The 57,671-nt window shown below is 40.8% G+C and carries 58 protein-coding genes (1 of these 58 only partly in view); 25 read left to right on the top strand and 33 right to left on the bottom strand.

The genetic code is table 11. The features are described 5' to 3' along the window. Nucleotides 1-65: 65 nt before the first annotated feature. From HPE56_RS15150 to uvrB, 3 genes are all read left to right on the top strand, one after another. A complete protein-coding gene (locus HPE56_RS15150; RefSeq protein WP_188244593.1) occupies nucleotides 66-968 on the top strand; it encodes an ABC transporter ATP-binding protein in 903 nt (300 codons plus the stop codon). 15 nt (nucleotides 969-983) lie between these two features. Next, on the top strand, nucleotides 984-1,814 hold the full coding sequence (locus tag HPE56_RS15145; protein WP_188244592.1) for an ABC transporter permease: 831 nt from the start codon (nucleotides 984-986) through the stop codon (nucleotides 1,812-1,814). Nucleotides 1,815-1,998: 184 nt separating this feature from the next. After that, the gene (uvrB, locus tag HPE56_RS15140) at nucleotides 1,999-3,987 is read left to right on the top strand and encodes an excinuclease ABC subunit UvrB (protein ID WP_188244591.1); all 1,989 of its coding nucleotides are present in this window, start codon (nucleotides 1,999-2,001) and stop codon (nucleotides 3,985-3,987) included. Between the two features lie 113 nt (nucleotides 3,988-4,100). Here uvrB and HPE56_RS15135 read toward each other — a convergent pair whose 3' ends face one another. Together HPE56_RS15135 and HPE56_RS15130 are read right to left on the bottom strand one after the other, a co-directional pair. After that, complete coding sequence (locus tag HPE56_RS15135; protein ID WP_188244590.1) at nucleotides 4,101-4,526, bottom strand: Hsp20/alpha crystallin family protein; 426 nt, start codon at nucleotides 4,524-4,526, stop codon at nucleotides 4,101-4,103. A 184-nt stretch (nucleotides 4,527-4,710) separates the two neighbouring features. Then, complete coding sequence (locus HPE56_RS15130; protein WP_188244589.1) at nucleotides 4,711-5,112, bottom strand: TerB family tellurite resistance protein; 402 nt, start codon at nucleotides 5,110-5,112, stop codon at nucleotides 4,711-4,713. Between the two features lie 315 nt (nucleotides 5,113-5,427). On the opposite strand from HPE56_RS15130, the gene HPE56_RS15125 reads away from it, so the two are divergent. Next, nucleotides 5,428-5,811, top strand: a complete 384-nt coding sequence (locus HPE56_RS15125) for a DUF1456 family protein (RefSeq protein ID WP_188244588.1) — start codon at nucleotides 5,428-5,430, stop codon at nucleotides 5,809-5,811. A gap of 53 nt (nucleotides 5,812-5,864) precedes the next feature. Here HPE56_RS15125 and HPE56_RS15120 read toward each other — a convergent pair whose 3' ends face one another. The 3 genes from HPE56_RS15120 to HPE56_RS15110 form a co-directional block, all read right to left on the bottom strand. Next, entirely contained in the window at nucleotides 5,865-6,203 is a 339-nt protein-coding gene (locus HPE56_RS15120) for a hypothetical protein (RefSeq protein ID WP_223170335.1), read from the bottom strand. 266 nt (nucleotides 6,204-6,469) lie between these two features. Continuing rightward, nucleotides 6,470-7,663 carry an ADP-forming succinate--CoA ligase subunit beta gene (gene sucC / locus HPE56_RS15115; RefSeq protein WP_188244587.1) on the bottom strand — a complete coding sequence of 398 codons (1,194 nt, stop codon included), beginning with the start codon at nucleotides 7,661-7,663 and terminating at the stop codon, nucleotides 6,470-6,472. 71 nt (nucleotides 7,664-7,734) lie between these two features. Continuing rightward, nucleotides 7,735-8,376 carry an LON peptidase substrate-binding domain-containing protein gene (locus HPE56_RS15110; RefSeq protein WP_188244586.1) on the bottom strand — a complete coding sequence of 214 codons (642 nt, stop codon included), beginning with the start codon at nucleotides 8,374-8,376 and terminating at the stop codon, nucleotides 7,735-7,737. 168 nt (nucleotides 8,377-8,544) lie between these two features. On the opposite strand from HPE56_RS15110, the gene lysA reads away from it, so the two are divergent. Together lysA and HPE56_RS15100 are read left to right on the top strand one after the other, a co-directional pair. Beyond that, entirely contained in the window at nucleotides 8,545-9,786 is a 1,242-nt protein-coding gene (lysA, locus tag HPE56_RS15105; RefSeq protein WP_188244585.1) for a diaminopimelate decarboxylase, read from the top strand. A gap of 61 nt (nucleotides 9,787-9,847) precedes the next feature. Then, entirely contained in the window at nucleotides 9,848-10,381 is a 534-nt protein-coding gene (locus tag HPE56_RS15100) for a thioredoxin family protein (protein ID WP_188244584.1), read from the top strand. 73 nt (nucleotides 10,382-10,454) lie between these two features. On the opposite strand, the gene guaB is transcribed toward HPE56_RS15100, so the two are convergent. The 6 genes from guaB to HPE56_RS15070 all read right to left on the bottom strand — a co-directional run bounded on the left by guaB (nucleotide 10,455) and on the right by HPE56_RS15070 (nucleotide 18,733). Next, nucleotides 10,455-11,927, bottom strand: coding sequence for an IMP dehydrogenase (guaB, locus tag HPE56_RS15095; RefSeq protein ID WP_188244583.1), 1,473 nt, complete (start codon nucleotides 11,925-11,927; stop codon nucleotides 10,455-10,457). Between the two features lie 431 nt (nucleotides 11,928-12,358). Continuing rightward, the gene (locus tag HPE56_RS15090) at nucleotides 12,359-13,225 is read right to left on the bottom strand and encodes a hydroxymethylglutaryl-CoA lyase (protein WP_188244582.1); all 867 of its coding nucleotides are present in this window, start codon (nucleotides 13,223-13,225) and stop codon (nucleotides 12,359-12,361) included. 33 nt (nucleotides 13,226-13,258) lie between these two features. After that, nucleotides 13,259-13,885: a LysE family translocator gene (locus tag HPE56_RS15085; RefSeq protein ID WP_188244668.1), complete on the bottom strand. Its 627-nt coding sequence runs from the start codon at nucleotides 13,883-13,885 to the stop codon at nucleotides 13,259-13,261. 123 nt (nucleotides 13,886-14,008) lie between these two features. Continuing rightward, the gene (locus HPE56_RS15080) at nucleotides 14,009-15,052 is read right to left on the bottom strand and encodes a quinone-dependent dihydroorotate dehydrogenase (RefSeq protein WP_188244581.1); all 1,044 of its coding nucleotides are present in this window, start codon (nucleotides 15,050-15,052) and stop codon (nucleotides 14,009-14,011) included. An 88-nt stretch (nucleotides 15,053-15,140) separates the two neighbouring features. Then, a complete protein-coding gene (locus HPE56_RS15075) occupies nucleotides 15,141-15,590 on the bottom strand; it encodes a hypothetical protein (protein ID WP_188244580.1) in 450 nt (149 codons plus the stop codon). Between the two features lie 251 nt (nucleotides 15,591-15,841). Continuing rightward, nucleotides 15,842-18,733 carry a TonB-dependent receptor gene (locus HPE56_RS15070; protein ID WP_188244667.1) on the bottom strand — a complete coding sequence of 964 codons (2,892 nt, stop codon included), beginning with the start codon at nucleotides 18,731-18,733 and terminating at the stop codon, nucleotides 15,842-15,844. A 149-nt stretch (nucleotides 18,734-18,882) separates the two neighbouring features. On the opposite strand from HPE56_RS15070, the gene pepT reads away from it, so the two are divergent. The 3 genes from pepT (at nucleotide 18,883) to HPE56_RS20335 (ending at nucleotide 20,659) form a co-directional block, all read left to right on the top strand. Further along, nucleotides 18,883-20,109, top strand: a complete 1,227-nt coding sequence (pepT, locus tag HPE56_RS15065; protein ID WP_188244579.1) for a peptidase T — start codon at nucleotides 18,883-18,885, stop codon at nucleotides 20,107-20,109. 73 nt (nucleotides 20,110-20,182) lie between these two features. After that, the gene (locus tag HPE56_RS20340; RefSeq protein WP_223170334.1) at nucleotides 20,183-20,497 is read left to right on the top strand and encodes a DUF1801 domain-containing protein; all 315 of its coding nucleotides are present in this window, start codon (nucleotides 20,183-20,185) and stop codon (nucleotides 20,495-20,497) included. Between the two features lie 27 nt (nucleotides 20,498-20,524). After that, nucleotides 20,525-20,659 carry a YdeI/OmpD-associated family protein gene (locus HPE56_RS20335; RefSeq protein ID WP_223170333.1) on the top strand — a complete coding sequence of 45 codons (135 nt, stop codon included), beginning with the start codon at nucleotides 20,525-20,527 and terminating at the stop codon, nucleotides 20,657-20,659. A 194-nt stretch (nucleotides 20,660-20,853) separates the two neighbouring features. Here HPE56_RS20335 and yajC read toward each other — a convergent pair whose 3' ends face one another. From yajC to nusB, 3 genes are read right to left on the bottom strand one after another with little or no spacing between them, the layout of a single operon-like run. Continuing rightward, complete coding sequence (gene yajC / locus HPE56_RS15055) at nucleotides 20,854-21,150, bottom strand: preprotein translocase subunit YajC (protein ID WP_188244578.1); 297 nt, start codon at nucleotides 21,148-21,150, stop codon at nucleotides 20,854-20,856. A 20-nt stretch (nucleotides 21,151-21,170) separates the two neighbouring features. Then, nucleotides 21,171-21,641, bottom strand: a complete 471-nt coding sequence (locus tag HPE56_RS15050; protein ID WP_188244577.1) for a DUF1573 domain-containing protein — start codon at nucleotides 21,639-21,641, stop codon at nucleotides 21,171-21,173. Between the two features lie 42 nt (nucleotides 21,642-21,683). After that, nucleotides 21,684-22,631, bottom strand: coding sequence for a transcription antitermination factor NusB (gene nusB / locus HPE56_RS15045; RefSeq protein ID WP_188244576.1), 948 nt, complete (start codon nucleotides 22,629-22,631; stop codon nucleotides 21,684-21,686). 186 nt (nucleotides 22,632-22,817) lie between these two features. On the opposite strand from nusB, the gene HPE56_RS15040 reads away from it, so the two are divergent. From HPE56_RS15040 to HPE56_RS15030, 3 genes are all read left to right on the top strand, one after another. Further along, the gene (locus tag HPE56_RS15040) at nucleotides 22,818-24,572 is read left to right on the top strand and encodes an ABC transporter ATP-binding protein (RefSeq protein ID WP_188244575.1); all 1,755 of its coding nucleotides are present in this window, start codon (nucleotides 22,818-22,820) and stop codon (nucleotides 24,570-24,572) included. Nucleotides 24,573-24,650: 78 nt separating this feature from the next. Further along, nucleotides 24,651-25,022 carry a PUR family DNA/RNA-binding protein gene (locus HPE56_RS15035; protein ID WP_188244574.1) on the top strand — a complete coding sequence of 124 codons (372 nt, stop codon included), beginning with the start codon at nucleotides 24,651-24,653 and terminating at the stop codon, nucleotides 25,020-25,022. An 81-nt stretch (nucleotides 25,023-25,103) separates the two neighbouring features. Then, the gene (locus HPE56_RS15030; protein ID WP_188244573.1) at nucleotides 25,104-27,638 is read left to right on the top strand and encodes a M14 family zinc carboxypeptidase; all 2,535 of its coding nucleotides are present in this window, start codon (nucleotides 25,104-25,106) and stop codon (nucleotides 27,636-27,638) included. Nucleotides 27,639-27,640: 2 nt separating this feature from the next. Here HPE56_RS15030 and HPE56_RS15025 read toward each other — a convergent pair whose 3' ends face one another. The 4 genes from HPE56_RS15025 to HPE56_RS15010 all read right to left on the bottom strand — a co-directional run bounded on the left by HPE56_RS15025 (nucleotide 27,641) and on the right by HPE56_RS15010 (nucleotide 30,619). Further along, nucleotides 27,641-28,684: a lysophospholipid acyltransferase family protein gene (locus HPE56_RS15025; protein ID WP_188244572.1), complete on the bottom strand. Its 1,044-nt coding sequence runs from the start codon at nucleotides 28,682-28,684 to the stop codon at nucleotides 27,641-27,643. Further along, nucleotides 28,681-29,604, bottom strand: a complete 924-nt coding sequence (locus HPE56_RS15020; protein WP_188244571.1) for a bile acid:sodium symporter family protein — start codon at nucleotides 29,602-29,604, stop codon at nucleotides 28,681-28,683. Before HPE56_RS15020 ends, HPE56_RS15025 begins: the two co-directional genes overlap by 4 nt. Nucleotides 29,605-29,608: 4 nt before the next feature. Then, entirely contained in the window at nucleotides 29,609-29,947 is a 339-nt protein-coding gene (locus HPE56_RS15015) for a tRNA-binding protein (RefSeq protein WP_188244570.1), read from the bottom strand. 129 nt (nucleotides 29,948-30,076) lie between these two features. Beyond that, nucleotides 30,077-30,619 (bottom strand): YfiT family bacillithiol transferase, encoded by a 543-nt coding sequence (locus HPE56_RS15010; protein ID WP_188244569.1) that lies wholly within the window; start codon nucleotides 30,617-30,619, stop codon nucleotides 30,077-30,079. Between the two features lie 111 nt (nucleotides 30,620-30,730). On the opposite strand from HPE56_RS15010, the gene HPE56_RS15005 reads away from it, so the two are divergent. Both HPE56_RS15005 and HPE56_RS15000 read left to right on the top strand, forming a co-directional pair. Continuing rightward, nucleotides 30,731-31,369 carry a peroxiredoxin gene (locus HPE56_RS15005; RefSeq protein WP_188244568.1) on the top strand — a complete coding sequence of 213 codons (639 nt, stop codon included), beginning with the start codon at nucleotides 30,731-30,733 and terminating at the stop codon, nucleotides 31,367-31,369. A 161-nt stretch (nucleotides 31,370-31,530) separates the two neighbouring features. Then, on the top strand, nucleotides 31,531-31,725 hold the full coding sequence (locus HPE56_RS15000) for a cold-shock protein (protein WP_013304911.1): 195 nt from the start codon (nucleotides 31,531-31,533) through the stop codon (nucleotides 31,723-31,725). A 519-nt stretch (nucleotides 31,726-32,244) separates the two neighbouring features. On the opposite strand, the gene HPE56_RS14995 is transcribed toward HPE56_RS15000, so the two are convergent. The 3 genes from HPE56_RS14995 to HPE56_RS14985 all read right to left on the bottom strand — a co-directional run bounded on the left by HPE56_RS14995 (nucleotide 32,245) and on the right by HPE56_RS14985 (nucleotide 35,542). Then, nucleotides 32,245-33,177: a peptidylprolyl isomerase gene (locus HPE56_RS14995; protein ID WP_188244567.1), complete on the bottom strand. Its 933-nt coding sequence runs from the start codon at nucleotides 33,175-33,177 to the stop codon at nucleotides 32,245-32,247. Nucleotides 33,178-33,278: 101 nt separating this feature from the next. After that, nucleotides 33,279-34,667: a M20/M25/M40 family metallo-hydrolase gene (locus HPE56_RS14990; RefSeq protein WP_188244566.1), complete on the bottom strand. Its 1,389-nt coding sequence runs from the start codon at nucleotides 34,665-34,667 to the stop codon at nucleotides 33,279-33,281. Then, a complete protein-coding gene (locus HPE56_RS14985; RefSeq protein ID WP_188244565.1) occupies nucleotides 34,664-35,542 on the bottom strand; it encodes a PPK2 family polyphosphate kinase in 879 nt (292 codons plus the stop codon). Before HPE56_RS14985 ends, HPE56_RS14990 begins: the two co-directional genes overlap by 4 nt. Nucleotides 35,543-35,741: 199 nt before the next feature. Here HPE56_RS14985 and HPE56_RS14980 point away from each other — a divergent pair, with 199 nt between their 5' ends. Next, nucleotides 35,742-36,425, top strand: a complete 684-nt coding sequence (locus HPE56_RS14980; RefSeq protein ID WP_188244564.1) for a hypothetical protein — start codon at nucleotides 35,742-35,744, stop codon at nucleotides 36,423-36,425. Nucleotides 36,426-36,428: 3 nt separating this feature from the next. On the opposite strand, the gene HPE56_RS14975 is transcribed toward HPE56_RS14980, so the two are convergent. From HPE56_RS14975 to HPE56_RS14930, 10 genes are all read right to left on the bottom strand, one after another. Then, entirely contained in the window at nucleotides 36,429-37,592 is a 1,164-nt protein-coding gene (locus HPE56_RS14975) for a sigma-54-dependent transcriptional regulator (RefSeq protein ID WP_188244563.1), read from the bottom strand. An 11-nt stretch (nucleotides 37,593-37,603) separates the two neighbouring features. Beyond that, entirely contained in the window at nucleotides 37,604-38,494 is an 891-nt protein-coding gene (locus HPE56_RS14970) for a DUF6268 family outer membrane beta-barrel protein (protein WP_188244562.1), read from the bottom strand. Continuing rightward, entirely contained in the window at nucleotides 38,481-39,404 is a 924-nt protein-coding gene (locus HPE56_RS14965; RefSeq protein ID WP_317173217.1) for a mechanosensitive ion channel family protein, read from the bottom strand. Before HPE56_RS14965 ends, HPE56_RS14970 begins: the two co-directional genes overlap by 14 nt. Further along, a complete protein-coding gene (locus tag HPE56_RS14960) occupies nucleotides 39,389-40,729 on the bottom strand; it encodes an ABC transporter permease (RefSeq protein ID WP_188244561.1) in 1,341 nt (446 codons plus the stop codon). Before HPE56_RS14960 ends, HPE56_RS14965 begins: the two co-directional genes overlap by 16 nt. Next, nucleotides 40,722-41,657 carry an ABC transporter ATP-binding protein gene (locus tag HPE56_RS14955; protein WP_188244560.1) on the bottom strand — a complete coding sequence of 312 codons (936 nt, stop codon included), beginning with the start codon at nucleotides 41,655-41,657 and terminating at the stop codon, nucleotides 40,722-40,724. The genes HPE56_RS14960 and HPE56_RS14955 overlap by 8 nt, the downstream gene beginning before the upstream one ends. Before the next feature lie 2,062 nt (nucleotides 41,658-43,719). Further along, the gene (dnaJ, locus tag HPE56_RS14950; protein ID WP_188244559.1) at nucleotides 43,720-44,841 is read right to left on the bottom strand and encodes a molecular chaperone DnaJ; all 1,122 of its coding nucleotides are present in this window, start codon (nucleotides 44,839-44,841) and stop codon (nucleotides 43,720-43,722) included. 9 nt (nucleotides 44,842-44,850) lie between these two features. Next, nucleotides 44,851-45,411 (bottom strand): nucleotide exchange factor GrpE, encoded by a 561-nt coding sequence (locus HPE56_RS14945; protein WP_188244558.1) that lies wholly within the window; start codon nucleotides 45,409-45,411, stop codon nucleotides 44,851-44,853. Nucleotides 45,412-45,576: 165 nt separating this feature from the next. Next, complete coding sequence (locus HPE56_RS14940; RefSeq protein ID WP_188244557.1) at nucleotides 45,577-46,509, bottom strand: TIGR01777 family oxidoreductase; 933 nt, start codon at nucleotides 46,507-46,509, stop codon at nucleotides 45,577-45,579. A gap of 103 nt (nucleotides 46,510-46,612) precedes the next feature. Continuing rightward, nucleotides 46,613-47,302 (bottom strand): tRNA (5-methylaminomethyl-2-thiouridine)(34)-methyltransferase MnmD, encoded by a 690-nt coding sequence (gene mnmD, locus HPE56_RS14935; protein WP_188244556.1) that lies wholly within the window; start codon nucleotides 47,300-47,302, stop codon nucleotides 46,613-46,615. After that, on the bottom strand, nucleotides 47,302-47,775 hold the full coding sequence (locus tag HPE56_RS14930) for a DUF4920 domain-containing protein (RefSeq protein WP_188244555.1): 474 nt from the start codon (nucleotides 47,773-47,775) through the stop codon (nucleotides 47,302-47,304). Before HPE56_RS14930 ends, mnmD begins: the two co-directional genes overlap by 1 nt. A gap of 103 nt (nucleotides 47,776-47,878) precedes the next feature. On the opposite strand from HPE56_RS14930, the gene HPE56_RS14925 reads away from it, so the two are divergent. Both HPE56_RS14925 and HPE56_RS14920 read left to right on the top strand, forming a co-directional pair. Continuing rightward, nucleotides 47,879-48,943, top strand: a complete 1,065-nt coding sequence (locus HPE56_RS14925) for a branched-chain amino acid aminotransferase (protein ID WP_188244554.1) — start codon at nucleotides 47,879-47,881, stop codon at nucleotides 48,941-48,943. A 115-nt stretch (nucleotides 48,944-49,058) separates the two neighbouring features. Next, nucleotides 49,059-49,919: a hypothetical protein gene (locus HPE56_RS14920; RefSeq protein WP_188244553.1), complete on the top strand. Its 861-nt coding sequence runs from the start codon at nucleotides 49,059-49,061 to the stop codon at nucleotides 49,917-49,919. Between the two features lie 41 nt (nucleotides 49,920-49,960). On the opposite strand, the gene HPE56_RS14915 is transcribed toward HPE56_RS14920, so the two are convergent. Next, nucleotides 49,961-50,347, bottom strand: a complete 387-nt coding sequence (locus HPE56_RS14915) for a pyrophosphohydrolase domain-containing protein (protein ID WP_109649331.1) — start codon at nucleotides 50,345-50,347, stop codon at nucleotides 49,961-49,963. Nucleotides 50,348-50,814: 467 nt separating this feature from the next. Between HPE56_RS14915 and HPE56_RS20325 the strand changes: the two genes are divergently transcribed. The 7 genes from HPE56_RS20325 (at nucleotide 50,815) to HPE56_RS14885 (ending at nucleotide 56,223) form a co-directional block, all read left to right on the top strand. Beyond that, nucleotides 50,815-50,994: a hypothetical protein gene (locus HPE56_RS20325; RefSeq protein ID WP_223170331.1), complete on the top strand. Its 180-nt coding sequence runs from the start codon at nucleotides 50,815-50,817 to the stop codon at nucleotides 50,992-50,994. Between the two features lie 97 nt (nucleotides 50,995-51,091). Then, nucleotides 51,092-51,466, top strand: coding sequence for a fluoride efflux transporter CrcB (crcB, locus tag HPE56_RS14910; RefSeq protein WP_109649333.1), 375 nt, complete (start codon nucleotides 51,092-51,094; stop codon nucleotides 51,464-51,466). Between the two features lie 246 nt (nucleotides 51,467-51,712). Continuing rightward, complete coding sequence (locus HPE56_RS14905) at nucleotides 51,713-52,051, top strand: P-II family nitrogen regulator (RefSeq protein ID WP_188244552.1); 339 nt, start codon at nucleotides 51,713-51,715, stop codon at nucleotides 52,049-52,051. Between the two features lie 28 nt (nucleotides 52,052-52,079). Then, nucleotides 52,080-53,360: an ammonium transporter gene (locus HPE56_RS14900; protein WP_188244551.1), complete on the top strand. Its 1,281-nt coding sequence runs from the start codon at nucleotides 52,080-52,082 to the stop codon at nucleotides 53,358-53,360. Nucleotides 53,361-53,472: 112 nt separating this feature from the next. Continuing rightward, a complete protein-coding gene (locus HPE56_RS14895) occupies nucleotides 53,473-54,486 on the top strand; it encodes an outer membrane beta-barrel protein (protein WP_188244550.1) in 1,014 nt (337 codons plus the stop codon). 125 nt (nucleotides 54,487-54,611) lie between these two features. Next, nucleotides 54,612-54,950 carry a P-II family nitrogen regulator gene (locus HPE56_RS14890; protein ID WP_188244549.1) on the top strand — a complete coding sequence of 113 codons (339 nt, stop codon included), beginning with the start codon at nucleotides 54,612-54,614 and terminating at the stop codon, nucleotides 54,948-54,950. Between the two features lie 28 nt (nucleotides 54,951-54,978). Beyond that, complete coding sequence (locus tag HPE56_RS14885) at nucleotides 54,979-56,223, top strand: ammonium transporter (RefSeq protein WP_188244548.1); 1,245 nt, start codon at nucleotides 54,979-54,981, stop codon at nucleotides 56,221-56,223. A gap of 80 nt (nucleotides 56,224-56,303) precedes the next feature. Here the strand turns inward: HPE56_RS14885 and HPE56_RS14880 are convergent, their stop codons facing one another. Continuing rightward, on the bottom strand, nucleotides 56,304-56,960 hold the full coding sequence (locus HPE56_RS14880; protein WP_188244547.1) for a DUF1684 domain-containing protein: 657 nt from the start codon (nucleotides 56,958-56,960) through the stop codon (nucleotides 56,304-56,306). Nucleotides 56,961-57,176: 216 nt separating this feature from the next. On the opposite strand from HPE56_RS14880, the gene HPE56_RS14875 reads away from it, so the two are divergent. Then, nucleotides 57,177-57,671, top strand: the beginning of a protein-coding gene (locus tag HPE56_RS14875) for an MDR family MFS transporter (protein ID WP_188244546.1). The gene runs 708 nt beyond the window's last position; 495 of the gene's 1,203 nt are visible here — the first part of the coding sequence; the start codon lies at nucleotides 57,177-57,179; its stop codon lies off the right edge, out of view.

The raw sequence follows: 57,671 nt of genomic DNA, 5'->3' as shown, positions 1-57,671 counted from the left end.
TTAAATTGTAACATTCGATTAAGTTTCTCGTCAAGTAGTACATAACCCATCAAAAAGCACTTGACTTGAGCACAATTCTCACCGTTAGTAACCTAACCAAAAAATTTGGGTACTTGACAGCCGTCAAGGATCTCAGCTTCACTATAGAAAAGGGTAATGTTTACGGCATCTTAGGGCCGAATGGCAGTGGCAAGTCCACCACCCTGGGCATAGTTCTTAATGTAGTCAACCGAACCAGCGGGGAATTTGCTTGGTTCGACGGCAATATTTCAACACACCAAGCCCTAAAAAAAGTCGGGGCAATTATCGAGCGCCCAAATTTCTACCCCTATATGACCGCGATTCAAAATTTGAAACTGGTCTGTAAAATCAAGGAGGTCCCCGAAAACAAGATTGAGGAAAAATTGGAATTGGTTGGATTGCTCGACCGTAAAAACAGTAAATTCAGTACCTACTCCTTAGGAATGAAGCAACGTTTGGCCATTGCCTCTGCCCTATTGAACGATCCGGAAATCCTGATTCTTGACGAACCCACCAATGGATTGGACCCCCAAGGTATTCACCAAATCAGGGAAATCATAAAAAAAGTAGCTTCGACAGGCACCACCATTTTATTGGCTTCGCACCTTTTGGATGAAGTCGAGAAAGTGTGTACCCATGTCGTTATCCTTAGAAAGGGACAAAAATTATATTCCGGACGTGTTGACGATATGATGGCCAGTTATGGTTTTTTTGAATTAAAATCGAGCAATACCGATATGCTCTTAACTTTCTTGAAAAACAACCACAGTTTTAGCAAGGTAACCCAGGAAAATGGCCTTATCACAGCTTTCCTGAGCGAGGAAATGAATTCGGAAGTATTGAATAGAAGCCTTATGGACAAGGGCATAGTGCTCTCCCATTTAGTGAAAAGAAAGGAAAGTCTTGAGGAACAGTTTCTTGCCCTGACCAAAAATGAAGCCAATTAAACCAAAAAACAGACCATGCTACGATTATTACAAATTGAATTCATAAAACTGTGGAACAATAAGTCAAGTAAGATTTTAATTATTTCTTATTTTGTCCTACTCTGCTGTATAGCCCTTATTTCAGTGATTAAATTCCCTTTGGGGGAAGGAGTTCATTTAGCTGACATTGGCATTTTCAACTTTCCATATATCTGGCATTTCAATACCTACGTCGCAGCCATTTTTAAACTGTTTTTGGCTATTGTTATTGTTTCGATGATGGCAAATGAATACAGCAATAAAACCTTAAAACAGAATTTGATAGACGGACTTTCAAAAAAGGAATTTATACTATCCAAATTCCTAACAGTAGTTACCTTTTCTTTAGTTTCAACTATTTTTGTTTTTGGTGTCTCTATGGTCCTTGGTCTTGTTTATTCTGATTATAACGAAGTATCGATAATATTTTCAGAACTCGGGTTCCTTTTCGCTTTTTTCATCAAACTTGTTGGTTTCTTCTCATTTTGCTTGTTCTTGGGAATCTTTGTAAAACGTTCGGCATTTGCCTTAGGTTTTTTGATTCTGTGGTTAATTTTCGAACAATTATTTTTCGGTTTTTTGGGTTGGAAAATTACTGGCTGGGATGTAGCGAACAAAATAAAGGATTTCTTTCCATTGGAATCAATGTCAAACCTTATAAAGGAACCTGGTACAAGGCTTGATGCTGTAAAAGCATTGGGAAACCAAGTAGGAGCTGAATTCTCTTCCGATTACTATGTTCATTGGTACGAGATCTTGATTGTTTTAGGTTGGACGGCCATTTTTATCTATGGTTCTTACGCCCTTTTGAAAAAACGTGATCTTTAACCTGCAAAAAAGAGCTTTCCCATAGATCGTTAAGGTTTATTTTAGTTGAAGAATCCGTTCCCCAAGTACTTCCGTATTGCTTTTAGCAATGAAGTGAAGGTTTCCGGTTCATTTAACGAAACACTAGTATTATTTTAAGACGACCAGTCCCTGTTTAATCACACGCCTTTTGTATTTTTAAAAAATGAAATTCAAGGTAGTATCCAATTTTAAGCCAACGGGCGATCAACCTGAGGCTATTCGTCAATTGGTCAAAGGTATAGAATCCAAAGAACCTTACCAGACCCTTTTAGGGGTAACGGGTTCCGGTAAAACGTTTACTGTGGCGAATGTCATTGAGAAGGTGCAACGCCCAACTTTGGTGCTTGCCCATAACAAGACATTGGCAGCGCAACTGTATTCGGAATTCAAGCAATTCTTTCCGGAAAATGCCGTGGAGTACTTCGTGTCGTATTATGATTACTATCAACCTGAGGCGTATATCCCCTCTTCGGGACTCTACATTGAAAAAGATCTTTCCATCAACGAGGATATTGAAAAATTGAGGTTGAGTGCCACTTCTTCCCTACTATCAGGCAGAAGGGATGTGATTGTCGTCGCTTCCGTATCCTGTTTATATGGTATCGGTAATCCCGTGGAGTTTCAAAAGAACGTCATCAGTATACACAAAGATCAGGTAATCGCCCGTACCAAATTATTACATATGCTGGTTCAAAGTCTTTACTCAAGGACCACAGCCGATTTTAAGAATGGGAATTTCAGGGTAAAGGGGGATGTTGTGGATGTTTTCCCCAGTTATGCCGACCACGCTTTTAGAATCCACTTTTTTGGGGATGAAATAGAAGAAATAGAAGCCTTTGACCCCTTCAACAATTCCGTTATCGAAGTATATGAAAACCTGAATATCTACCCTGCGAACATGTTCGTAACCTCCCCTGATATCCTTCAAAATGCCATTCACCTGATTCAAGATGACCTAATGCATCAAATAGGATATTTCAAGGAAATAGGGAAACCTTTGGAGGCTAAGCGCTTGGAGGAGCGCACCAATTTTGATTTAGAGATGATTCGGGAATTAGGATATTGCTCGGGCATTGAGAACTATTCAAGGTATTTGGATGGTCGTGAACCTGGAACCCGCCCTTTCTGTCTCCTGGATTATTTTCCGCAGGATTACCTCATGGTCATTGATGAAAGTCATGTGACCATTCCGCAAGTACACGCGATGTATGGTGGGGACCGTTCAAGAAAGGAAAACCTAGTGGAATACGGATTCCGATTACCTGCGGCTATGGATAATAGACCCTTGAAGTTCGAGGAGTTTGAGGCATTGCAAAACGAGGTGATATACGTTAGCGCCACTCCTGCAGATTACGAATTACAACTTTGTCAAGGGGTGTATGTAGAACAAGTCATTCGACCTACTGGGTTATTGGACCCGGTCATAGAGGTAAGACCAAGTTTGAATCAAATCGATGACCTGATCGAGGAAATCCAACAGCGGGTAGAGAAGGATGAACGTACCTTGGTCACTACCCTGACCAAACGAATGGCGGAGGAGCTAACCAAATATATGACACGTATCGATGTGCGCTGTAGATATATCCATAGCGATGTGGACACCCTGGAACGTGTTGAGATCATGCAAGATCTACGCAAAGGGGTATTCGATGTACTTATTGGAGTGAACCTCCTGAGGGAAGGACTCGATTTGCCCGAAGTCTCCTTGGTTGCCATTTTGGATGCCGATAAAGAAGGTTTTTTACGGAGTCATCGATCACTGACCCAAACCGTTGGAAGGGCTGCCAGACACCTTAATGGCAAAGCCATTATGTATGCCGATAAAATCACGGATAGCATGCAAAAAACCATTGATGGCACCAATTACCGACGCGAGAAACAGATTGCCTATAACACGGAGAATAACATGATTCCGACCGCCTTGAATAAAAGTCTGGATAGTGTATTGGCCAAGAATTCCGTTTCTACCTATCATTTTGAAAAAGAGGAATTACGGGCTGCTGAACCCGATATGGATTATTTGACCAAGGAACAGATTGAAAAATTGATTCGGGACAAACGAAAAGCCATGGAGCAGGCCGCCAAGGAATTGGATTTTATGCAAGCCGCCAAGCTACGTGATGAAATCAAAAAATTGCAAAAACAGGATTGATCCATTTTTCATGGATTGGGTATATGGAATAAAAACGCCCCTGAAATAGGGGCGCTTTTCAACTAACCAACAACCATTATGATATGTCCCAAATTAGAACATATTATAATTTTTTACGACAATTCAATCAATCTTTTAGGCTTTGGCAATGCCTCTTCCTTTTTAGGTAAATTGAATTTTAGGATACCGTTTTCATACGTAGCTTTAATACCATCCTCGTCTATGGTTTCCGGAAGGGTAAAAGCCCTTTTAAATGATGAAAAAGTAAATTCCCTACGGGTATAATTCTCCTTTTCCTCATTTTCGCTAGTACTTGTTTCGGACGAAACTGTCAACAAATTCTCATTGACCTCTATCTTGAAATCCTCTTTTTTCCTTCCCGGAACAGCCAATTCCAATTCATAATCCTTTTCGTTTTCCTTAATGTTTACGGCAGGAATACTAGCATTATCATTTGCCATACCACCGAACCAATCAGGTTTTAATATTTCATTCATTATTGATGGGAACAGAACATCATTTCTTTTTATTAAACTCATAACTTTTATTTTTTTTACCAGTTAAAATTCAAATTCAGTTATGAATTGACAAAAGGCATACCAATGGGAACAATATGCCAATATGGCGCTTTATTAGCATAATATCATGTCATAATGACGTGTTATTACTATGTAGTCCTAAAAATTTAAGGAATGAAGCGTTAAAGTATGGTGGTATTATACGCTAATTGTGGTGTGCCTTGAAGATTCCGATCAGCACTTTGGGAGGAACAACGTTATTGGGATATTGGTGCATTATGGATAACACCTGTTCTATGGCAAAGGGTGGCAACCCCATTCCCAATCCAATATTATGTATTCGATTGATTTCTGATTGTTCTTGCTTGTTATCAACGTTCATCAACAACACCAACCTATGGAACTGCAGAATGCGATCCGCTTCCGATTTCGGAATAACATGCTCAACCTCTTCATGAAAAAGTGTTTCAAAAGCTTCTTGCCTAATACCCAATTGCTCTGCAACACCTTGAAGAAAACCATATTCTTCGGGCTTTACCTCATTATCCGCCTTTGCAAAGGCTATCATTTCAGAAAGTATACTCAATTTTTCCTTCAGTGAACGCATAGTCAATCCCTTAGTATTCAGTTTCCTTGACAACAAAGACCCAAAACAATCCTTATACGATTATTCGGACCCAAATTATCGAACATCTTCCTTTCCATGCTAAACCCATCTTATCTACCCAGATGGGGTATACAGCGCTTAACCGTCAAATAAGGAATCTTTTTCGAAGCCAAAAACCTCCAGTTTCACACCTTAACTGCCGTATATTCATTGGTATAACTATTATTACCCTTCTTTCGTATAATATTTTGTCGTTTTCCGTTGAAATACCATTGGCTATCATTAATTTGCACCCGTATTGAAAAAAATGCAATCATGACAAACAACGATATATTCAAAAAACTCCGGGTAGCTTTAATGTTAAGGGATGATGAAATCGTGGAGATCCTTAAATTAGTGGATTTCAATATTACCAAAAGTGAACTAGGGGCTTTCTTTAGAAATGAGGACCACCCCAAATATATGGAATGTGGGGACCAAATTCTTCGCAATTTCCTTAACGGACTTGTAATACACTTAAGGGGAACCAAGGAAAACCCAAAAAATCCCAGCGACGTACTCGCTAAGAAAAAAACAAAGCCAACCATAGCCCCCAAGAAAAAACCGGATTTTAAAACTGGACAACGGAAAAGCTATAAACCGGATATTTCATCCGTGAAATACAAAAACAAAGGCTCCCAAACAAAAGGCAAAAAATAAATCCTGATAACGACATGATGTCGAAATCAGGATCCAATTACAACCGTTAAGGGTTATGCACCTGCAATCCTAATGGGTATGGTGTACATTTCACCTTCCTTGAAATTCTCAATTTCAATTTTCTGGTAGTTCAATCTTGCCTTTACAAAAAATTCGATTTTTTCATGATCGGTATCGACGGATAAAACCACGATCTCCCCTTGTTTATTCAAGGTAAACCTCACTTGGGCTGTTAAATCAACGTAATCACTGGTAAAAGACGTGTTTTCCAAAAGTTCACCTATCTGGACAGATAGCTTTTTCAATGGATTGTCTTTATCCGAATTGTTGGCAAAAATGTTTCCTGTGAAAAGTAGCATTGCAGCTACAAATACCAAACTTAATTTTCTCATGACTTGATTGTTTATTGATTGATGAATACTTAAAAGACGGCTATGAACTCGGTTTGTTACAAGGAACTTTCCATTTAACAAAATTTTACCTTGCGACTTCCTCTATTCCCGACCAAAGAAAAACAAGATCCATCAATATGGAAAGAAGGATTCCAAGGCTTAACCGAATCTTAAACCCGGTAACAATTTGGATACATTCATACCCATAAAAAAAGGACGATTATGCATCGTCCTTTCTTTTATAAATATAATTTTAAGTGTTTTTCCTAGCCCAATACTTCCTTGACCTTATCGGCTGCCTCTTGAAATTGGACAGCGGAATGCACAGCCAATCCTGAATTATCGATGATTTCCTTGGCCAATTCCGCATTGGTTCCCTGTAAACGGACAATGATCGGTACTTTAATGGCATCACCCATATTCTTATAAGCGTCAACAACACCTTGGGCTACTCTGTCACAACGTACAATTCCACCAAAGATATTTATCAATATAGCCTTCACTTCGGGATCTTTCAGGATAATACGGAAAGCTTCCTCAACCCTCTTGGCATCAGCGGTACCACCTACATCCAAAAAGTTCGCAGGCTCTCCCCCTGCCATTTTAATAAGGTCCATGGTTGCCATGGCCAAACCTGCACCATTCACCATACAACCAACATTACCATCCAAATCCACATAACTCAAACCTACTGACCTTGCCTCAACTTCGATAGGATTCTCCTCCCTTAAATCGCGCATCTCGGCATATTGTTTTCTTCGATACAAAGCATTGTCATCTATAGAAACCTTTGCATCAACAGCCATGATCTTATCATCCGAAGTCTTTAAGACCGGATTGATCTCAAACATATTCGAATCACTTTCTACGTAAGCCTTATATAATGAAGTGACAAATTTGGTCATTTCCTTGAACGCTGTACCCGACAAACCTAGATTGAAGGCAATCTTACGGGCCTGAAAAGGAAGAAGTCCGGTTGCGGGATCAACCTCTTCGGTAAAAATCAAATGTGGCGTCTTGTCCGCCACTTCCTCAATATCCATCCCACCTTCCGTAGAATACATCACCATATTACGACCTTTGCTACGGTCTAACAATACGGACATATAAAATTCACTGGTTTCACTAGCGCCAGGATAATAAACATCCTCAGCGACCAAAACTTGGTGGACTTTCTTTCCTGCGGCTGAAGTTTGGGGAGTAACAAGGTTCATTCCAATGATACTATCCGCAATCTCTTCCACCTCCTTAAGGTTCTTAGCCAGTTTTACCCCACCGCCTTTACCGCGACCACCAGCATGCACCTGCGCCTTAATAACATACCATCCAGTTCCAGTCTCCGCTGTCAATTGTTTGGCTGCCGCAACAGCTTCCTTGGGGCTATGTGCCACAATACCACGTTGTATGCGCACACCAAAACTTGCTAAAATCTCTTTTCCTTGATATTCGTGAAGGTTCATATAAGTTACTTATCAGTTCAGAAACAAAAATAGGAAACGCACAGGATTTACCCTAATGAATCCCCTGTGATTTATTGTATTTTGAAATCCTCAAAATCCAAAGGGTCGAAATTTTTGAAATCCCCGTTCATTTTAATGGCTCCTTTTGTTCTATCGACCTCTTTCAATACGGCTATGGTTGTCAATAAATGGGCATTGATAAACGTTAGCCGTTCACTCTCCCTGGTCATTTGCAAAATTTGATATTCTTGCCCAAAGGAAAGCCCTATTTTATGTATCAATCCAAAAATATTGAATTTATCAACGGGCACGGCCTTAAAAGGGACCTCCATAAGATCATAGAGCACCTTTATCTTACCCAACACCCCAATTTTCATCTCTTCTGTGGCATCTTTGATATCCTCCAAAAATCCAACTTCCCCTCCCGCATATAATTTTCCCGGCAGGTTATTTTGAAAGGACAGTACCCGAAAGACCTGACGCCCCACACAAACCACATCCATCTCGCCCCCTTCATATGTATTCATGACTTCTACCAATTGCACCTCGGTACCATAGGCCATTTGATGATCGATATAGACCGGGATACCAAAAGTAATTGCCTCCTTACGGCAATCCCTTATCAATTGCTTATACCTCTCCTCGAAAATGTGAAGCGGTACGGTCTCGCCTGGGAAAAAAATTGATTTTAAAGGAAATAAAGGTAATTGCATGCTTTTATTTTTCCTAAAAATACAATTCGACCTGCATTACCACAAATATAACACGGAAGCATGTTTGTTATATATGTAACATTATGTTTCATTTATAAAGAAAACGTTGGTTTTCTTGTCCAAACCGAAATAGTATCCTAGTTTTGCCTATAATCAATAAGGAATACAATGAAGAATGCTGATTTATTGAAAATCGCTAAAACATATGGCAACCCAGTCTATGTATATGATTCAGAAAAAATCATTTCCCAATTCAACAGATTGACGAATGCCTTTAAGGGTGTTAAACGACTGCGATTGAATTATGCCGCCAAGGCCCTATCCAATATATCCATATTACGCTTAATGAATAGCCTAGGCAGTGGCCTGGATACGGTGTCCATTCAAGAGGTTCAACTTGGATTAATGGCTGGTTTTAAACCCGAATCGATCATATACACCCCTAACGGGGTTTCTTTGGAAGAGATTGAGGAAGCCGCCAAATTAGGGGTGCAAATAAATATCGATAATTTATCGGTACTTGAGCAATTTGGCAGTAAACATCCTGACATTCCGGTATGTATCCGTATAAATCCGCATGTCATGGCAGGTGGTAATTCGAATATATCGGTAGGACATATCGATTCAAAATTCGGAATCAGTATTCATCAAATTCCACATTTACTACGCATTGTTGAATTGACACAAATGAATATCAACGGTATTCATATGCATACGGGTAGTGACATCTTGGATATCGATGTTTTTCTATACGCATCCGAAATCCTATTTGAGACAGCGAAAAACTTTAAGAATCTAGATTTCATCGATTTTGGAAGTGGATTTAAAGTCCCTTATAAAGAAGGGGATATTGAGACGAATGTTGAGGAATTGGGTAAAAAACTAACGGATAAATTCAATACATTCTGCAAGGAATATGGTAAAGAATTGACGTTGGCCTTCGAACCTGGTAAGTTCTTGGTCAGTGAAGCCGGCTACTTTTTAGCCAAAGTCAATGTTGTAAAACAAACCACATCCACTGTATTTGCCAGTGTGGATTCTGGATTCAACCACCTGATTCGACCTATGTTATACGGTGCCAACCATACGATTGAAAACATCTCGAATCCACAAGGCCGGGAACGCTACTATTCGGTCGTAGGCTACATCTGTGAAACCGATACTTTCGGAAACAACCGCAGGATCAATGAAATCTCCGAAGGGGATATTCTTTGCTTTAAAAATGCCGGAGCCTATTGTTTTACAATGGCCAGTAACTATAATTCAAGATTTCGCCCATCTGAGGTACTATGGCACGACGGAAAGGCCCTTTTGATCCGTGAACGCGAATCGTTTGACGACCTGGTCAGGAACCAAGTGGATGTAAAAAACCTCTTTACCTCAGAAAAGGCCGAAATAGCCGTAAAATAAAGGTGGGAAATAATCGTTAGTTTTGTACCCATAGTTCGACTAAATCGCAAAACTACTTGTAATGAGACTACGAATGACACCTTTATATAAATTTACGCTTTTCCTTTGCCTGGGATTATTTTCCCTACTTGGGAATGCCCAAGATGTTGAATGGATGAGTTGGGACCAAGCCGTGGAACGCGCACAGACCGATAAAAATCCTAAGAAAATCTTTATCGATGTTTACACCGATTGGTGTGGATGGTGTAAGAAAATGGATAAGGACACCTTTCAACATCCCGATGTAGCGGCTTATATGGCCGATAATTTCTATATGGTCAAAATGGATGGCGAAGGAAAGGACCCCATAGAGTTTAAAGGACAGACCTATAATTTTGTCCCTTCAGGAAGAAAAGGGTATCACGAGTTTGCGGCTGCATTGATGCAAGGCCGTATGAGTTACCCGACAACGATTTTCCTCGATGAGAAAATGAATATGCTCTCCCCTGTTCCCGGATATCAAAAACCGGAACCTTTTTTGAACATAGCACGTTATTTTGGGGATAATATTTATTTGGAAAAAGATTGGCAAAGCTATAGTGGCCAAAGCAAATAGTACTTGGGTTACAATAAAAAAAGAGCTGTTTTAAACAGCTCTTTTTTTTGTTCCGATAATCCCTTATAATCATTTATCGACTATAATTGGGGGATTCCTTTGTAATGGTTACATCGTGTGGATGACTTTCGTTAATTCCACTAGCCGTTATCTTGACAAATCTTCCTTTATCCTTTAAGGCTTCAATATCCTTTGCCCCACAATACCCCATACCTGCTCGAAGACCTCCTACAAACTGGTGGATACTTTCATAGAGCTCCCCTTTGTAAGGTACCCGTCCAACGATGCCTTCTGGCACCAATTTTTTAATATCATCCTCTACATCCTGGAAGTAACGATCTTTAGAACCTTTTTTCATAGCTTCCACAGAACCCATACCCCGATAGGATTTAAACTTTCTTCCTTCATAAATGATGGTTTCCCCGGGAGATTCCTTGGTACCGGCCAACAAAGACCCTAACATCACCGTATCGGCCCCTGCAGCAATCGCTTTAGGGATATCCCCAGTATAACGGATACCACCATCTGCGATAACAGGAACACCACTACCCTTAATGGCCGCAGCAACTTCAAGTACGGCCGAGAATTGAGGGAAACCGACTCCCGCAACCACCCTTGTGGTACAGATAGAACCTGGTCCTATACCTACCTTTACCGCATCGGCACCTGCCTCAACCAAATACTTGGCAGCTTCACCTGTGGCGATATTACCTACGATGACCTCCAATTGTGGAAACCTCTTTTTCACTTCCTTAAGTACAGTGACAACCCCTTTGGTATGACCGTGGGCCGTATCAATGACAACGGCATCAACACCGGCACTGACCAATGCTTCGGCCCGATCGACGGCATCTTCGGTAACCCCTAAAGCGGCAGCAACCCGAAGTCGACCATATTCATCCTTATTGGCACTGGGTTTTTGTGTCAGTTTCGTAATGTCACGAAAAGTAATTAGACCGATCAATTTATTATCCGGACCTACCACAGGAAGTTTTTCGATTTTCCTTTCTTGCAGGATATCCTCAGCCTGTTCCAATGAAGTTCCTTCCCCGACGGTTACCAAATTTTCCGAGGTCATTACCTCGGCAATCGGTCTTTCATTGTTCTTTTCAAACCGAAGGTCCCGATTCGTAACAATACCGATCAGTTTACCTTCGTCATCAATGATCGGGATACCTCCAATACTGAATTCCTTCATATTGGCTTTGGCATCCTTCACCAAGGCTGTGGAAGGCAAGGTTACCGGATCTAAGATCATACCACTTTCGGCTCGTTTCACCTTACGGACTTTCATTGCCTGCTGCTCAATGGTCATGTTTTTATGCAAAACACCAATACCGCCCTCCTGGGCAATGGCAATGGCCATTCTGGATTCGGTAACCGTATCCATGGCCGCTGAAACTATGGGCACATTGATTGTAATATTCCTAGTGAATTTTGATTTGATACTTACCTCTCTAGGTAGTACTTCTGAAAATGCAGGTACAAGTAAAACGTCATCATACGTTAAACCTTCTCCGAGAATTTTGTTTTGGTGAGCTTCCATGCAATTAAGGATTAATTGCGTGCAAATGTACTACTTTTTAACCTATTTTTCGGAAACAGCACCATTTAATGCACCGGAGCCGACTTTTGGGTCAGCTTATAGAGAACAACGAACGAGGAAACCACAAAGGTCAATGTCATTAGCATCCCTGTAAAAATAACAACATACTTCATCCAAACAACTCCGTTCCACAAAAAATAGATACCCCCAAACGTAAGTATAACGGACAAAAAGGGCTCAACGGTTAAAAATAATCTTAGCCTTTTGGAAATGGGAGGCACCGGTAACAAACCAAACATAACGCAAAACAGAATTACCCCAAATATGGATTGATCAGGAAAAAACTTTTAAATATTTGACTGGAATGGGTCAAACCTTTACATTCATTATGCAATTAAAGTCTGCAACACGATTTAAATCATCCGACACCTTCATCGATATTGGGAAAAAAGCTCGGAAGCTTTATTATAAGCTGCTTCAAAAGTCATCCAATGTACATTGGTATCGACTTTTTCTGCCGTAAAAAAGGAAAGCATTTTTTCGGTAGGCATATTACCGGTTAGTTCATCCTTGGCCATAGGACATCCACCAAAACCTTGTATGGCCCCATCGAATCTTCTACAGCCAGACCTAAACGCCGCTTCTACCTTTTCGTGCCACCTAGCAGGTGTTGTGTGCAAATGGGCACCAAATTCAATATCGGGGTATTTGGGAATCAAATTGGAGAATAGATATTCGATATTCCCAGGGGTCGAGGTACCGACAGTATCAGACAACGACAGAATACGTGCGCCCATTTCCGCCAATCTTTCCGTCCACTCCCCTACAATATCAACGTTCCACGGATCCCCATAGGGGTTTCCAAAGCCCATGGAGATATACGTCACCACTTGTTTATTGTTCGCCTCCGCTATTTGTAGAATTTCCCTTAAGGTCTCTACCGATTGGGCAATGGTCTTATGGGTATTACGCATTTGAAAGTTTTCCGATATCGAAAAAGGATATCCCAAATAAGTGATTTCTTCGTGTTCCACAGCTGCCTGAGCCCCCCTTACATTGGCTACGATGGCCAATAGTTTACTAGTGGTTCGGGACAAATCCAACAAAGAAAGAACTTCCGCCGTATCTACCATTTGGGGTATGGCCTTGGGAGATACAAAACTTCCAAAATCCAGGGTATCAAAACCACATCCGAGTAAGGACTGTATGTACTTGGCCTTTTGCTCGGTAGGAATGAAGTCCTTGATACCTTGCATGGCATCCCTTGGACATTCTATTATTTTTACCTTATCGGTCATTTTATCGGCATTCAGCGCTTCCCAAAATTACTATTATTTATTTGATAATAATATAAACAGTCCTATCCCGATAAATACAACAACCTGAAGCCATTTAAGCACAAAACCAAGGCTGGAATGTCCTGTTATATACTTTGAAATAGCGCCAGAGAGTACGGCAATAAAACTAAATATCACGAATGCGACCAACATGAATATCAAGCCCAACACATAAAACTGGACTACGGTACTCAGCGTATCACTAAAAAGAAAACCAGGGAAAAAGGCCAAATAAAAAATGGCCACTTTGGGATTCAAAACGTTCATCAGGAAGCCCTGTCTAAACAACTTAAAGAATCCGTTTTTAGGGAGTTCGACACTGGCCAATTGCAATTGTGCATCACTTTTAAAAACCTTATATGCCAAATAAAATAGATATAGTGCCCCAAAGAGTTTTATAAGGAAGAAAACAAGATCGCTTTCCTTTATTACGGCCGATACCCCAAAGGCCAAAAGGGAGGTATGCACCAAACAGCCGGAAACCAAACCACCTGCCGTGGCCAAGCCATATTTTTTACCGTTTACGATGCTCTGCATCAAAACATAGATGACATCGGGGCCAGGTGCTATCGCCAATGCGGCGGAAGCCAAAATAAAAGTTGAAAGGATATCGTAATTCAATAGCATGAAGAATTAGGACTGAAAAACACAAATTGTACCATAGAAAAAATTTCCCAGTAAAAATAACATCGTATTTGGTTTCCTTTAGTTTAGCCTAAGGCCGGAATTCCTTTTATTGACCTCTTACTTAATTTTGGCCAAAATGGCTTTGTTTATTCTTTTGATCAGGGACGGACCTTCATAGATGAAACCGGTATATAACTGTACGAGATCTGCACCTGCTTCCAATTTTTCTATGGCGTCCCCGGCAGAATGAATACCTCCCACCCCTATGATAGGAAATGCTTTATTACTTTTTTCTGCCAAGAACCGTATTACTTCCGTACTTCGGTCCTTTACGGGCTTACCACTTAATCCCCCTTTTTCCTCTACAAGCAATAGGGAGGATTTCAACCCTTCCCTTGCAATGGTCGTATTTGTCGCTATGATGCCATCAATCTTCGTAACTTCAACTATTTTGATAATATCCATTAATTGTGCATCGGACAAATCAGGCGCGATTTTCAACAAAATAGGCTTTTCGTGCATATTGGCATGCGTGGCGGCTATTTTGGTATTCTCATGCTTAAGCTCTTTCAACAAAGCCGTCAAAGGTTCTTTGTCTTGCAATTCCCGTAAGCCTGGGGTATTGGGTGAACTTACATTCACCACGAAATAATCAACATGGGGGAAAAGCGCATCAAAACAGATCAAGTAGTCTTTGATAGCCTCTGCATTTGGCGTCACTTTGTTCTTACCGATATTCCCCCCGATAATAACCTTATGTTTCTTTTTTAAACGATCAACAGCATCAAATACCCCTTTGTTGTTAAAACCCATACGGTTAATAAGGGCTTGGTCAGCCTTTAGTCTAAAAATCCGTTTTTTAGGATTGCCGCTTTGGGGTTTTGGGGTAAGTGTCCCTATTTCTATAAAACCGAAACCGAAATCGGAAAGCTCATTGAATAAATTGGCCTCCTTATCGAAACCAGCCGCAAGCCCTACAGGATTTTTGAATTTCAGTCCAAAAACCTCTTTTTCCAATGCTTTATCCTCTAAGACACATGTCGATTTATACAAACTTGTCAATCCCAATCTACCGAAAAACCGAAGAAGTGAAAAAGTGATGTGATGGACTTTCTCAGGGTCTATTAAAAAAAGAATTGGGCGGATTAGTAGTTTGTACATGAATTACTTGATATTTAGGCAAAAGTACAAACTCGACACCAGTAATCAGGACTACCCACCTAAATTTGTCAACACATTTAAGTTAATATCACTTATTGGGAATACTGTCGCGGTAATTCGTAGGAACAACCCTATAGGGTTGCCGAAATGCCTTTTCGCAAAGACTAAGATAGCGTTCGTATTGTTTGTCGTTGAATACTTTCAATGCCCGTAGGTCGACCAGCCTTTGGACTATTGCCATACTATCACGGATCACCCCATACTTTTCTGCCAAAACACCCAATTCAGCGGGAGTACTTTGTGGGTGTCTTTTCAAAAGATTGTCCGCCTGGCTATTCAACAATTCATTCCTGTATTTCAATTCAGCACTCCAGTTCCTTATTTTTTCCGTTTGTTCTTCATTGAGTTGAAAAATTTCTATCAAGGTGGAATCAGGTGTAATACCCACTCCTAGGATACAATCGTCCTGAGCCCTTAAGAAGGTAACGGAAAATATAAAAACCAAAAAATACAGCAATAACAATTTTCTTCCCATCATACTATTTCAATCCAACAAATTAGGGGCAAAATACTAATAATTATCCTTAAAATTACAGATACATCAAGTTTCTACAACAACTTATCGACCATACTTGGGAGCACCCCAAATGGAACTAAACCGAACTTAATTCAAATACCCTCCCTCGTAACTGCAGGTATGGGAACCACATCAGTACCTATAGTGCCTGCCATATGAAACAATAAAGGCCACCAAAATGGCGGCCTTTATACCTATAAACAATTTTACTTTTATTTTAAGGTGAAACTCAATCGAGCAAATAAGAATCTACCTCCTATTCCAAACTGTTGCGCCCTACGTGACCAGTCAAAACGTCCACTACTTCTATTGGTACCGGTTTGGGGGTCTCCGTTCGAATCTATATAACTTATGGATTCTTTGGCCCTGTCCGGAAATATATCCAATAAGTTATTTGCCCCGATCGTAATGGTTGTACTTTCAGATAGATTATATCCAATGGATAAATCCGTTACCACCTTGGAACTGAATTCCTGTTGTAAGCCCACATTGGTTGTCGCCTCGGTAACTTTACCGAAATAAACATTCCTTAAAAAGAAATTCAACTTATCGACATTTACCATATGGGAAAGATTAAGTTTGGTCCTAGGAACGGCTTCCTCAAGATACACCCTACTATCCTCTGGGAAATAGGTATCGACCAAACCTGCATCCTTCAAAACCTGCGAGGCTTTAATATCACCCACCTGTTTTGTTTTGGACAAGGTAGCGGATAATGTGTTTTTCAATTTCGCATTATGGGCCACTACAAGGTCCCAAGTCACCACAGCGTCAATTCCTTTCGATTCGGTATCGATGGCATTGGCAAAGAAAGATGCCGCCGTGGCATTCGCCTGTCGCAAAAGGTTGTCCAATTCAGTTCCTGTTCCCGGACCACTAAACTGACCTGTATAAACCACCCGATCATCAATACTGACAAAATAACCATCTAAGGAAACCGTTACATTCGCTTCTGGGAATTTAGTGGTTAAACCAACACTGATACTTTTGGAGGTTTCTTCCTTTAATTGAGGAATCCCAAGTAACTGTGCCGCCCTACTATCGTTCGCAAACGTGCCAACCTCCTGCGGATTTCCCGCTTGATCAAAAATAGTTGACGTTGAATTAAAATTAAGCTGATGCAAGGATGGTGCCCTGAACCCTGTATTCAATGCAGCCCTTAGATTCAGGTTTTCGGTAGCCTTGACCAAGGTTGCCAATTTGAAATTGATGGTTGACCCAAAATCTGAATAATTCTCAAAACGCGTTGCGAAGCTCGCCAAAAATGAATCCGTAATATCGGCTTCGACATCAAAATAACCAGCGACACTACTTCTTCCTCTAGATAATTCGTTATTTGGACTAAAACCAGGGAATACTTGTGAACCCCCAGGCCTTGAAGCACCAAAGAAATCTTGGGAAGCTTGTTGTGTGGCAACTGTTATTGCCTGTCCATTGGCTGTATATTGCGCATATGATGCTTCTTCCCCCGCAACGATCTCATAATTCTCCAATCGATATTCTGCCCCAAAAGCAATATTCAAACCGGACATAATATCGTCATGGAATTTTGAAATATCCAAGTTGACGGTATTCTGCATGAAATTGAATCCCCCGGCATCAAAAACAGTTGGTGAAGCATTAAGCAGTGAGGCATTGAAAGTATTTCCTATAGTGTATAAAAAAGCATTTTTACCGTATGTATTACTAAAATCAACATTCCAATCTGAAATCACTCCCTTTATTCCCATTGAAATCGACTGATCCGTAATTTTGGAATTGATTTCCGGCAAAAACCCATTAACATAAGCAGGGGTATAAGTCCTACTTTGATTGGGAAGTCTATAAAAACCGGCAGAATTCCCTGTCCTTGAACTCAATCCGGCAAAGGAATACAATTCAGTGCCATTGCCATCCAGAGGCAAGGAAAAATTAGTAAAGAAACGCCCGCCCCGTAATGCCGATTGACCAACGCGCATATTAAAGTCACTTCTTTCAAGCCCTCTTGCACTTAACTCGCTTTCCGTGTTATCGGCCGATAAGATTCCCTGTAATTCCGCTTTTGTGGCAGATGGACTTAAACCTAATCCTGCTGCATTCCCGTAATTGATCACATCATCGACATCATCATCCAAAAGGTTCGCTAAATTGTATCCATCATTCAAGGCAAAACGTTCAACGGTATTGTAGAGATTAAAAACATCACCTTCCCATTCTTTCATTCTACTATAGTCTTCCCTATAGTCGAAGTCCCCAGTGAAATTAATAAAACCGCCTTTATCCCCAAGGCCCAATCCGTAATTTGCGCTGACATTGACCGTTTCCCCATCTACTCCCCCGGTTTGGTCATTTGCGTTTTTACTAAAATTAGCCCCCGTGGTAACATTGAAAGTCAATTCATCAATGTTGTCATTCAAGACAATATTGATCACCCCGGCTATGGCATCGGACCCATATTGGGCAGCAGCCCCATCACGTAATACCTCCAAGCGTTTTATGGAAGCGGCGGGTATTGCATTCAAATCGGTACCGACACTTCCTCGACCGAATGTTCCGTTAACGTTGACCAAGGATGAATTATGTCTTCTCTTCCCATTGATCAAAACCAGTACCTGATCCGGACCTAATCCGCGTAGGGATGCAGGATCGACATGATCGGTACCATCGGAAATGGTCTGGGTGTTTGATGTAAATGAAGGTGCCACATAATTCAGTATTTGGTTAAGATTTACTTGGGGAGCAACGTTATTCAATTCTTTCACATCAATAACATCGACAGGAACCGCACTTTCCAAAGCTGTCCTGTTAGGATTCCTTGAACCTATTACAATGGCCTCGGCCAACTGGATCCCAGAAGTTAAGGTGATGTTCATCACCGTCGAATCAACAACAACTTCCTTGACCTCAAAGCCAATAAAGGAAACCACTAAGGTTTCTCCCATATCGGCAACGATACTGAAGTTCCCGTCAAAATCTGTGGTAGTACCTACGGATGTTCCTTTTTTAACTACCGAAGCACCACCAAGGGGCACTCCGTTTTCATCCAATACCGTACCCGAAATTTGCCCACTGGCAAAACTTAAGCCCCCTAACAACAGGAGCATAAAAATTAAATAATTTTTCATCATAATTGAGTTTTTTGAGTTTATTCCGTATATAAGGTAAGTAATTATTTACAAATGATAAGTCCCACAAGGAAACAGGAAACTAAATGACCTTAAATTATGAGGGTGACAAATGAACAAAATTGTATTTTTGAATAAACAAAAAGTCCATGCAACAACTTATCGACCGTTTTTTGGGTTACGTAAAAATTGATACACAAAGCAACCCCAATTCAACAACCACCCCAAGTACTGAGAAACAATGGAATCTAGCCACGGAACTCGCTTATGAGCTTGAACGCATTGGACTGAAAGAGGTCACCATCGATGACAATGCGTACATCATGGCCACCCTACCCAGTAATGTTGATAAGGAAGTGCCGACCATAGGTTTTATTTCCCATTTCGATACGTCCCCAGACTATAACGGTACGGATATAAACCCTCAAATCATCGAGAACTATGACGGGAAGGATATTATCCTTAATAAAGAACAAAATATTGTTCTCTCCCCCGATTATTTTGATGACCTATTACAATATAAAGGTCAAACCCTGATTACGACCGACGGCACTACATTGCTTGGTGCTGATGACAAAGCCGGTATTGCCGAAATCGTGACGGCCATGGAATATTTGGTTCGCCATCCTGAAATTAAACACGGTACCATAAGGGTGGGCTTTACCCCCGATGAGGAAATTGGTCGGGGAGCACATAAATTCGATGTGGAAAAGTTCGGTGCGGATTGGGCTTATACCATGGATGGAAGTCAAATTGGGGAATTGGAGTATGAGAATTTCAATGCGGCAGGTGCCAAAGTGGTTGTAACGGGAAAAAGCGTGCACCCTGGTTATGCAAAGGGTAAAATGATCAATGCGATAAGCATTGCCAATGAATTCATAGGGATCTTACCTCCCGAGGAAACCCCACAGAACACAACCGATAGGGAAGGTTTTTTCCATATTCACCATCTCAAGGGAGAAATAGAACATGCTGAATTTGAATTGATCATCAGGGATCATGACAAAGACAAGTTTGAGGAAAGGAAAGAACTATTACAAAAAATCACCGATAAATTAAATGCCATTCATGGTCCTTGCATTCAACTCGAAATAAAAGACCAATATTTCAATATGCGTGAAAAGGTTGAACCGGTTTTCCATATCGTGGAGATAGCCAAAGAAGCGATGGAGGAAATCGGGATTGCACCGATCATAAAACCCATCAGAGGGGGTACCGACGGATCGCAATTGAGTTTTATGGGACTACCCTGTCCGAATATTTTCGCTGGCGGCCATAATTTTCATGGAAAATACGAGTATGTCCCAGTTGAGAGTATGCTAAAAGCCGTTGCCGTCATCATTAAAATCTGTGAACTAACTGCCAAAAAAATGTAAACCCATGAATGTGGCTTCCAAGGTAGAAGCATATTAGGAAGAGGAACATCGCTTTAGGGAGGGTGTTCAGGTTTTGAGGGACTTAGCGGTAAAGGCCAAGGCAGAAGAGACTTTTAAATGGCAATCCCCCGTATATGCACTTAACGGGAAAAATGTATTTTGGATATCAAGGTTCAAAAACCATTTCAGTATCGGTTTTTTCAATGGCATGTTCTTAAGGGACCCTGAAAAGATATTGGTCAATGCCCAGGAAGGTAAGACCCGAGCCATGCGACACCTGAAATTTGAAGCCGTTTCGGATATAGATTCCATTACGGTACTGGCATATATGCACGAAGTGCTACTCAACCAGGAAAAGGGCATTCAGTTACTACCCAACAAAGGTTAAAATCCCAATCTTATATTACCCGGGTTATTGGCAAAGACCCTAACCAATAGCTCCGAAAACAAAAAGGCTTTTTATAGATTATCCCCGTACCAACAGCGCGAATATGCGGAGTATATAACAAATGCAAAAACAAGGGAAAACCAAACTTTCCAGAATGGATAAAATCTTAATGATGATAAATAAAGGAAAGGGACTTAACGATAAGTACCGATCCGAATAGGTTTATAATACGATCTCCCTTTTGTCCAACTATCAGTTAATAGGTTTCCGGTTAATAAATACCACATTGCCCCTTTAAAACAATAAAGCCAATGGTTTGAACCATTGGCTTTATCAAATCCTTTAAGGGATAAACTTTATTTTGTGGCTGGCGGGGTCTGCAATTTTTTGCTCATTTCCAAAGAAATCGCGGAACGGTCAAATTTCAATTTGCCGGCCATAGTCTCAATGACGCAAGAAGAATCCTTATCATTCAAATCGACCACTTTACCGTGTAAACCACTTTTTGTTATAATCCTATCGCCTCGTTTCAATTCTGCTGCGAATTTTTTTTCGTCTTTTTGTCTTTTCATTTGTGGTCGGATCATAAAAAAATATGCCACCACAAAAATGAGGATCATCGGTAAAAAATCCATTATACTTCCACTTCCCATTGTATCTATTATTACGTTGCTTATTTAACAGGGCCTAATGGCGCTGCTCCTTTTTTATTTACGAAAGCCTTTATCTTCAACATCTCACTACCTTTAGCGGTATTCGCTACTACGGTAATGGTTTTTGTTATTTGATTTTGTCCGGCTCCATTATACTTGACTTTTAATTCTCCTTGTTCCCCAGGAGCAATTGGATCTTTTGGTGGATTTGGAACTGTACACCCACAGCTACTGGTAGCTTTGGTTATCACCAAAGGGGCATCACCGGTGTTGGTGAATTTAAAAACGGTTTCTTGTGGTGTTCCTTGGGTGATGGTCCCAAAATCGTGCTCAACCTTTTCAAATACCATTACGGGTAAAAGTTTAGCAGCTTCATCACGTTCAGCGGCAACAGCCACATTATCGTCCTTTACTTTGCTTGAAGCATTTTCCTTGCAGGCAACAAGTCCTAACAAAACAACTAGGCTTAAACCTAAAATAGCTCTTTTCATTGATAAATTTTTTTTGATTCGACCCAAAATTAAAGAATTAATTTATAATAGTCCCCGCCCTACCTTGTTTAGTTTTCCTTCAGCTTTGTATTCCTTTACTAATTTATCGAGTATGCCGTTTATGAAGATACTACTCTTTGGGGTTGAGTATTCCTTCGCAATTTCCAAAAACTCATTGATGGTCACTTTTTCGGGGATGGAAGGAAAGTTCAATAACTCACATATGGCCATTTTCAACAATATTGAATCGATGTCCGCTATACGATCCTTATCCCAGTTTGGCGTTTTCCCCTCAATTTCCTTTTCCCATTTGGCATTGTTCAATAAGGTTTTGGTCAATAGCCGCTTTGCGAATACCATATCCTCATCATCCTTTAGGAGCTTTGGCAAGAAAAAGGATTCGTTTTGGTCCTCCTTCACTTTCTTGAATTGTTTTAAGATAAAGGTATTTACAATAGGGATATCGTCTACCCAAGTCAACTTATCATCTTCAAGGTAGTCGTAGATCTTTTCATTGGGGGCTATAATAACCTTGAACAAGCCTGCTATCAATTCTTTATCCTCCTTATAGGTTTTCGAGGGAATTTCCATATAGTCCAGATACGCCTTGCTACCTATAATTTCCTTATAAATCAGCTTTACGTATTCCTCGTTCAAATACCAATTCTTCAATTTCTTTTTTTCCAATGCTTCCTTTAGCCTTTCATTATTGGCCAATTGCAACAACAATTTGTTGTTTGCGAACTTTTTATTGTCCGGAAACGCATCGGCATCAGTGGCCATGTACTTTTTAGATGAAAGTTTGATTTTTTCCTCTGCCAATTGTCGAACCTCGATCAACAGGCTAAGCATCAGTAAATAGAGCGAATACATGTTCTCTATGCTTACTTTTAAAAATTTTTCCTGTTTTTCAAGGGAATCATCCTTTGATTGGGTCAATGCATATATACATTGCATCACCTTTACGCGTATGTGCCTTCTTGTAAGCATTTCGAAGAACTTTTTTTTAAGATTGGTTTACATTCTAAGCCGCAAAAATAGAAATCATTTTTCAATCTATGGGTTCTATTGCAACTATTCTCTTATTTATAAATATTATAACATCTGGTTTTAAGTCAAACTTCTATCTTTGGCGAATGGTTTGACCATAACAAAACCACTCAGCTGACCAGCTTTATGAAAGAACTTAAGCATCTAAATAAATACTTTAAAAAATATTGGTTAAAACTTCTGGTAGGGATGGTAATTACTGTCGTTGCCAAGATTTTTCAGTTGATCATGCCCTCCTATGTCCAAAAATCGATTACCACGGTTGAGGACTTTGTTAAGGGCGAAATCACCCAGGAAACCGCCAAAGAACACCTTTTTGAATTTATTCTGATAATCGTGGGGGCCGCATTGCTCTCCGGTTTTTTCACTTTTCTAATGCGACAGACCATTATTTATGTCTCCCGCTATATTGAATACGATCTTAAGAATGAGATTTTCGATCATTATCAATTCTTGAGTTTGAATTTTTACAAAAAAAACCGAACGGGTGATTTAATGAACCGGATCAGTGAGGACGTCAGTCAGGTTCGTATGTATTCGGGTCCTGCCTTAATGTACGGCATCAACACCATAACCCTATTCGCATGCATCATCCCCATAATGTTCTTTACGGCCCCAACATTGGCCGCCTATACCTTGATTCCGTTGCCCATCCTTTCGATACTCATATACCAAATAAGTAAAATAATACACAAACGCAGTACAGTCGTACAAGAATACCTATCTACCCTTTCCACATTCACACAAGAGGTTTTCTCCGGTGTGTCGGTAATCAAGGCCTACGCCATAGAACCACAGATCAATGCCGAATTAAAGGTGCTGGCCATGGAAGGCAAGGAAAAAAGTATGGATCTTGCCAAGGTAAACGCCTGGTTCTTCCCCCTAATGATATTGCTTATAGGAATCAGTAATATTTTCGTTATTTATATTGGGGGCCATCAATATATAGACGGAGAGATTGCCTCTGTAGGCGTAATTGCCGAATTCGTCCTTTATGTAAACATGTTGACTTGGCCTGTTGCCATTGTTGGATGGCTTACCTCCATCATTCAACGTGCGGAAGCCTCTCAGAAAAGGATCAATGAATTTTTAAATGAAAAGCCCCAAATCAAAAACGAAGTAAAGGAAGATACGCCGATAAAGGGGAAAATAGAATTCAAAAATGTCAGCTATACCTACGAGGACACCAATATTATGGCCTTAAAGGATATTTCCTTTACGATAGAAGAAGGCCAAACCGTGGCTATTCTAGGAAAAACGGGATCGGGAAAATCAACGATACTTGATCTGATCGCTAGACTTTATGATGTTGGCTCCGGCGAACTATTTATTGATGATGTCCCTATCAAAAAACTAAACCTATACAGCCTGCGTCAGGCTATTGGGGCCGTACCCCAAGACGCATTTCTATTTTCCGATACCATCAAGAACAATATAAAATTCGGTAAAGCCAGTGCCACGGATGAGGAAGTGATCAAGGTTGCAAAAAGTGCCGTGGTACACAATAACATTATAGAATTCAAAAAACAATACGACACCATTTTGGGCGAGCGTGGCATTACTTTAAGTGGTGGCCAAAAACAACGTATTTCAATCGCAAGGGCCCTTCTGAAAGACCCGGAAATTTATCTATTCGATGATTGTCTTTCGGCTGTGGACACTGAAACGGAAGAAACCATTCTAAACAATCTACAGAAGGCATCCAAGGCCAAAACAACGATTATCGTTAGCCATAGGGTATCCTCGGCAATAAACGCCGATAAAATACTGGTTTTGAGTGATGGTAAGTTATTACAGTCGGGCACCCATGAAGAATTGAACAATGTGGATGGCTATTATAAGGAACTCTATCTTCACCAACTATCCGAGAAAGAAAACTAACATTATTGTTGCTAACTACGCTTTTTTTTTACAATTTTGAGGATTAGACACTATTTTAATTAACTAGAAACTTGAAAAATGAGCGACAAAGAATTAATAGATCAGGAGGAGATACACTCCAAGGTATTGAGAGCCGGAAGGAGAACATATTTCTTTGATGTAAGGAGCACCAAAGCAGGTGACTACTATCTAACAATAACCGAAAGCAAGAAATTCACACATGATGACGGTTCGTTTCATTACAAAAAACACAAAATCTACCTATACAAAGAGGATTTTGCCGCTTTTAAGGAAAATGTAGACGAAATGATGGATTTTATCATTGCGGAAAAAGGAACGGAAGTTATCTCGGAGAGACACCAAAAAGATTTTAAAAAGGAAGAATTTCATGAGAATGGTGAAATGAAACCTTCAGAGAGTTTCACCGATGTCAGTTTTGATGATATTTAGAAACAAACCAAATATTTTTTAAAAACGACCCTGATTATCAGGGTCGTTTTTTTATTTTTAGCAAAAGCTAATCCATCTCATATGAAATATCCACTTTCGATTGTATTCCTCCTTTCGTTTACATTTGGTGCCCTTGCACAAAACGCCATCAACCTCGATTATTATCTTCCCCAGAATATCACATATGACCAAAATATCCCCACCCCCAAGGAAGTCATTGGCCATGAAGTGGGCGATTGGCACGTAACCCATGACAAATTGGTATTCTATATGCAAACCTTGGCAGAAAAAAGTGATAGGATAACCCTGGAAAACCGGGGTGTGACTTTTGAAGGACGACCTATCTTGTTATTAACCATCACATCGCCTAAAAATCACCGGAATATCAATACGATACGAAAAAATCATATTGCACTCACTGAAAACAACAGCAATGGCCTTGACACTGACAATATGCCCGTGGTTGTGTACCAAGGATTCTCCATACATGGTAATGAACCTAGTGGTTCCAATGCAGGATTGGCCTATGCCTATTACCTGGCCGCAGCCGAAGGTCCGGAAATCGAAAGTCTATTGGACCACGTCGTCATTCTTATGGATCCCTGTTTCAATCCTGATGGATTGCAACGCTTTGCCTACTGGGCCAATACGAACAAAAGTATACATCCCGTTTCAGATAAAAACGACAGGGAATTTCATGAGGTATGGCCCGGCGGAAGAACCAACCACTATTGGTTTGACATGAACCGGGATTGGTTACCGGTACAGCTTCCCGAAAGTAGGGCCCGTATCCGAAGCTTTCATCAGTGGAAACCCAATATCCTTACAGACCATCATGAAATGGGCACTAATTCGACCTTCTTTTTCCAACCTGGAGAACCTACAAGGGTGCATCCCTTGACCCCTAAAATCAATCAGGAGTTGACTGCCGAAATCGGCACCTACCATGCCAAGGCATTGGATAAGATCGGCTCATTGTATTTTTCAGAGGAAAATTATGACGATTATTTCTACGGCAAAGGCTCTACTTTCCCTGATGTCAATGGGGGAATAGGTATTTTGTTCGAACAGGCCAGCTCAAGGGGCCATGCACAAGAATCGGAAAACGGGCTATTGACCTTCCCGTTCACCATTCGGAATCAGTTCGCTACAGCTTTGTCCACGATTGAAGCAGCCAATAACATGAGGGTTAAATTATTGGATTATCAACGTGACTTTTTTAATGGAGCCCGAACCGAAGCCGGGAAAAGTAAATCTAAATCGATTGTTTTTGGCGATAATAAGGATGCGGCAAAAAGCTGGCATTTGGCAGAAATCTTAAATCGCCACCAGATAAAATTCCATGGCTTGGCGAGTGATGCCGTCATTGATGGGAAGAATTATACCAAAGGAAATAGTTATGTGGTGCCCTTGGATCAAAAAAACCATCGATTGATCAAGGCCATGTTTGAAAAACGCACTTCGTTTTCCGATAGCCTTTTTTATGATATTTCCGCATGGACATTCCCCTTGGCATTCAATGTCGACTATACGGAACAAAATAGCATGGCCCATGCCGGGGAGGAGATAACGGACCTTCAACCCTTGACAGGAAATGTCACCGGTAAGAGTACTTACGCCTATCTTTTTGAATGGAATGAGTATTACACCCCCAAGGCATTGAACAGCATTGTTGAGAAAGGTTTAAGGGCCAAGGTGGCCAAATCCCCGTTCACCGTGGAAGGCAAATCCTATGATTATGGTACGATTATGGTTCCCGTACAAAACCAGGACCTGAATCTAGAGGAACTATACACCTTCCTAAAAGGGGTGGCACAAGAAAGTCAGTTACAGATTACGGCCGTTGGTACAGGCCTTACCAAAGGAATCGATTTGGGAAGTAATGATTTCGACCCCATCAAAAAACAGAAAGTTGCGATTTTAGTAGGTGATGGTATTCGTTCTTATGATGCAGGAGAAATTTGGCATTTGTTCGACACTCGCTACAACATTCCATTGACAAAACTGGATAGGTCCTACTTCAGTACCTTGGATTTGGGCAAATACACCGATTTGATCATTCCCAGTACGAGCTCATGGGGCAAAAAAGGTATCAGTAAAAAAGATGCTGAAAAATTAACGGACTGGGTTAAAAATGGGGGTACCTTAATCGGGTACCGCAATATCGCCGAATGGCTAAATAAAAACAAAATCGTTACCCTGAAATTCCGGAAAGACACTCTGGTCGCCAAAGACATCCCTTTCGCCAAAAAGAATGATTTTAAAGGGGCCCAAGTTACCGGAGGAGCCATTTTCGAAGCAAGATTAGACAGATCACATCCAATTAATTTTGGGTATAAGAATGACAAGCTTCCCTTATTCCGCAACACCAACATTTATATAGAACCCGATAAGAACAGTTTCAACAATCCTATCCAATATACCAACGATCCATTATTAAGCGGTTATATTTCAGAGGAGAATCTGGAACTACTTAAAGGCTCTGTTCCTTTTACCGTAAAAAAGATCGGTAAAGGCCGAGTGATCATCTTTACCGATAACACCAATTTTAGGGCCTTTTGGTATGGTACGAATAAATTATTAATGAATGCCATCTTTTTTGGGGATATGATGTAACCCTAAACAAGCTTTACATACAACAGGTTAAAAAGCAAATGGCCTAAAAAAACAAGGGATGCCAATCCTATACCAAACAGGCAGGCAAGCAATAGAAACAAAAGAACATAGTATGTAGGAAATAAGACAATCCCCAATGCAAAACGCAAAGTGGCCCTAAATTCGATATCCATCTTAAGGGGCTTTACAAACCTGTTCCATATGAGGAGTACCGGAAAGTTCACCATCGTAAAAATGAACCTCATAACCTTTGGGAACACCTGGTTTCCCTTTTGCTTTGCCCCCTTTTGAATTGGCGCATCGATTTCTTTTATTTTCCTATTTACGGTAATAGGGTCTAGGTAATCCACTCCATGGCTGTCCAAAGCTTCAATAACATTGTCGTAATCCTCTCCTTCAGGGATATGGGTTGTCAACTGCTTTAAACGTTCATACACCTCTTTTTTGAGTTGACTTTCAGTACGGGTCAAATCTTTAGGGTCATAAAACCCCTGTACAGCAAGATCTTTACCAATATGCAAGGCCACACTATCGGGAAAGCCTTGGGCTTTTAGGTAATTCAATCCTACTGGTACTATTCTAATATCCAAATCCGGATTTTTTTCCAAAGCGGAGAATATCATCTTTACAAAACCCTTTCGCATGGGCCATCGAACCCGTCGATGAAGGCCGTGATTACCTTCTGGGAAAAGCATCAATGTTTTTCCCTCCGCCAAGAGGTTACCGCATTTATCAAAAATTGCTGGATTATTCTTAAGGGTTTCCCTTCCATCCCTAAACCTATAGATAGGAATCATTCGCAGGTAGTGCAAAAACCGACTGACCCATGGTTTTTTAAAAACGTCGGACCGCGCTAAAAAATAGGGAGCTTCCTTAACGTTCATAACGATGACCAAGGCATCCATCAAAGCATTCTGATGGTTCGCCAAGAGTATAACGGGCTTATCCTTTGGTATATTCCGTAGCCCTTCCACCTTGATTTTTTTGAAATAAAAAAACAGACTGGTCCTTATATAAAGTTTTAAAATCCTGTATCCTATCCTCATGAAGCCAATTCCTCTTTCCCAATGGGTTTATACCCCCAAAATGCGGAGAGTACCAAACCAGAGACCAAATGCCAAATTCCCCAAAAGGCCGCAAGTAATGCCATACCCCCCAAGCCTTCAAAAAAAGTAAAGATCAGCAGCAGTCCCAACCCTGAATTTTGAATACCCGTTTCAATAGTAATCGATCGTACGTCCCTAGTGGACAACCCCATCAATCTTGCAAATGAAAATCCTGTTAAGAAAGCCAAGAGGTTATGAATGAGTACAATCCAGAAAACATAAAAAATATAATCCACAAATATTTCCCTATTGTTATAAAGGGCAAGGAATATCAGGGCAATAAAAAAGACCAAGGAAATCCATTTCAACACTTTGGCCATTTTTTTGGCCAATACAGGTTTTAGGTAATTCACCCACATACCCAAAAGCAAGGGGATAGCCAATAACAAGGAAACCAATTTCACCATTTCATACGGCGATATGGCTACATCCTTCAATATTATTTCGGTAGGCCCATACAAAGAGCCCCAAAGTTCAAGGTTGAACGGCGTCATAAAAACAGCCATAAGCGTGGCCACTGCCGTAAGGCTAACGGACAATGCGGAATTACCATTGGCCAAATGGGTTATGAAATTGGAGATATTCCCTCCCGGACAGGCGGCAACCATAAACATTCCCAAAGCAATACTTGGAATGGGCTCTATGAGCCAAACCAGCACAAAGGTCATTGCAGGTAAGATTAAAAACTGACTACAAACCCCCGTTAAAATGGATTTAGGTTTCTTGAAAAGTCTTTTAAAATCCACCACCGATATTTCCAAGGCAATTCCGAACATGACCAAAGCCAAGGCAATATTCAATATCCATAGGGTTTGGCTATCGAAATTAATATGAACATTATCTAGTACGGTATCGATCAAGGAATCAGGCTATTTTTAATCCGTTGGGGACAGAAGAATCTGGTTTAAGCAAAACAACCTCTTTCCCGGCAACTGCACCCAAGATAAGACATTCACTCATAAAATTGGCAATTTGTTTATCAGGAAAATTAATTACGGCAATTACCTGCTTTCCCAAGAGCTCTTCCTTGGTATATAATTCGGTAAGTTGCGCCGAGGATTTTTTAACACCGATCCCTTCCCCAAAATCCAACTTTAATTGATAAGCCGGTTTCCGGGCCTCTGGAAAATCACGTACTTCAATGATCGTGCCCACGCGCATATCGACCTTTGCGAAGTCACTCCAGCTTATAGTATCGTCCATATTATATTTCTTTAACGCCAATGTCTAATATAAAAATAGCTATGGAGATTACCAAGTATTGCGGACAATATCAAATAAGTCACCTACCGGGATTGTAAATAGCCTTCAAACCCTAGGAAGCGAAAAAGGCTACCATCCTTTTCTTTTTAACAACCCTTGAATATGGGCACAATGGTGCTGACTGTGCCAAGCGTATTTCGCTATATTCTCTTTAACCGAAACCTCACTATGGTCATCGGGATGTATATAGCATTTTTCGTAGTCTTCCTTGGAAAGTCCTTTTAAAAGGAAAACCATTTTGGCATGTAATGCCTTTAGATAACTTATTGAAAGTGCTATCGGAGCCGATCTGGCATCAAATAATTTGCTCCAACTTTTTTCCCCATAGGCCTTGATCATCGGTTCATCCTCTGTCAAGGCCCACTTGAACCGGGTATAACTGTGATGATGGCTATCGGCAATATGGTGCACCAATTGCCTTACGGTCCACCCCCCAGGCCTATATGGGGTTTCCAATTGCACCTTGGTCAAGGGGGTTACCAAATTTTCCAATATTCCCGGTAATTCCTCCAAGACCTGTATCCAACCATCAACGGTATCCTGGGATACCTTTGGGGAATATTCAAAATGGCCCAAAGGATACCTCAACATTTCCAGTTCTTTGTTTTCCATCTTTTAAAAATAGAAAATTTAATACAGTTTTAACCAAATGGAAATTGATAAAAATCTAAATATCTACTACTTTTATGGGGTAAATAGTTTACTAATTTAAAAACATCCAAAATGGCAACATTACGATTGGGGGACACAGCCCCGAATTTTACAGCAGACAGTTCAATAGGAACTATTAATTTATATGATTACCTCGGGGATAGTTGGGGAATCCTTTTCTCCCACCCTGCGGATTTCACGCCGGTATGCACCACAGAGTTGGGGACCGCAGCGAATTTTAAAGGTGAATTCGACAAGCGAAATGTAAAAATGTTGGCCTTGAGCGTAGATGGGGCCGCATCACATAGGGATTGGATCAAGGATATCAATGAAGTACAAAATACCACAGTGACTTTTCCGATTATTGCTGATGAAGATAGAAAGGTCTCTGATTTGTATGATATGATACATCCGAAAGCGGACAGTACCTTAACGGTGCGTTCGGTTTTTATTATCGCACCCGACAAAACCATTAAGCTGACATTGACCTACCCTGCATCAACAGGCCGTAATTTTTATGAACTCTTAAGGGTTATTGATTCCTTACAGTTGACAGCCAACCATAAAGTCGCCACCCCTGCCAATTGGGAGCATGGCCAAGACGTTGTTGTGAGTCCTGCCATACCCACCGCAGAAGCACGGGAAATGTTTAAGAAAGGCGTTAAGGAGGTAAAACCATATTTGAGAATGACCCCTGATCCCACGGCTTAAACCCCGTAAACACGACCCTAATAAAATGCAATTTGATAGAATTAAAAGGCGTGGTTGTTTATGTAAGGCTGGGTTAACACAAAGATAACCTCCAAAATATCATACAATTAAATATTTTAATACTACCTTTGCACTTTAATTAATATTTAATAATTTTTATTATGAGTAAAGGAACAGTTAAATTCTTCAATGATTCCAAAGGATACGGTTTTATCACTGAAGATGGTTCGAACGAAGATCATTTTGTACACATTTCTGGCTTAATCGACGAAGTTCGTGAAGGTGATGTTGTAGAATTTGAACTACAACAAGGTAAAAAAGGATTGAACGCCGTTAATGTGAAAGTAGTTGACTAGGTAACGATTTTAACTTTTTTTATATACCCCTGATGATTATTCATCGGGGGTTTTTATTTGCAGTATTTTCTTACCCATATTTACATTTTTCTTATTTTTCTTCAGCCATTAACGCAACCCTTGTTAGTTTTTCGCATCATAAGTAAAACAAAAAGCTCTCCATTATAACTTAACTAACAAATTCTTGCATGACTACTTTTATAATTATTTTACTATCCTTGCTTTTTATTAATGGACTACTTCTATTACTAAGTATCATAAGTGCTAAAAAATAATTGTGTTTACAATTTCATTGATTGGGTAGGGTTTCCGATGTCCCCGTTGTTCTATATACAGGATATGTAAATCCAATTAATTCCGACTGACTATGCCTACTTTTTTCACATTATTACTAATTCTTGTTTTCATCAATATCATGTTGCTATTTGCCAGTTGGAATCAGCAGGTGAAGAAGTGAGTTATGGAAATAAAAAAGCCCCAGTATATACTGAGGCTCCTCTATTATATATGGGATGTTCTTTATTTAACGCCCATCAATTCCACATCGAATAACAAAGTTGCATCCGGTGGTATTACCCCTCCGGCTCCTGCACTTCCGTAAGCTAAATTCGACGGAATTACAAAACGGGCTTTATCACCAATCTGTAATAAGGCAATACCTTCGTCCCATCCTGGGATTACCTGCCCTACCCCAAGTTTAAAATCTATCGGTTGATTTCTTTTATAAGAGGAATCGAATACCTGACCGTTCAATAAGGAACCTTCGTAATGCACGGAAACCGTCTGTCCTGATTCGGCCTTTGCACCACTTCCTTTTTGGATTATCTTATATCGTAGTCCACTTTCGGTCTCATCGAAACCTGCCGCTACCTTATCCAATTCCTGTGCTTGTTTTGCCTTTTCTTCGGCAATTCGCTGTTCCCTTGAACTTTCAAACGTTTTAAATGCATTTACAGCATCCCAATTTTCAGCATCGTTACCAACCCTGACAATCTCTAAACTTTCAATCATATCCGATTGTCCAATGGCATCGACCACCTCTTGTCCTGCTTCCACATGTCCGAAAACCGTATGTTTATTATCCAACCATGGTGTCGCTATATGCGTAATGAAAAACTGGCTCCCATTGGTTCCGGGACCTGCATTGGCCATAGAAAGTACCCCTGGTGCATCATGGACCAAATCAGGATGGAATTCATCATCGAACTTATAGCCTGGGTCACCTGTACCCGTACCTAAGGGACATCCCCCTTGCACCATAAAATCAGGAATAACCCTATGGAATTTTAAACCATTATAATAGGGCTCTCCAATAGGTTTTGCCGAATTTTCCAATTTACCCTCTGCCAAGGCCACAAAGTTACCCACTGTTCCGGGTGTTTTATCATAGGTTAATTTGACCAGTATCTCTCCTTTGGAAGTATTGAATTTTGCGTAGATTCCGTCTTGCATTTTTCGTTATTTTTAATGAGCTGCAAAGATATACAAATTAGTTTGGGGAAAAGTATTCAGGTTTAGGCAACCCATTTCCTTTACAAAAGTCAGCCTAGGCCCTATGGCGTTGGGACTATCCCATATTTATCGAATAGATAAACCAAACTGGCCATCGCAGCGGTACCCAGTTCCAATTCCCTTTTATTGACATGTTCAAAAGTATCGTTCTCTGAATGGTGATGGTCAAAATAACGTTGTGAGTCGGGACGTAAACCTGCCAACACGATGCCATCATCCTTTAATGGCCCTATATCGGCCCCACTATGGCCTTTTACGAACAAGTGGACGAGATAGGGTTCAAATAGCGGTTTCCAGCGCTTCACCTGTTCAAAATTAGCCTCTGAACAATCAAATGAAAACCCTCTTGGCGTAAAACCACCAGCATCACTCTCCAATGCGAAGACATGCTTCTCATTTTTGCTATTTGCCGTCTCTGCATATTTTTTCCCACCGCGTAAACCGTTCTCTTCATTCATGAACAATACGACCCTAATGGTCCGTTTTGGCTGATACCCCGTTTCTTTCAGAAGGCGTAATACATCCATACTTTGAACACAACCGGCCCCATCATCGTGGGAACCGTCCCCTAAATCCCAAGAATCCAAATGACCGCCAACGACCATGACCTCATCGGGGTATTCACTTCCCCGGATTTCTCCGATGACATTATACGATTCAACGTCTTTATAGACCTTGCAATTTTGTTTGAAATAGAAATTGGCCTTGGGACTTAATTTTAGTGTGGCACTCAAAAACTCAGCCCCTTTGGTGCTGATTGCCGCAGCAGGAATACGATTTGGTATTTCCGTATCACCGTAGTCCATTGTCCCAGTATGTGGATAATCATCCAACCTCAAATTCAATGAACGTACGATTACCCCAACCGCCCCAAACTTAGCAGCTTCCTTTGCACCAGCATAACGTTGGTCGACACATCCTGAATAGGATTTAAAGGTATTCAATTCAGTGGGATCCATGGGTTTATTGAAAAAAACGATCTTACCCGATATTTTCCCTGGCCCCAAAAGCTTCAATTCCTCAATCCCATTTACCTCAACAATACTAGCCTTAATACCCTGTAAGGGTGTAGCCACGGACCCACCCAGTGCACATATAGGCAAATCGGTGGTAATCCCAGGGGCTGTCTCAACATAAGCGAATTCCGGAGTTCCCCGAACCCATTTCGGAACCATTACGGGTTGTAGCCAAACACGGTCAAGCCCCATTGAATCCAATTGTGATTTGGCATACTCCACAGCTTGCTGTGCCTGAAGTGAGCCTGAGAGCCTTCCCCCAATCTGATTGGACAAATAATTGAGCCAATCGTACGATTCGCTGTTGGTCAAAGCCGTATTATAAATAGCCTTTATCTGTTGTTCGTCTTCGGATTGGGAATACCCCTGCCAAGTAGCCAAAACAGCCAGTAAAAAGAATTTCAAAAACCTCATTCGCTCTCTAATTGTTGTTTATAGCTGTCTAAATTAGCCTTTATTTTATCATCAAGTTCAGGAGCTGCTATATCTTTGTATTTTTTTAACGCTTCGAAAAGTATATGGGCCACAATGAGCCTTGCCGACTTTTTATTGTCCGCCGGAACAACAAACCAGGGAGCTTTGGGCTTCGATGTCCTTTGTATGGCCTCTTGGTAGCACTGCTGGTACCGATCCCATAATTTCCTTTCCTTTAAATCATCGGGGGAAAATTTCCAATGCTTTTGTCTCAATCGCAGTCTTCTGAGAAGCCTTTGTCTTTGTTCTTCCTTGGAAAGATGAAGAAAGAACTTAAATATGATGGTCCCATTGGCTGCCAAGTGCTTTTCGAAATTATTGATCTGTTCGAATCGGGAATCCCAAAATTTCCCATCAATGTCCGAGACTTCATTGATTCCCGGAATATGCTCCCCCAGTATATATTCAGGATGCACACGGGTAACCAAAACATTCTCATAATGTGTGCGGTTGAAAATCCCAAATTTCCCTTTTGCAGGAAGTGCTATATAATGTCTCCACAGAAAATCATGTTTCAATTCGAGGTCCGTGGGCACCTTAAAGCTATGTACCACGACACCACGAACATTGAAGTCCTTGAACACCTCCCTTACAAGGCTATCCTTCCCAGAGGTATCCATACCCTGTAAACAAATCAGAACGCTATATTTACCGTCGGCATATATGGTATCCTGAAAATCACCAAGTTCTTTTCGAAGCTTTCGCAGATCTTTCTTTAGTTCCTTATTGGTCACACCAAAATCCTCATAAGTGGGTAATTCCGACAATTTTGTGGTGGAATTTGCCTTATAGGAGTTAATATCGATATTCTTCATGCCTTGAATTTAAAATATTTTATCGTTGAACTACCTGAAATGTTAAAATATACAACCATTTAACCCTGCATTTTTGCAGCTTGTCCAAATTACACAAAACTCCCTGCTTTCTATCGAAAAAAATGGGAAAAACCTCATTCTCTACGTACATTTACCATGTATTATTCCCAAATTTTACAACGATAAAATGGCCTATATTATGAAGAACCCTTCCTTCTTGGCAATTGCCATACTGATTATATTTTCTTCCTTCACGGTTGATAAGGCCTGCGAGTACGCGACCTCTAACATGAATTATATAAAGTCTGAAACCGAAAAAGCAATTGCGAAAGAAGACATTAACCAAGCAAAATACCATGCATACAAGGCCATAAATGCAATTGAAAAATCCAAGGAACAGATAAAGGAATGTGGTTGTGTATATGCCGAACACAATATAAAGGACGGGAAAACAGACTTGATTTCGGCCACAAAGGCCACCTCCTTGAACGGGGCGCGAATCTTATTGAATCGGGCATTGGAGCATATGACCGATGCCATTGAGTCAATTGAGGACCACGAATTACACGACAGCCAATATGGGACAGACCTTCTAGCCATGAACACCACCATTTCCGATTTGGAAAAAGTGTCGATGAGCAAGCCCACCGAAATGGAATTGGAGCAAAAAATAGATGCTTCCTTGGAAAAATATCGCCAATCCCTTGAAAAAATCGTAAACTCGGTCGATTGTGCATCGGCTCGTGCCTTCGCAGAGAATATTTATTTGCATTGCGAACAGCAATTACTACTACCCAACCTTACCGAGGGGAAAAAATACTATAATTACAAAACGAAGGAAATCACGGCCAAAGCCTTGGAAAAATTGGAAGCCTGTAAGTAAGATCTATTTACTTGCAAACAACCTTACATCTTCTTCGGTTACCTCTTTACCCCCCAGGATAATCAACCGTTCCACAACGTTTCGCAATTCGCGTATATTACCGGTCCAATCGTATCCCTTCAAGAGCTTTATGGCCCCTTTGGAAAATTCCTTGGGTGAAATACCCTGCTCGTTTGCTATCTTATCGGCAAAATGTTTGATCAATAACGGAATATCATCCCTCCTATCATTCAATGAGGGTACTTTTATCAAGATCACGGCAAGGCGATGATAAAGATCTTCCCTGAATCTGTTCTCTTTTATTTCTTCTGAAAGATTCTTGTTCGTAGCGGCAATAACCCTGACATCTACCTTGATATCCTTATCGGAACCTACCCTTGAAATTTTATTCTCCTGCAGGGCACGCAACACCTTGGCTTGTGCAGACAGACTCATATCCCCTATTTCATCTAAAAAAATAGTTCCTTTATTAGCCGTCTCAAACTTACCGGCCCTATCCTTGACCGCGGACGTAAAAGCCCCTTTGACATGGCCAAAAAGTTCACTCTCTATCAATTCCGAGGGTATGGCCGCACAATTCACCTCTATAAAAGGTGCTGCACTCCTTGGACTTTTTTCATGGATCCAATGGGCAACGAGTTCTTTTCCGGTACCGTTGGAACCGGTAACCAAAACACGGGCGTCTGTAGGTGCAACCTTTTCAATGATATCTTTAATCGCATTGATTTCGTTGCTTTCACCGATCATTTCATAATTCTTACTGACCTTTTTCTTTAGAATCTTATTTTCAACGACCAATTCCTTTCTGTCCAATGCATTTCTCACCGTAGTCAACAAACGATTCAAATCGGGTGGTTTCGAGATATAGTCGAATGCCCCTATGCGCATGGTATTGACAGCCGTATCCAAATCACCATGGCCCGATATCATGATAAAAGGAACCTCTGGTTTGATCTTACGTGCTGCTTCCAACACCTCAACACCATCCATTTTTGGCATTTTTATATCGCACAATACCAAGTCGTAGTCATTGTTCTTAACGGCCTCCAAACCTTTTAAACCATCTTCCGCCTCTTCCACTTGATACGAATCGTTTTCTTCGGATAGTATTTTAACCAATACCCTACGGATTGCCGCTTCATCCTCTACCACCAAAATTTTTGACATATTGTAATTTTTTAAATTCCTATTCTAAATCCGGTCCTGAAATACAGACTAGGCTCATCATTCAACGTAAAAATATCATTTCTATCCTTATCACGTAATACCCCATCCTGAAAAATCGTATGCCCGACATAACCGTAGAACGACATAATTTTTGATATGTTATATTGATACCCTATCGTTAACAATGCCGTCGATGAGGAAACCGACGAGGCAAAACCAGTATTGGGTAGGATGATATTGTTTTGCAGGTTTACAAAATAACCATCTAAAATAAATTCGGTCTGGATCAAATGGGTCTCATCCAAGTGATATTTAAAACCTGTTTTGGGAAGACCAACAACATAGGACCAATTAGGATGGAACCTTTTTTCGTAATACACAAAGGGCAAAGGTATTCGTAAGGATACGGTTGAGTTATAGGCCAAACCGATTACCAAACGCATTGGTTTATCTATGTCTTGCCTTTCTTTAAAGGCCCCTGCGGTCACATTGACTGAAACATCACCGTTTTCCAGCGGATTGGTCAGGGTCGATGACAGCCGTGGTGTTACCACCCCTATAAACCTCCAATTTTGATTGTGCTTATATACATAGGCAAGATTTAAATCGACCACGTGGAGATTCTCTAACCCCTTACTATCAAAATACTCATTATCCCCCAGTTTATAGGCCAAATAATTATATTCAGCACCGATGATAATATTATCAGAATCCTTGACCTTCAATGGCACATTGACCACCATTTTATACCGTGAAAGCTGGGCATCGGCATTATTCTTGGGCATAATCATATACTCCAACCTGAATATATCAGGGGATTGGGCCATAATACGATCTTGGCCCAATACGAATATGAGCATGAGCACCATAACTATATTGCTTCTGACACTACTCCTTTTCATTGCTGTTTTTGTGTTGAAAAACATGTACATCCCTTTGGGGAAATGGTATGGAAATATTGTGTTTCCTAAATTCCGCATCAATGGTGTAGCGTACATCGCTTTTAATCCTTAAATCGGTAAAGCTATCAGTGGTATAGTAATTCAATGAAAACAAAAGTGCCGAATCACCAAAATCCTCAAACAGCACAAAGGGCTTGGGATTTTTCAGAATCCCCCTTTGGCTCTGCGAAATTTTCTCAAGAATCCTGGTCACCAATACTACGTCACTTCCATAGGCCACCCCTATTTTTACATTCTCCCTAGTTGTTTTATGATTTTGGGTATAATTGAATATGGTTTCGTTTATGAATTTATGGTTCGGGATAATAATAACCTTATCATCCCTTGTAATAGCCCTAACCGTTCGGAGTTTGATCTCGAAAACCTTACCTACCCGACCATCTATTTCTATAATATCCCCTACACTCAGTGACTTATCGACAATGATGAATATCCCCCCTATAACATCCTGGAAGAGCTCTTGAAGGGCCAACCCCAAACCGACAAAAAGAGCAGCGGATGCGGTTATCAATAAGGTTATGTCAATACCCGCCATACTCAGGGTAATTAAAACAACCACCATATATGTCGCGTATTTGATAAACTTGAAAACACTGATGAATTTCAGCTGATCCTCTTTGACCATTTTATGGGTTAAGATCTGCCGCAACCATTTTAGCACGAACCCGGTCATTAAAAATGTCAGAATGACTATTAGAAGCAGTCCGACGGTTACATGCAATGATTTATCCCCTGTCCCTATCCGAATTCCCAAATTAAGGACTTCCTGGATCGAGCCCCAGACATCCACTTCAATAATTTCCTTCAATGTATCGGATTCATCCTGTACCATGATCAATACTTTATCCACTTAAACAATTCCTTGTAGGTGGGTTTTTTACCATACATCAGAATTCCTACCCGGTAGATCTTGGCTGCAAACCAAACAATCCCCAGAAATGTCACAATCAATAAAAGAATAGAGACCACTAATTCCCATATGGGCACACCACCTTCCCCAATACCTCCTGGCAAGCGCATAAGCATCACGATAGGGGATGTTAACGGAAACAGGGAAAAACCTACGGCAATGGGACCATGTGGGTTGCTGAAAACCGAAAAGAAACCAACGTATATGGCCAACATCAATGGTAATATGATTGGAAATATAAACTGTTGGGTGTCCGTTTCATTATCAACTGCGGCACCAATAGCAGCATATATAGAACTATAGATCAAATACCCAAGTATAAAATAAACCACAAAAAAACAGATCAACATGGCCCATGGTATTTTAAAAAGCTCCTGTGCATAGGCCTGAATGGTCTGATTGGGGGTTGGTACGGAAGGCATCATATTACCTGCCATACCACCTGTAACTTCCGCCCCATTGTTCAATGTCGTTGGGTCAATATCAAAAATAGCAAAAGCGACGAACAAAAGCAGGGTAGCTGAAACTATCCAGATCGCAAATTGGGTGATTCCGGCCAAGGAGGTACCAATTATCTTTCCCATCATTAATTGAAATGGCTTCACCGAGGAAATAATCACCTCAATGATCCTACTGGTTTTCTCCTCTATGACACTACGCATCACGAAACCACCATATATGATAATGAACATCATGATCAGATATCCAAATCCACCCCCGATAATAGCCTTTATTTCATTGACCCCTTTTAGGTTTTGTTCCCCCTCGAAGGTTTCGGTATTGATTTCATATTTTTTGTCCATTTGGGCAAATTCCGAAGAGGAAACGCCCATGTCCTGTAACCTTCTTTCCCTTAACCTTGCCTGAAAAACATGCTCCAATTGCTCAAGGACAGAGGAACTTGGTGTTTCCTTTGTATAGAAATAGGAATGTGCTGCCACCTTTTCCAGTTCATCCTCATAGGGTATGTGCAAAAGTCCATAATACCCCATATGTGCGGTAGAATCCTTGGCGGCCTGTAAGGAGACATCCTTGAACAACACATAGGATGTGCTTTCGGTAGTGTTAAAATCATTGGAGAAGTAATCACTTTCATTGAATACCCCAATAATCCGTTTTTGATTGTCATTGATTTTGGTCAGATAGGCTATCAACACTACCATCGCAACCATTAAAATAGGGCTGAGAAAAGTCATGATCACAAAGGACTTATTTCTGACTTTTGCCAAATATTCCCTTTTTATGATAATAGGCAGTTTATTCATTTGCGTCTTTATCTTGTACAGTTTGTATGAATATCTCATTCGCAGAAGGAATAATTTCCGTGAATTGATTGATATTCGAACGATTTGCGAAAAAAGCCAGGATTTCACCGGAATCATTGGCCGGAATCTGAATGGTGAAATCCAATTGATTTTCCAATGCATCGACCCCTACTTTGCTGATATTGAATTTATCCGATATTTCCGTCAGAAGCAAATCAACATTTTCAGCTTGTAACCCCACCCGAAAAATATTGTTCTTATAGGCTTTCTTTATATCGGATAGTTTACCATCAAGGATTTTCTCCGATTGATGGATCAAGGCGATATACTCACATAATTCCTCAACGGATTCCATACGATGGGTTGAAAAGATTATGGATGTCCCTTTCTCTTTTAAATTCAGTATCTCGTCCTTGATGATATTGGCGTTAATGGGATCGAAACCACTGAAAGGTTCATCGAATATGAGCAATTTGGGCTCATGCAATATGGTAACGATGAATTGTATCTTTTGGGCCATACCTTTTGACAACTCCTGGACTTTCTTATTCCACCAATCCCCAATGTCCAAACGTTCAAACCAATACATCAATCGCTTTTTGGCCTCAACCTTGCTCAACCCTTTCAATTGTGCCAAATACAGGGCCTGCTCCCCTACTTTCATGCCTTTGTACAACCCCCGCTCCTCGGGCAAATAGCCAATCATGGAAATATGCTTGGGCTTTAAAAGTTCCCCATCAAAATATACCTCCCCCTTATCGGGAAAGGTTATTTGGTTGATAATACGAATTAAGGTAGTCTTACCAGCACCGTTGGGGCCTAAAAGGCCATAGATACTGTTTTTAGGTATTTCCAGGGAAACTTTATTCAAAGCCAAATGTTTCCCGTATTGTTTGGTAACCTCCTTAGTGACCAAAATGTTATCCATGTAAGCAATTTTGCCAAAGATATAGAATTGCTTTAAAAATCACTTCCAAAATCATAATAATACGAGGATTAAAAAACAAGGACCATAACCTCTTAAATCAAAAGAAAAACAAATTGACTTATCAAAAAACACAACGTAAACATATGATACAGTTGATCTTGAAAACAAATCAAAATCCAGGCATGCCCCTATTACTATCAGGAACCGATCGCACCGTTACCCCGAATAAAGACGGCTCCACTTACCAATGTCATTCCCCAAACTATCCTAGTGGAATCATCAGTTCTCCCTATTGTCATCAAACCTAATAAATCGTAATGCAACAAGAGTATGCAAAACCCACCCTCAACAAACGTAAAGACCCCGCCTGGGGCGGGGTTAGTCCATCCGATCCCAAAAGTTGGGTGTAAATTGGAAAAAGAAAGCATAAACTATCCCGAAGTTCGTGTTCTGTTCTTTTTTGCATTGCCTCAAATGCATAGCATTCATGAATACCGTTAAAAACAATAGACATGCCGATGAATAAAAAAGAAACAGGGCCGAAAAACCAAGGTATCGCATACCTTGGTTTAGAGGAGCCAGCTGCAGCCTGGCCATTTTGCTGAGACCCATATTGAGGAAAGCAAGTAAAACCCGCGGCCACACCGCCCAGGCCGCTTTCACTAAGGTGAAATGCGCTATGGACGGCTTCCCCCTCCCAATGCGGAAACCACTGGATTTAAAACGAAATCAAAAATAGGCCGTTCCTTCTTTGCCCCCGTTCAAAGGCGTTAGAAATACAGAATTCTTCCTATTTAGGTTAACTCGATTATTTGCATGAATATCCAAATACCCGGAAATTGTTATTGACCCTTAATAGATCAATCCCAAGAGTTGTTTTTGAAACAGAAAAAGATAGCATAAACTATCCCGAAGTTCATGTTCTGTTCTTTTTTGCATTGCCCAAAAAAGAATCAAAAAACGCTAGGCTGATTTTGAATTTCTTTAAATCCACGCACTTTCCGCGGCCACACCGCCCAGGCCGCTTTCACTAAAGTGAAATGCGCTATGGACGGCTTTCCCCGCCCAATGCGGAAACCACTTGATTTAAAACGAAATCAAAAATAGGCCGTTCCTTCTTTAGTACACCGTTCATAGGCGTTAGAAATACAAAATTTCTCCTATTTAGGGTAACCCAACTATTTGCATAAATATCCAAATACCCGGAAATTGTTATTGATCCGGGGTGGATCAATCCCAATAGTTATGTGTGAATTGGAAAAAGAAAGCATAAACTATCCCGAAGTTCATGTTCTGTTCTTTTTTGCATCGCCCAAAAAAGAAACAGGGCCGAAAAACCAAGGTATCGCATACCTTGGTTTAGAGGAGCCAGCTGCAGCCTGGCCATTTTGCTGAGACCCATATTGAGGAAAGCAAGTAAAACCCGCGGCCACACCGCCCAGGCCGCTTTCACTAAAGTGAAATGCGCTATGGACGGCTTCCCCCGCCCAATGCGGAAACCACTTGATTTAAAACGAAATCGAAAATAGGCCGTTCCTTCTTTAGGATTGTGTTCAGAGGCGTTAGAAATACAGAATTTTTCCTATTTAAGGTAACCCAACTATTTGCATGAATATCCAAATACCCGGAAATTGTTCTTGATCCGGGGTTAGTCCATCCGGTCCACTAACAATATACGATAACCGCAAAATATGGAAACCAAGTCATCCTAAAAACAAAACCCACCCCCAACAAACGTAAAGACCCCGCCTGGGGCGGGGTTAGTCCATCCGGTCCACTAGCGACATACGATAACTGAAAAATATGGGAACGAAGTCACTCCAAAAACAAAACCCACCCGTAATAAACGTAAAGACCCCGCCTGGGGCGGGGTTAGTCCATCCGGTCCACTAGCGACATACGATAACTGAAAAATATGGGAACGAAGTCACTCCAAAAACAAAACCCACCCTCAATAAAATCAAGGATGGGAAAAAAATTGCTATGAAAAAGAAAATTAATATTGGTTTCCCAATATTAAATCAAATATACGTTTTTTATTTTATACTCAAATTGATATTATTTAAGAGAACATATCTTTGACTTTTTCAAAAAAGGATTTATCTGATTTTTCCGGTTTTGGCATAAAGTTCTCACTGCCATCCATACGTTCGAAAAACTCCCTCTGTTCCTTGTTGAGCTCTTTGGGTGTCCATACATTAATATGGACCAAAAGATCCCCACTACCATAACCGTTTAAACTGGAAATACCTTTCCCCCTCAGTCGAAGGATTTTGCCAGACTGAATTCCTGGCTCCAACTTAATACGCACCTTACCACCTACAGCATCAATTTCCTTCGAAGTTCCCAAAATGGCTTCTGGGAAACTAATATATAGGTCATAATGAAGATTATCCCCTTCCCTTTTTAAGGTTTCATGGTCTTGGGCCTCTATAGCGACCAAAAGGTCTCCCGGAATTCCATTCCCTGGGGCTTCGTTCCCCTTTCCTGGAACTTTTAGCTGCATACCATCTTCAACCCCTGCAGGGATTTTTATCGAAACGGTCTCCTCTTTTATCTTAAGACCTTGTGCATCCGCATCGGCTGGTCGCTTATCAATGACCTGACCACTACCGCCACAAGTAGAACAAGGGACTGCAGTTTGCATTCTACCCAAAATAGTATTGGTTATTTTGGTTACTTGCCCATGGCCTCCACACGTACTACAGGTTTTATAGGTCACCCCAGGTACCTGCATTTTACGCTTGACCTTCACTTTTTTCTCAACACCATTGGCCACTTCCTCCAAGGTCAATTTCACCCTTATCCTCAGGTTACTACCTTTGACCCTACGTTGGCCTCCGCCACCACCAAAACCACTAAAACCGCCAAAGCCTCCGCCAAATGCACCACCGAATATATCCCCAAATTGACTGAAAATATCATCCATGTTCATTCCGCCTCCGCCAAAACCACCGGCACCTTCAAAGGCTGCATGTCCGTATTGATCGTATCGCGCCTTTTTATCCGGATTACTCAGGACTTCGTATGCTTCCGCTGATTTCTTAAAGAGTTCCTCTGCTTTTGAATCACCCGGGTTTTTATCCGGATGGTACTCCAAGGCTTTCTTTCGATAGGCCTTTTTTATTTCTGCAGCGGTGGCATTTTTACTAATGCCCAATATATCGTAATAATCTTCCTTCATACTTGAATTTTAGTTCCCAACGACGACTTTTGGGTGACGTATTATCCTATCCCCCAATTTATAACCTCGTTCTACAACATCAATGATCTTGCCTTTAAGCTTTTTCTCCGGGGCCGGTATTTGGGTAATGGCATCATGGATTTCAGCATCGAAAACATCACCTTGCTTCACGCCAACCTCTTCCATACCTTTTGATTTCAAGATATCCCTGAATTTACCATTGATCAATTCAACACCCTTGAACATTTCCTTATCCTCTGATTTGGATAATTCCTTTAAGGCACGCTCAAAATCATCTAAAACAGGAAGTAAGGCCACAATGACCTCTTGACCCGCAGTTTTAAATAAATCCATTCGCTCCCTGGAAGTACGTTTCTTATAATTTTCGAATTCCGCAAACAATCTAAGGAATTTGTCTTTTTCCTTGGCCAGTTCGTTTTGAAGTTGTTCTTCCACAGACTGAGCCTCCTCTTCATTCGCAACATCCTCTTGTTCTTTCCCGGTATCGTTTGTTGATTGCTCGTCAAGGATAGGTTCATTAACCTCTTCAGCTTTGTTTTTATCACTCATTTTCGGATACTAATTTTATTCTTATTTTGGATGGCAAAAGTACTGCCATTTATTTAAAAATGTCAAAATGTCATTAATCTTTACCAAATTTTGTTCTGGTAGTTCCTGAAAAGGACAAAAATAAGATGGAAGTATAATTTTAAGACCGGATTATGACATTCCGGATCAGCCCATGGAGTGCTTTAATTCCCCATTATAAAAGAATTCAAGTGCGTTTCCTATATTGGGATAATCAAAAACAAAGCCCTCTTCCGCGATTTTCTTGCTACTCACACGCTGACTTGCATATAACAAATATGACATTTCACCTAGAACCAATTTCATGGTCAACTGGGGAATATGAGGTAACAAAAGGGGTACATTGAAAACCTTTGCCAACTCATGCACCATTTTTTTATGGGTAATAGGATTGGGAGCTACACCATTGTAGACACCTTCCAATTCATTTTCAACAACAAATAGGAAAAGTTTGGCCAAATCGTTGATATGCACCCACGACTGCCATTGTTTACCATTCCCAAAAACAGTACCGATATAGGATTTAATGGGTTTGGCAATTTTGGGCAACGCGCCGCCATCCTTGGATAACACCAACCCAATTCGAACTTTCGCCACTGAAAACCCAAAATGCGACAAAGCATCGATCTCTTTTTCCCATTTCTGAACCACTTCGCCCAAAAAGCTGTCATCGACCCCTTGATCTTCCTCTGTGTATAAATGATCCTGGGAAGAAGGGTAAATACCAATTGCGGAAGCAGAGACAAATGATGTGATTCCCTTGGTATCGATTTTACCCAAGGCATAGTTCAGTGTCTTCAATGAAGTTATCCGACTATATAGGATCTCGTTTTTATAATCCGCCGTCCACCTTTCAGAAATACTGGCACCCGCAAGATTGATGATTGCGGTAACACCATCAAAACATGCCAAATCGATCTCATTGCGGCTTGGGTTCCAATAAAACCCTTGAAAATTCTCGTTCGAAATTATCTTATCCCTTCTGGTGGTTAAATAATTCACGGCAATCCCATGCTTATTGCTGATTTCAACAATAGCCCTTCCTACCAATCCTGTAGCACCTGTAATCAATAATTTCATAAGTTAAAGGTATGGGATCTAAATACTGTTGTACCCCATTTTAATTTCGATTTAACAATCTTAACAATCCAAAATGGGTATTTAGGGCAATTTCCCAAATATTTTAAGGATTATTCTCGTTTACCCCAATCTTTTTTGCCCTCAGCATTTCCCTTTTGCCAGGAGGACCAGGTAATCTTTCAACTTCAAAACCCACGGCTTGCATGGCTCTTCTAACACTGCCTTTGGCAGCATAAGTAACCAAGACCCCGTTTTCCCTTAGTGCATTGAACATGAGTTCAAAAACACCCTCTGTCCATAGTTCCGGTTGTACCTTGGCACCAAATGCATCGAAATATATCAAGTCCATACAGTTTTCAAAATCGATTTCCTTAAAATCGCACTGTTTTTTACAAAGTGAAAAACTATCGGAGATAGCCACTTGCTTTTCCCATGGGGAACTGTGCATTTGTGTAAATTGTTCCTGAAAATCATAGGCCTTCAACTCTGGAATATAATTCAATTGGGCCAGCTCCTCTGGGGAAACCGGATAAGCCTCTATGCCATAATACGAAGTCTCCATACCTGATTTCGAAGTCTCCAATAAGGTGATCAAGGCATTTAAACCGGTACCAAAACCGATTTCCAAAATATGCACTGACTCTTTTTTTCCTTGAAATAAATCGAGTCCGTGTTTGATAAAAACATGGTAAGCCTCTTGAATAGCCCCATGCTTGGAATGGTACTGCTCATCCCAGTCTTTTATTTGTATGGTCTTCGAACCATCTGCCGTAGTAATTATTTCTCTCCGCATCAGTCCTGTAATATCACACCTTCTGCCGTAAAACCCAAAGTTCTTTTCGGTTTTGTGATCTTCGCTATCTCCGCTGGCGACTTACCTGCATCCTCAGCGTAGTGCCTTTGATCATCGACCCCCATTTCCTCTATGAATGCCAAACCATTGACGATTACCTCCTTACCGGCAATATCCTTGGGCATAAAAAACCCATAGTCCTTAAAGCGCACCATGGCCTCCTTACCATCTTCCAATGCAACCTTCATCCAACAACCTTTGGCTTGACAAACTTCCTTTACCACACCTTTGAATTTCGTTTGCAAGGTATCCAACACATGCATTGAACCATACCTATCAGACATCTCTTGACCGGTAATGGTACCCGAAACCTTAAAATCTGCCCCAAACGAAAACATTTCCTGCTGGACATCCTGGGCATGACCCACGGCAAGGAATATGGATAACATAATAAACATGTTAAAAACTTTCATAATTGCGAATTTTTAGATTTGCATGGTAAAATTGATCAATTTTAAAGAAAAAAGAAGAACCACTTGGGATAATTTTCTAATTTTATTCAATAAATAGTAATCCATGGAGACCAAGACGATGAACATTAAAGTTGAGAAGGCAAAAACATCGAAAATAGGACAAGTAGATTTTAACAATCTTGCATTTGGTAATGTATTCACAGACCATATGGTGGTCTGCAATTATAAGAACGGTTCGTGGGAGGTCCCAGAAATCGTTCCCTACCACCCCATCACCCTGGATCCTTCCGCTAAAATCTTTCATTATGGGCAGTCGATTTTCGAAGGCATGAAAGCGTATAAGGATGGAAATGACGACATATGGCTTTTCCGCCCCATGGACAATTGTAAAAGATTGAACATTTCGGCCAAAAGGATGGCCATTCCGGAAATTCCAGAAGACTATTTTATGGAAAGCCTTAAAGCCTTATTAAAATTGGAAAAGGATTGGATTCCACAAACCCCAGGTAGTTCCTTATATATACGTCCTTTTATTTTTGCGTCTGGAAACGGTTTCCACGCCTCCCCTGCCGATGAATATATGTTCATCATCGCCTTTGCCCCCTCTGGAGCCTATTTCTCTGGTAAGGTGAAAGTTTTGATTGAGGAAAAGTACTCAAGATCCGCCAATGGTGGTGTCGGTTTTGCCAAAGCGGGAGGCAATTATGCCGGACAGTTCTACCCGACCCAACTTGCTGTTGACAAAGGGTACAATCAAGTTATATGGACTGATGACAATACGCATGAGTATATCGAGGAAGCCGGGGCCATGAACATTTTCGTTCGCATAAATGATACCTTGCTTACGGCCCCCACTAGTGATAGGATATTGGATGGCATAACACGTAGGAGTATATTGAAAATCGCCGAAAGCGAAGGCATTCCTGTTGAAGAACGGAAAATCGCCGTTTCAGAACTAATTAAGGCTGCCAAGGATGGTTCCTTAAAAGAAATGTTCGGGGCCGGTACCGCTGCCGTAATCTCACCTATTTCAACTTTTGGATTTAGGGATGTCGATTACGATTTACCAGAAACACCAAATAGTTACGCGGCATTGTTCAAAAAATGCATTACCGATATCCAATACAACAGGGCCGAGGATAATTTCGGATGGAGGTTGAAGGTTTAACCTTCAGGTTATTCGAGGTACTTGAACAACAGCATATAGCTATAAGATTATTTTACACACGGGGATTTCCCCGTTGTGGTCAATATCGATTGAATTAATTTCAAATTATAAATCCATGAAAAAAACGATTGTTCTTATCGCTAGCATTATTATTGGTTTAAGTACGGTAGCCTGTAATTCAAAAAAGAAAGAAGCCAAGACCGAGGCACAAATAGAAAAAGTGCAAAATCCAGTAGTTGCAAGAATTGCTGAATTAAAAAAAGCGGGGTATGACATCGTTGATTACCATGGTCATTTAAAAGGCGGACTCACCATGGAGGACCTTTTGAAACATTCCAAGGAAACCGGTATTGATTATGGTGTCGCCTTCAATGCAGGAGTAGGATTTCCGATTACCAATGACTCAACACTTTTGGCCAACTATGAACAATACAAGGATTACCCCGTGTATATGGCCATGCAAGCCGAAGGCAGGGAATGGGTAACGATGTTCTCCAAGGAGAACATTGCCACATTCGACTATGTTTTTACGGATGCCATGACATGGACCGATAAAAAAGGAAGAAGAATGCGTCTTTGGATCCCCGAGGAAGTTTTTGTAGACGACAAAGACGATTTTATGGATCAATTGGTCGACAAAATCGTAGGGGTCATGAAAAATGAACCCATCGACCTATATGTGAACTCAACATACCTTCCCGATATCCTTCAACCCGAATATGACGCTTTATGGACCGATGAACGCATGCAAAAGGTAATTGATGCCGCCGTAGCGAACGATATTGCCATCGAAATCAATGCACGCTACAAAATTCCGTCGGCTTCCTTCATTAAAAAAGCGAAAGCTGCAGGCGCAAAATTCAGTATGGGTACCAACAACACCGATAAAAATCTCGGCACATTGGATTATGCCATTGAAATGATCGATGTCTGTGGCCTTGAACCCAATGACTTTTTTAAACCCTCGAAAAAATAAGGACATAGGACACCTAGGGGCAACATAAAATCCAGTTGCCCCTATTTATCCAAAACACTTTGGATGTTGGGCTTAAAATAGTTTGGACCCTTTAGGACTTTTCCATCTTCCCTATATATCGGTTTTCCATCGGCACCCAACTTACTCATATTGCTTTTTTGGATTTCCTCAAAAACCTCTTCTATTTTATGTTGCATACCATGTTCCAATATGGTACCGCATAAAATATAAAGCATATCACCCAAGGCATCGGCAACCTCCACCAAGTCGTTATTGTTTGCCGCTTCCAAGTACTCCTTGTTTTCCTCATCCATTAAATTAAATCGCAAGGTATTCTTATCCTTGCCCAGATCCGCCTTCATAGTATGGGACACTCCCAAACCAAAAGAATCATGGAATAACCGTACGGCGTCTATTTTATGCTTCATATTTCTATATTTAGATTAGCTTTGCCTAAAATATAAAAGAAAGGCATCATTCTTAAATCAACTTATCCACAATTGGAAAAAAATAGTTGACCCCATAGCTCGAAAAAGAATAGACCTTACCTATTATATGATTACCATTGAATAACCATTTACCACTAATAATATGTTCAGCACAGGACAATTGATTTTTGCCATTCTCTTCTTTATCGTATTTTCCGTAATTATAGCCGGTACCTATAAAAAAGACAAAAAATTGTACGCCAAGAATTACAAAGGTGTCAAGTGGGTAGGAATAATCTTCTTAATATTTCTATTAACACTCTTCTGTATTAAGTATTTGTTGAAAAATTAATTAAAAGTTTACGTATACCACAAAAATCAATGCTTTTACAACAATTCGTGCATTTCAACACGTATATAATACCAAACAACCTAATTTTGCGTTGTTCTTATAAAGAATCCAACAAATGATGACATTTCTTACTTTGGTATTTATATTGGTTTGCATCAATGTAGCCATGATACTTACAAGTCTTTACGGAGTGAACAAGAGCAGAAGCGTATCAAAGAAAAGATTTACGGAAACGACTGTTTCGAAAATCTATCCTTTGGATTTATTTACCTCAGACTACAAAAAAGCAGTTTAGTTTTTTACCTTTATTGAAAATATCGAATCATGATATGGATCACATGTCTATAGTGTATTCCTTATTATGTCATATGGTTTTGAATGTAAGATAATAAATGAAACAATTGTTGCTTGTTTTTTTAGGTGGGGGTATCGGTAGCATGTTACGACATATTATCTCTAGAACTTTCAACGATTATTTCCAACACTTTTATCTCGGCACCTTTTTAGTGAATATTATTGGATGCCTTATTATCGGCCTGGTCCTTGGGCTCTCCTTAAAGAACAACTTCCTTACCCAGAACCAAACACTTTTATTATCCACAGGCTTTTGTGGTGGTTTTACCACGTTCTCCTCTTTCGCCTTTGAAAACCACTCGTTGATTAAAGCAGAGGAAATATTGCATTTCTCCTTTTATACCATTTCAAGTATTACCGTAGGCATTTTAGCAGTCTTACTAGGCTTCTGGCTATCTAAGCTTATTCACTAATTACCACTCCTTTATATTCACGATTTTATATCAAGAAGGTTTAAGCCCCTTTCTTGACACCCCCTATTTTTTTACCCCAAACCCTAAATTTCAAAATCCACATTATAAATAATTGTGTTTTTTTTAACTATACCCCTATTTTTTAGGGGTAATAATTATTATAATCACATTTATTAGCTTTATACCCCTTATTTTTTGTGGGTGTCGATTGAAATAATATACATTTGACGCCATAAACAACAAATTATGAAGCAAATCGAAGCAATTATTAGAAAATCAAAATTTGATGAAGTCAAAAATGCCTTGCATCAAATTGAGGTCAATTTTTTTAGTTACTGGGATGTAACTGGAGTTGGCAATGAAAAACAAGGACATGTGTATAGGGGTATATCCTACAGTACCAGTGATATCCAGAGAAGATATTTGTCTATCGTGGTTTCAGATGAATTTTTGGAAAAAACGGTAGCAACCATTCTTGAATCAGCCTACACCGGCAATGTCGGAGATGGTAAAATTTTCGTTTCCGAAGTTGTGGATGCATACAGAATACGCACCAAGGAAGACGGACACGCAGGAATCAACTAAATAAAGTAGGACAACTAAATAGAAAATTATGACTGAAATACAACAAGAAGCATTGAATAAAGCTGTTGAGACCATCAATGGCGACATGGCTGCATTATGGATTACCATAGCCGCCGTGCTGGTTTTCTTTATGCAAGCAGGTTTCACTTTGGTGGAAATAGGTTTTACACGAAGTAAAAACGCAGGAAACATTATTATGAAGAACATCATGGACCTTTGTATAGGTTCAATCATGTTCTGGGCAGTTGGCTATGGTATCATGTACGGAAGCGACCTTGTTATGGGTGGATTCTTCAGATCTAGTCCTGCAGATCAAGGCTACTTCTTTTTTAGCGCCTCTGATTGGTACAATCTTTTCTTTCAAACCGTATTCTGCGCTACCGCAGCAACCATTGTTTCAGGTGCTGTCGCCGGTAGAACCAAATTCTCTACCTATTTGATTTTATCCGCTGTAATAACAACATTGATCTACCCTATCTCAGGAAGTTGGTACTGGCCTTTCGATGATGATGCCTGGTTGAACACCGCTGGTTTCATCGATTTCGCAGGTTCGTCCGTAGTACATGCTGTTGGTGGTTCCGCCGCCTTGGTTGCCGCTATCATGGTAGGACCTAGAATTGGCAAATACGTTGATGGCAAAGCCATTGCGATACCTGGTCACAACATTCCGTTTGGCGCAATTGGTGTAATGATTCTATGGTTGGGATGGTTCGGTTTTAACGGTGGATCACAATTGGCTTGGGGAGGCGATGACACCATCGCTGCAGGTAGTGTTATCATCAACACCAACCTTGCTGCTGCCATTGGAGCGGTTTCCGCCTTACTTCTTACATGGTTGAAATACGGAAAACCAGATGTCTCTATGACCTTGAACGGCGCTTTGGCCGGTTTGGTAGGTATTACCGCTGGATGTGGGGCCGTAAGTGCCTGGGGTGCCTTGGCCATCGGATTGATTTGTGGGTCACTCGTCGTATTGTCTATAGAATTTATAGATAAAAAACTTCATGTCGATGATCCAGTTGGTGCAATTTCCGTACATGGTGTATGTGGTTTTGCCGGTACTGTCTTAGTAGGTCTTTTCGCCTTGGATGGTGGATTGCTTTACGGTGGTGGAGCCCACTTACTTTGGGTTCAGACCTATGGGTCATTAGCTTACATCGCATGGGCCGCATTCGGTACGTTCGTCGTATTGATCATCTTAAAGAAAACTGTAGGGTTACGAGTGTCCAAAGAAATAGAAATGGATGGCTTGGATATCCACGAACACGGATCGGAAGCTTACCCTGATTTTAGATTGAATTCTCACTAAAACATGATAACGGAGTATGTGTACGCATACTCCGTTTCATAAAATCAACAAGAATAAAATTCAACAACAACAATCCTTTGAAACAAACGAAGGACATCTAAAACATTTAAATATGAAAACGATTACAACAACAAATTTTTTGAAAAGTCTTGCACTTCTTGCCATCCTTTTTTCGGCAACGTCAACTTTCGCCCAGGAAGAGGAAGCTGCTGCAAAAAAAGTTAGTATCAGTGGTAGCGTAGACGCATACTACCAAACCAATTTAAGTGCTTCTGACACACAGCCACAATCCTTCGGAACATCATTCGCCGATGAATTGGGATTTGCGTTGGGAATGGCCAATATTATTGCCACCTACGAAGGTGAAAAAACAGGTGCCGTTGCAGATGTGACTTTCGGACCTAGAGGGGAATCCGCCACCGGTGGTTACAATCTTAACCAATTGTATGCTTACTGGAATGTTTCTGACGCTACCACATTGACCATGGGTCGATTTAACACCTATCTTGGGTACGAGGTTATTTCCCCTGTTGGAAACTTTAACTACAGCACCTCTTATTTATTTTCAAGTGGACCTTTTTCCCATGTTGGTGTGAAAGCTGACTTTGCCTTGTCTGATGACTTTAGCTTAATGTTGGCAATCATGAACGTTACCGATACCAACAACAACCTTACTGGCGCATATTCTGCCGGTGCACAATTGGGCTATGCTGGGCAGTTCTTGAATTTCTATTATGATGGTGGTGAGGTATTGGGCTTTGAAGTTGATTACACCGGTGGATTTGATCTTTCCGATGATTTTTACTTAGGCATCAACGCCGCTTACGCCGATAATGAAGGTGAAGGATTTTCCGGTGTGGCACTATACCCACAATTGGCGACTTCCGATGATTTCACCATAGGTCTAAGAGGGGAATATTTCTCAACCCGTTCCGATTTTATCGATGATGACCCTAGTGTTTTCGCCGCTACCATTACTGGCAGCTACACTATTGAAAACCTAATCATCAAGCCAGAAATCAGATTGGATTCATGGGGTAACGATGTTGAACCTTATTTTGATGCCGATGGAGCGGCTTCCAAAAGTCTGTCATCATTCTTGATCGCAGCGATATACTCCTTCTAAATATGAGTTGATTGATTTTATTATAGTTTAAGTTGAGACTAAACCCTAGCAGAAATGCTAGGGTTTGTGTGTATCTAACAATGAACGCAGTATATTTATAAGGTATTACCTAAAATAAAACAATTATGAAAAAAATCGAAGCCATTATTCGGAAATCAAGATTTGACGATGTCAAAAAGGCGTTACACAATGTTGAAGTCAACTTCTTCAGTTACTGGGATGTAACGGGACTGGGTAATGAAAAACAAGGTCATGTATATCGGGGAATCTCCTACAGCACGGCTGATATCCAGCGAAGATACCTGTCTATTGTAATTTCGGATGAATTCCTCGAAAGAACGGTAAAAGCCATTCTTGAATCTGCCTATACAGGCCACGTCGGTGATGGTAAAATATTCGTTTCGGAAATTACCGACGCATACAGAATCCGAACGAAGGAAAACGGCAATGCCGGAATCAACTAAACACTAAAACAACTAAATTACAGTAGAAATGGATGCAGGATTATTTACCGCAAACAATGTATGGATGATGGTTTGTACGGCCCTTGTCTTTTTTATGCACACAGGATTTGCATTTTTAGAGATTGGCCTTACCCGGGAAAAGAATACCATAAACATACTTTTCAAAAATGTCTTCATTATTTGCGTTGGCCTTTTGTTATATTTTACAGGAGGATTTAATCTAATGTATCCTGGAGATTTCAACGGATTTCTTGGATTTGGGGGCTTTGGTTTACATATAGGGGCCGATGGCCTTACTCCTGAATATGCCAAAGGAGGCTATACGTATTGGACGGACTTCCTTTTTCAAGGCATGTTCGCCGCTACCGCAGCTACCATCGTTTCCGGGGCTGTTGCCGAGCGCATAAAATTAAGTGCTTTTATGATATTTGTGGTCTTTTACGTAGGCTTGGTCTACCCTATCGCCGGATCTTGGCAATGGGGCGGTGGCTTCCTTTCGACATTGGGAGGTGACGATGCAGGGTTTTATGACTTTGCCGGTTCAACCCTGGTACATTCCGTAGGAGGTTGGGCCGCCCTGATTGCGGTAATTCTACTGGGCCCAAGAATCGGAAAATTGGATGAAAATGGGAAGGCACAAGCCATTCCCGGCCATAATATCCCCATGGCCGCCGCCGGTGTTCTGATCCTATGGTTGGGTTGGTTCGGTTTTAACGGGGGATCGGTACTTTCTGCAGACCCGGCAACCACATCCTTGGTTTTGGTCACCACAAGCTTAGCGGCGGCGGCCGGTGGGGTTTCCGCGTTTTTCACCTCAACCCTAATGTACAAGAACTTTGATTTGACCATGTTTCTCAATGGCATTCTAGGTGGTCTCGTAGGCATTACGGCTGGGGCCGACCTAATGACTCCATTTGAAGCCATCATCATCGGTTTGATCGCGGGTGTCATCATCGTATTGGGTATTTCCCTAATTGACCGCCTTAAACTGGATGACCCTGTAGGCGCTATAACCGTCCACCTGATCTGTGGTATCTGGGGAACGCTTGCCGTAGGGATCTTGGGCGATAAAGCAGGTATCAACCAATTCCTTTACCAACTTACAGGGGTAGCGACCGTAGGTGTTTTCTGCTGCCTTTCAGCGTTCATTATCATCTTCACCCTTAAGAAAACCATTGGCATCAGGGTTTCCAAGGAAGAGGAAATCGAAGGTCTCGATATACATGAACACGGGATGGATGCCTATCCCGATTTTAGGATGAACCAACATTAAGTTAAAACAAAAAAGGAGCGTCTTCATAATCGCTCCTTTTTTTTATAACCTATTTCTAGGGCCACACCTACCGATCGCTATCAGCCCTTACCCTTCTTAAAATCCTTGACCCCTGCCAGGACCTGGGTATCCAAAGCATTTACACTGGGCACAATAGGACAGGAATACTTTTTATTATAAGCACAATAAGGATTGTACGCTCTATTGAAATCAATGATAATCGAATCCCCATTAGGAATCGACAAATCGATATACCTTCCCCCAGCGTAAGTTTCCTTCCCATTGGTCTTATCCGTAAATGGAAGAAAAAGATAATCCTCATACCCTTCTTCCTGCATGAGTTCCTTATTGCGATACAACTCCAATTGATGTTCCGCTCCATTCAGTTCAAAATACGCGATTCCGTAAACGGTTTCCTCCGACTCCCTTTCTGTGGTAGTGGGCATTAAAAACGGCAAGGCATCCGGAGTCAAGACAAATTTTGCCCTTACCACATAATTGGTATCCGGCTCAAAAAATTCAAGACCCGTAAAATCCTTGCGATATCGATCGGGCAAGGGGGAGGTCTCTGGATTTTTGAATTCCTCATTTAAGTCGGACTGAAACGTAATTATATCCTGCAAGGTACTATCCGAAACATTTTCAATTTCAACCTTGCTTTCATCATGATACTTTTTACCTTCCTTACAACTGAAGAAAACCGATAACAATAATACCAAGAAAAGAGTATGCCTCATCGTTAAGTAATTTATCTCCAAAAATACAACATATCAAATTTTTAATTAGCTTTACTATCCAATAGAAAAAATCATGGAACAAACATCGATTTATAACTATGTGAACCTGCGTCCAAAACTATGGATTCAGTGCTGCTGTGTATAAAATCGAATAGACATTTATAACATTATAAGGCCCTGATGACATCATCAGGGCTTTTTTTATGCCAATCAACAATGAAAAAACTTTACACCCAATATATCGATTCATTCAAGGGATTGTCCAAAGAGGTATGGTGGCTAGCCTTGATTACCTTGGTCAACCGGGCGGGCACCATGGTTATTCCATTCCTATCGCTGTACCTTACCCAAAGTTTAGGGTTTAGCTTAGCCAATGTCGGTAGCATTATGACCAGCTTTGGCCTGGGCTCACTGGTAGGTACGTGGATCGGGGGTAGGTTAACCGACAAAATAGGATATTATAAGGTTATGCTCGTTAGCCTTGTGTCAACCGGTTTTTTATTTATCGGGGTACAGTTTCTCGAAGGCTTTTGGCCCCTATGTATAGGCATATTCATACTTATGGTTATAGCTGACGCCTTTAGACCCGCAGTATTCGTTGCTTTAAGTGCCTATAGCAAACCCGAAAACAGAACACGTTCGGTAACACTGATTCGTTTGGCCATCAACCTTGGATTTTCTGCCGGACCTGCACTTGGTGGTATCATCATA

The organism is Maribacter aquimaris (genome assembly GCF_014596745.1).
Lineage (GTDB): Bacteria > Bacteroidota > Bacteroidia > Flavobacteriales > Flavobacteriaceae > Maribacter_A > Maribacter_A aquimaris.
This window is presented reverse-complemented; position numbering and strand designations above follow the sequence as displayed.

Coding starts and splice junctions, on each gene's coding strand:
- HPE56_RS14890 (WP_188244549.1), top strand. CDS start 54,612: ATGAAAAAAATCGAAGCCATTATTCGGAAATCAAGATTTGACGATGTC.
- HPE56_RS14970 (WP_188244562.1), bottom strand. CDS start 38,494: ATGAAAAGGAGTAGTGTCAGAAGCAATATAGTTATGGTGCTCATGCTC.
- HPE56_RS15090 (WP_188244582.1), bottom strand. CDS start 13,225: ATGACCGATAAGGTAAAAATAATAGAATGTCCAAGGGATGCCATGCAA.
- yajC (WP_188244578.1), bottom strand. CDS start 21,150: ATGGGAAGTGGAAGTATAATGGATTTTTTACCGATGATCCTCATTTTT.
- HPE56_RS14945 (WP_188244558.1), bottom strand. CDS start 45,411: ATGAGTGATAAAAACAAAGCTGAAGAGGTTAATGAACCTATCCTTGAC.
- uvrB (WP_188244591.1), top strand. CDS start 1,999: ATGAAATTCAAGGTAGTATCCAATTTTAAGCCAACGGGCGATCAACCT.
- dnaJ (WP_188244559.1), bottom strand. CDS start 44,841: ATGAAGGAAGATTATTACGATATATTGGGCATTAGTAAAAATGCCACC.
- HPE56_RS15030 (WP_188244573.1), top strand. CDS start 25,104: ATGAAATATCCACTTTCGATTGTATTCCTCCTTTCGTTTACATTTGGT.
- HPE56_RS14955 (WP_188244560.1), bottom strand. CDS start 41,657: ATGGATAACATTTTGGTCACTAAGGAGGTTACCAAACAATACGGGAAA.
- HPE56_RS14900 (WP_188244551.1), top strand. CDS start 52,080: ATGACTGAAATACAACAAGAAGCATTGAATAAAGCTGTTGAGACCATC.
- HPE56_RS15145 (WP_188244592.1), top strand. CDS start 984: ATGCTACGATTATTACAAATTGAATTCATAAAACTGTGGAACAATAAG.
- HPE56_RS14930 (WP_188244555.1), bottom strand. CDS start 47,775: ATGAAAGTTTTTAACATGTTTATTATGTTATCCATATTCCTTGCCGTG.
- HPE56_RS14920 (WP_188244553.1), top strand. CDS start 49,059: ATGAAAAAAACGATTGTTCTTATCGCTAGCATTATTATTGGTTTAAGT.
- HPE56_RS15100 (WP_188244584.1), top strand. CDS start 9,848: ATGAGACTACGAATGACACCTTTATATAAATTTACGCTTTTCCTTTGC.
- crcB (WP_109649333.1), top strand. CDS start 51,092: ATGAAACAATTGTTGCTTGTTTTTTTAGGTGGGGGTATCGGTAGCATG.
- HPE56_RS14975 (WP_188244563.1), bottom strand. CDS start 37,592: ATGTCAAAAATTTTGGTGGTAGAGGATGAAGCGGCAATCCGTAGGGTA.
- HPE56_RS15080 (WP_188244581.1), bottom strand. CDS start 15,052: ATGTACAAACTACTAATCCGCCCAATTCTTTTTTTAATAGACCCTGAG.
- HPE56_RS15125 (WP_188244588.1), top strand. CDS start 5,428: ATGACAAACAACGATATATTCAAAAAACTCCGGGTAGCTTTAATGTTA.
- sucC (WP_188244587.1), bottom strand. CDS start 7,663: ATGAACCTTCACGAATATCAAGGAAAAGAGATTTTAGCAAGTTTTGGT.
- HPE56_RS14905 (WP_188244552.1), top strand. CDS start 51,713: ATGAAGCAAATCGAAGCAATTATTAGAAAATCAAAATTTGATGAAGTC.
- HPE56_RS15015 (WP_188244570.1), bottom strand. CDS start 29,947: ATGGACGATACTATAAGCTGGAGTGACTTCGCAAAGGTCGATATGCGC.
- HPE56_RS15025 (WP_188244572.1), bottom strand. CDS start 28,684: ATGAGGATAGGATACAGGATTTTAAAACTTTATATAAGGACCAGTCTG.
- HPE56_RS14880 (WP_188244547.1), bottom strand. CDS start 56,960: ATGAGGCATACTCTTTTCTTGGTATTATTGTTATCGGTTTTCTTCAGT.
- HPE56_RS15130 (WP_188244589.1), bottom strand. CDS start 5,112: ATGCGTTCACTGAAGGAAAAATTGAGTATACTTTCTGAAATGATAGCC.
- HPE56_RS15010 (WP_188244569.1), bottom strand. CDS start 30,619: ATGGAAAACAAAGAACTGGAAATGTTGAGGTATCCTTTGGGCCATTTT.
- HPE56_RS15135 (WP_188244590.1), bottom strand. CDS start 4,526: ATGAGTTTAATAAAAAGAAATGATGTTCTGTTCCCATCAATAATGAAT.
- HPE56_RS15035 (WP_188244574.1), top strand. CDS start 24,651: ATGAGCGACAAAGAATTAATAGATCAGGAGGAGATACACTCCAAGGTA.
- HPE56_RS14925 (WP_188244554.1), top strand. CDS start 47,879: ATGGAGACCAAGACGATGAACATTAAAGTTGAGAAGGCAAAAACATCG.
- HPE56_RS14960 (WP_188244561.1), bottom strand. CDS start 40,729: ATGAATAAACTGCCTATTATCATAAAAAGGGAATATTTGGCAAAAGTC.
- HPE56_RS14885 (WP_188244548.1), top strand. CDS start 54,979: ATGGATGCAGGATTATTTACCGCAAACAATGTATGGATGATGGTTTGT.
- HPE56_RS15000 (WP_013304911.1), top strand. CDS start 31,531: ATGAGTAAAGGAACAGTTAAATTCTTCAATGATTCCAAAGGATACGGT.
- HPE56_RS14895 (WP_188244550.1), top strand. CDS start 53,473: ATGAAAACGATTACAACAACAAATTTTTTGAAAAGTCTTGCACTTCTT.
- HPE56_RS15005 (WP_188244568.1), top strand. CDS start 30,731: ATGGCAACATTACGATTGGGGGACACAGCCCCGAATTTTACAGCAGAC.
- HPE56_RS15070 (WP_188244667.1), bottom strand. CDS start 18,733: ATGAAAAATTATTTAATTTTTATGCTCCTGTTGTTAGGGGGCTTAAGT.
- HPE56_RS14915 (WP_109649331.1), bottom strand. CDS start 50,347: ATGAAGCATAAAATAGACGCCGTACGGTTATTCCATGATTCTTTTGGT.
- HPE56_RS14940 (WP_188244557.1), bottom strand. CDS start 46,509: ATGAAATTATTGATTACAGGTGCTACAGGATTGGTAGGAAGGGCTATT.
- pepT (WP_188244579.1), top strand. CDS start 18,883: ATGCAACAACTTATCGACCGTTTTTTGGGTTACGTAAAAATTGATACA.
- HPE56_RS14985 (WP_188244565.1), bottom strand. CDS start 35,542: ATGAAGAATATCGATATTAACTCCTATAAGGCAAATTCCACCACAAAA.
- HPE56_RS15110 (WP_188244586.1), bottom strand. CDS start 8,376: ATGCAATTACCTTTATTTCCTTTAAAATCAATTTTTTTCCCAGGCGAG.
- guaB (WP_188244583.1), bottom strand. CDS start 11,927: ATGGAAGCTCACCAAAACAAAATTCTCGGAGAAGGTTTAACGTATGAT.
- mnmD (WP_188244556.1), bottom strand. CDS start 47,302: ATGCGGAGAGAAATAATTACTACGGCAGATGGTTCGAAGACCATACAA.
- HPE56_RS15075 (WP_188244580.1), bottom strand. CDS start 15,590: ATGATGGGAAGAAAATTGTTATTGCTGTATTTTTTGGTTTTTATATTT.
- HPE56_RS15050 (WP_188244577.1), bottom strand. CDS start 21,641: ATGAAAAGAGCTATTTTAGGTTTAAGCCTAGTTGTTTTGTTAGGACTT.
- HPE56_RS14995 (WP_188244567.1), bottom strand. CDS start 33,177: ATGCAAGACGGAATCTACGCAAAATTCAATACTTCCAAAGGAGAGATA.
- lysA (WP_188244585.1), top strand. CDS start 8,545: ATGAAGAATGCTGATTTATTGAAAATCGCTAAAACATATGGCAACCCA.
- HPE56_RS15040 (WP_188244575.1), top strand. CDS start 22,818: ATGAAAGAACTTAAGCATCTAAATAAATACTTTAAAAAATATTGGTTA.
- HPE56_RS20325 (WP_223170331.1), top strand. CDS start 50,815: ATGATGACATTTCTTACTTTGGTATTTATATTGGTTTGCATCAATGTA.
- HPE56_RS14990 (WP_188244566.1), bottom strand. CDS start 34,667: ATGAGGTTTTTGAAATTCTTTTTACTGGCTGTTTTGGCTACTTGGCAG.
- nusB (WP_188244576.1), bottom strand. CDS start 22,631: ATGCTTACAAGAAGGCACATACGCGTAAAGGTGATGCAATGTATATAT.
- HPE56_RS15120 (WP_223170335.1), bottom strand. CDS start 6,203: ATGAGAAAATTAAGTTTGGTATTTGTAGCTGCAATGCTACTTTTCACA.
- HPE56_RS14980 (WP_188244564.1), top strand. CDS start 35,742: ATGAAGAACCCTTCCTTCTTGGCAATTGCCATACTGATTATATTTTCT.